The sequence below is a fragment of the Streptosporangium fragile genome (genome assembly GCF_039534445.1).
Classification (GTDB): domain Bacteria; phylum Actinomycetota; class Actinomycetes; order Streptosporangiales; family Streptosporangiaceae; genus Streptosporangium; species Streptosporangium fragile.
Map to the genome: position 1 here is coordinate 1 of NZ_BAAAVI010000006.1, position 44209 is coordinate 44209.

General features: G+C 72.2%; 37 protein-coding genes. 22 read left to right on the plus strand and 15 right to left on the minus strand.

Features of this window, described 5'->3' with window-relative positions:
• The 5 genes from ABD841_RS05625 to ABD841_RS05645 form a co-directional block, all read left to right on the plus strand.
• The coding region (locus ABD841_RS05625) for a thioester reductase domain-containing protein (protein ID WP_344968544.1) at positions 1 to 1194 on the plus strand (1194 nt) is incomplete at its 5' end.
• Complete coding sequence (locus ABD841_RS05630; RefSeq protein WP_344968546.1) at positions 1187 to 2548, plus strand: MFS transporter; 1362 nt, start codon at positions 1187 to 1189, stop codon at positions 2546 to 2548. The genes ABD841_RS05625 and ABD841_RS05630, both read left to right, overlap by 8 nt.
• Positions 2526 to 3557: a class I SAM-dependent methyltransferase gene (locus ABD841_RS05635; protein ID WP_344968548.1), complete on the plus strand. Its 1032-nt coding sequence runs from the start codon at positions 2526 to 2528 to the stop codon at positions 3555 to 3557. The genes ABD841_RS05630 and ABD841_RS05635 overlap by 23 nt, the downstream gene beginning before the upstream one ends.
• Positions 3554 to 4987 carry an FAD-dependent oxidoreductase gene (locus ABD841_RS05640; RefSeq protein WP_344968549.1) on the plus strand — a complete coding sequence of 478 codons (1434 nt, stop codon included), beginning with the start codon at positions 3554 to 3556 and terminating at the stop codon, positions 4985 to 4987. Before ABD841_RS05635 ends, ABD841_RS05640 begins: the two co-directional genes overlap by 4 nt.
• Positions 4981 to 5679: a DUF6875 domain-containing protein gene (locus ABD841_RS05645; RefSeq protein WP_344968551.1), complete on the plus strand. Its 699-nt coding sequence runs from the start codon at positions 4981 to 4983 to the stop codon at positions 5677 to 5679. The genes ABD841_RS05640 and ABD841_RS05645 overlap by 7 nt, the downstream gene beginning before the upstream one ends.
• 72 nt (positions 5680 to 5751) lie before the next feature.
• Here the strand turns inward: ABD841_RS05645 and ABD841_RS05650 are convergent, their stop codons facing one another.
• From ABD841_RS05650 to ABD841_RS05665, 4 genes are all read right to left on the minus strand, one after another.
• The gene (locus ABD841_RS05650) at positions 5752 to 7206 is read right to left on the minus strand and encodes a glycoside hydrolase family 3 protein (protein ID WP_344968553.1); all 1455 of its coding nucleotides are present in this window, start codon (positions 7204 to 7206) and stop codon (positions 5752 to 5754) included.
• A 105-nt stretch (positions 7207 to 7311) separates the two neighbouring features.
• The gene (locus ABD841_RS05655) at positions 7312 to 8202 is read right to left on the minus strand and encodes a carbohydrate ABC transporter permease (protein ID WP_344968554.1); all 891 of its coding nucleotides are present in this window, start codon (positions 8200 to 8202) and stop codon (positions 7312 to 7314) included.
• The gene (locus tag ABD841_RS05660; protein WP_344968556.1) at positions 8199 to 9212 is read right to left on the minus strand and encodes a carbohydrate ABC transporter permease; all 1014 of its coding nucleotides are present in this window, start codon (positions 9210 to 9212) and stop codon (positions 8199 to 8201) included. The genes ABD841_RS05655 and ABD841_RS05660 overlap by 4 nt, the downstream gene beginning before the upstream one ends.
• Before the next feature lie 2 nt (positions 9213 to 9214).
• Complete coding sequence (locus ABD841_RS05665) at positions 9215 to 10546, minus strand: extracellular solute-binding protein (protein WP_344968558.1); 1332 nt, start codon at positions 10544 to 10546, stop codon at positions 9215 to 9217.
• A 214-nt stretch (positions 10547 to 10760) separates the two neighbouring features.
• Here ABD841_RS05665 and ABD841_RS05670 point away from each other — a divergent pair, with 214 nt between their 5' ends.
• The 5 genes from ABD841_RS05670 (at position 10761) to ABD841_RS05690 (ending at position 16368) form a co-directional block, all read left to right on the plus strand.
• Positions 10761 to 12104 carry an ROK family transcriptional regulator gene (locus ABD841_RS05670; protein ID WP_344968560.1) on the plus strand — a complete coding sequence of 448 codons (1344 nt, stop codon included), beginning with the start codon at positions 10761 to 10763 and terminating at the stop codon, positions 12102 to 12104.
• A gap of 123 nt (positions 12105 to 12227) precedes the next feature.
• Entirely contained in the window at positions 12228 to 12872 is a 645-nt protein-coding gene (locus ABD841_RS05675; protein WP_344968562.1) for a M15 family metallopeptidase, read from the plus strand.
• Positions 12873 to 13244: 372 nt separating this feature from the next.
• Entirely contained in the window at positions 13245 to 14168 is a 924-nt protein-coding gene (locus ABD841_RS05680; RefSeq protein WP_344968852.1) for a tryptophan 2,3-dioxygenase family protein, read from the plus strand.
• Entirely contained in the window at positions 14165 to 15310 is a 1146-nt protein-coding gene (locus ABD841_RS05685; RefSeq protein ID WP_344968563.1) for an aminotransferase class V-fold PLP-dependent enzyme, read from the plus strand. The genes ABD841_RS05680 and ABD841_RS05685 overlap by 4 nt, the downstream gene beginning before the upstream one ends.
• Complete coding sequence (locus ABD841_RS05690) at positions 15307 to 16368, plus strand: methyltransferase (protein WP_344968565.1); 1062 nt, start codon at positions 15307 to 15309, stop codon at positions 16366 to 16368. Before ABD841_RS05685 ends, ABD841_RS05690 begins: the two co-directional genes overlap by 4 nt.
• 200 nt (positions 16369 to 16568) lie before the next feature.
• On the opposite strand, the gene ABD841_RS05695 is transcribed toward ABD841_RS05690, so the two are convergent.
• Complete coding sequence (locus tag ABD841_RS05695) at positions 16569 to 17093, minus strand: hypothetical protein (protein ID WP_344968566.1); 525 nt, start codon at positions 17091 to 17093, stop codon at positions 16569 to 16571.
• A gap of 437 nt (positions 17094 to 17530) precedes the next feature.
• Between ABD841_RS05695 and ABD841_RS05700 the strand changes: the two genes are divergently transcribed.
• On the plus strand, positions 17531 to 17977 hold the full coding sequence (locus tag ABD841_RS05700) for a hypothetical protein (protein ID WP_344968568.1): 447 nt from the start codon (positions 17531 to 17533) through the stop codon (positions 17975 to 17977).
• Positions 17978 to 18152: 175 nt separating this feature from the next.
• Here the strand turns inward: ABD841_RS05700 and ABD841_RS05705 are convergent, their stop codons facing one another.
• The 5 genes from ABD841_RS05705 to ABD841_RS05725 are packed head-to-tail and all read right to left on the minus strand — an operon-like array spanning position 18153 to position 22308.
• A complete protein-coding gene (locus tag ABD841_RS05705; protein WP_344968569.1) occupies positions 18153 to 19979 on the minus strand; it encodes a N,N-dimethylformamidase beta subunit family domain-containing protein in 1827 nt (608 codons plus the stop codon).
• Between the two features lie 48 nt (positions 19980 to 20027).
• A complete protein-coding gene (locus tag ABD841_RS05710; RefSeq protein ID WP_344968571.1) occupies positions 20028 to 21455 on the minus strand; it encodes a hypothetical protein in 1428 nt (475 codons plus the stop codon).
• A gap of 37 nt (positions 21456 to 21492) precedes the next feature.
• Entirely contained in the window at positions 21493 to 21744 is a 252-nt protein-coding gene (locus ABD841_RS05715; protein WP_344968573.1) for an acyl carrier protein, read from the minus strand.
• Positions 21745 to 21800: 56 nt separating this feature from the next.
• Positions 21801 to 21983: an MbtH family protein gene (locus ABD841_RS05720; protein WP_344968574.1), complete on the minus strand. Its 183-nt coding sequence runs from the start codon at positions 21981 to 21983 to the stop codon at positions 21801 to 21803.
• A gap of 1 nt (position 21984) precedes the next feature.
• Positions 21985 to 22308 (minus strand): hypothetical protein, encoded by a 324-nt coding sequence (locus ABD841_RS05725; protein WP_344968576.1) that lies wholly within the window; start codon positions 22306 to 22308, stop codon positions 21985 to 21987.
• 358 nt (positions 22309 to 22666) lie between these two features.
• Between ABD841_RS05725 and ABD841_RS05730 the strand changes: the two genes are divergently transcribed.
• The 6 genes from ABD841_RS05730 (at position 22667) to ABD841_RS05755 (ending at position 28785) form a co-directional block, all read left to right on the plus strand.
• Positions 22667 to 24151 carry a class I adenylate-forming enzyme family protein gene (locus ABD841_RS05730; protein ID WP_344968578.1) on the plus strand — a complete coding sequence of 495 codons (1485 nt, stop codon included), beginning with the start codon at positions 22667 to 22669 and terminating at the stop codon, positions 24149 to 24151.
• A complete protein-coding gene (locus tag ABD841_RS05735) occupies positions 24148 to 25449 on the plus strand; it encodes a condensation domain-containing protein (RefSeq protein WP_344968579.1) in 1302 nt (433 codons plus the stop codon). The genes ABD841_RS05730 and ABD841_RS05735 overlap by 4 nt, the downstream gene beginning before the upstream one ends.
• Positions 25428 to 25658: a phosphopantetheine-binding protein gene (locus ABD841_RS05740; RefSeq protein WP_344968580.1), complete on the plus strand. Its 231-nt coding sequence runs from the start codon at positions 25428 to 25430 to the stop codon at positions 25656 to 25658. The genes ABD841_RS05735 and ABD841_RS05740 overlap by 22 nt, the downstream gene beginning before the upstream one ends.
• 61 nt (positions 25659 to 25719) lie before the next feature.
• A complete protein-coding gene (locus ABD841_RS05745) occupies positions 25720 to 26574 on the plus strand; it encodes a thiamine pyrophosphate-dependent dehydrogenase E1 component subunit alpha (protein ID WP_344968853.1) in 855 nt (284 codons plus the stop codon).
• The gene (locus ABD841_RS05750; protein WP_344968582.1) at positions 26565 to 27539 is read left to right on the plus strand and encodes an alpha-ketoacid dehydrogenase subunit beta; all 975 of its coding nucleotides are present in this window, start codon (positions 26565 to 26567) and stop codon (positions 27537 to 27539) included. The genes ABD841_RS05745 and ABD841_RS05750 overlap by 10 nt, the downstream gene beginning before the upstream one ends.
• Entirely contained in the window at positions 27532 to 28785 is a 1254-nt protein-coding gene (locus ABD841_RS05755) for a 2-oxo acid dehydrogenase subunit E2 (RefSeq protein ID WP_344968584.1), read from the plus strand. Before ABD841_RS05750 ends, ABD841_RS05755 begins: the two co-directional genes overlap by 8 nt.
• An 18-nt stretch (positions 28786 to 28803) precedes the next feature.
• Here the strand turns inward: ABD841_RS05755 and ABD841_RS05760 are convergent, their stop codons facing one another.
• The 3 genes from ABD841_RS05760 to ABD841_RS05770 form a co-directional block, all read right to left on the minus strand.
• Positions 28804 to 29943 carry a PP2C family protein-serine/threonine phosphatase gene (locus tag ABD841_RS05760; RefSeq protein WP_344968585.1) on the minus strand — a complete coding sequence of 380 codons (1140 nt, stop codon included), beginning with the start codon at positions 29941 to 29943 and terminating at the stop codon, positions 28804 to 28806.
• Positions 29944 to 29979: 36 nt separating this feature from the next.
• Positions 29980 to 30771: an alpha/beta fold hydrolase gene (locus ABD841_RS05765; RefSeq protein ID WP_344968587.1), complete on the minus strand. Its 792-nt coding sequence runs from the start codon at positions 30769 to 30771 to the stop codon at positions 29980 to 29982.
• A gap of 182 nt (positions 30772 to 30953) precedes the next feature.
• Positions 30954 to 36071: an ATP-dependent helicase gene (locus ABD841_RS05770; protein ID WP_344968588.1), complete on the minus strand. Its 5118-nt coding sequence runs from the start codon at positions 36069 to 36071 to the stop codon at positions 30954 to 30956.
• Positions 36072 to 36320: 249 nt separating this feature from the next.
• Here ABD841_RS05770 and ABD841_RS05775 point away from each other — a divergent pair, with 249 nt between their 5' ends.
• Together ABD841_RS05775 and ABD841_RS05780 are read left to right on the plus strand one after the other, a co-directional pair.
• Complete coding sequence (locus tag ABD841_RS05775; protein ID WP_344968590.1) at positions 36321 to 36809, plus strand: VOC family protein; 489 nt, start codon at positions 36321 to 36323, stop codon at positions 36807 to 36809.
• A 130-nt stretch (positions 36810 to 36939) separates the two neighbouring features.
• Positions 36940 to 37134, plus strand: a complete 195-nt coding sequence (locus ABD841_RS05780; protein ID WP_344968591.1) for a DUF3046 domain-containing protein — start codon at positions 36940 to 36942, stop codon at positions 37132 to 37134.
• 263 nt (positions 37135 to 37397) lie between these two features.
• Here the strand turns inward: ABD841_RS05780 and ABD841_RS05785 are convergent, their stop codons facing one another.
• Positions 37398 to 37694, minus strand: a complete 297-nt coding sequence (locus ABD841_RS05785; protein WP_344968592.1) for a hypothetical protein — start codon at positions 37692 to 37694, stop codon at positions 37398 to 37400.
• 328 nt (positions 37695 to 38022) lie between these two features.
• On the opposite strand from ABD841_RS05785, the gene recA reads away from it, so the two are divergent.
• The 3 genes from recA to rny all read left to right on the plus strand — a co-directional run bounded on the left by recA (position 38023) and on the right by rny (position 41854).
• Positions 38023 to 39120, plus strand: a complete 1098-nt coding sequence (gene recA / locus ABD841_RS05790) for a recombinase RecA (protein ID WP_344968594.1) — start codon at positions 38023 to 38025, stop codon at positions 39118 to 39120.
• Between the two features lie 142 nt (positions 39121 to 39262).
• Positions 39263 to 39949, plus strand: coding sequence for a recombination regulator RecX (gene recX / locus ABD841_RS05795; RefSeq protein WP_344968596.1), 687 nt, complete (start codon positions 39263 to 39265; stop codon positions 39947 to 39949).
• Between the two features lie 339 nt (positions 39950 to 40288).
• Positions 40289 to 41854, plus strand: coding sequence for a ribonuclease Y (gene rny / locus ABD841_RS05800; RefSeq protein ID WP_344968598.1), 1566 nt, complete (start codon positions 40289 to 40291; stop codon positions 41852 to 41854).
• Between the two features lie 64 nt (positions 41855 to 41918).
• Here the strand turns inward: rny and ABD841_RS05805 are convergent, their stop codons facing one another.
• Positions 41919 to 43823: a S9 family peptidase gene (locus ABD841_RS05805; protein WP_344968600.1), complete on the minus strand. Its 1905-nt coding sequence runs from the start codon at positions 43821 to 43823 to the stop codon at positions 41919 to 41921.
• Positions 43824 to 44209: the final 386 nt, after the last annotated feature.

Here is a 44209-nt window from a genome sequence, read left to right on the forward strand (position 1 = left end):
GGCCCGGTGGCGGACGGCCCGCCGGGCGGGTGGCCCGGCCCGGCGGTGGACCTGCGCGCGGAGGCGGTCCTGCCCGGGGACATCGCCTTCGGCGGCGCCCCGATCCCGCAGGGGCCGCCGCGGCGGGTGCTGCTCACCGGCGCGACCGGTTTCCTCGGCGCGTACCTCCTCGCCGGGTTGCTGCGCGCCGCCGAGGCCGACGTCCACTGCCTGGTCCGGGGCGACGACCCCGCCGGGCGGCTGCGCGGCAACCTCGCCCGGTACGGGCTCTGGGACGACCGCTTCACCGGCCGGATCGTCCCCGAGCGCGGCGACCTCGGCCTGCCGGGGCTCGGTCTGCCCACCACCCGGTTCGCGGAGCTGGCCGACACGGTGGACCTCGTCGTGCACAACGGGGCCCTGGTCAACTTCGCCCTGCCGTACCGGCGGCTGCGCGGGGCGAACGTGGACGCGGTCCTGGACGTCCTGCGGCTGGGGGCGTCCGGCCGGATCACCACCCCCGTCCACCTGGTCTCCACGCTCGGCGTCCACCTGACGCCGGGCGAGCGCACGGTCCGGGAGGGTGACCCGCTGCCGGATCCCGGCGCGCTGCACCTGGGCTACGACCAGAGCAAGTGGGTGGCCGACCGGCTGGCGGACGACGCCCGGCGGACCGGGCTGCCGGTCGCGATCCACCGGCCGGCCCGGGTCGCGGGTGACAGCCGCACCGGCACCCCGGCACCCGGCGACTTCCTCGGCCGGCTCTTCGCCACGTGCGCGGGCCTCGGCGCCGTCCCCGACGGGGAGCGGCTCGACATGGCCCCGGTCGACCACGTCGCCGCGGCGATCGCGCACCTGGCGGCGGCCCGCGCCACCGGCGACTTCCACTACTACAACCCACGCGTCCTCGGCTCGGCGGAACTGGCCGAGGGCCTGCGCGACCACGGCTTTCCGGTCCGGCTCGTGCCGGGCCCGGAGTGGCGGCGGCTGGTCCGCGACCGGCTGGCCGCCGGGGACGAGGTGCCGATCGCCCCCTACCCGGCGTTCTTCGCCGAGTACGGGGGGCTCCCCGGGCCGTCCTTCGACTGCTCGGCCACCGAGCGGGCGCTCGCCGCCGCCGGGCTCGCCTGCCCACCGGCCGACGGGAAGCTGCTCGACCTCTACCTGGACGGTTACACGCGTGCCGGGGTCCTGGAGGGTGGCTGCCGTGTCTGACGGCGTCCGCCGCTTCGCCGTCATCTGGGCGGCCCAGCTACTGTCGATCATCGGGTCGAGCCTGACCGGGTTCGTCCTGGGCGTCTGGGTCTTCCAACGGAACGGCTCGGCCACCGAGTTCGTACTGATCATGTTGTGCGCGGTCCTGCCCGAGGTGCTGCTCTCCCCGCTGGCCGGGGCGCTCGCCGACCGGTGGGACCGCAGGCGGCTGCTGCTGGCCGCCGACGCCGGGTCCGCCGCCGTCACCGCGGTCCTCGCCCTGCTGCTGGCCGCCGGCTCGCCGGAGGTCTGGCACGTCTACGCGGTCACGGTGGCCGGGTCGGTCTTCGGCACCTTCCACATGGCCGCCTACCACGCGATGATGCCGCTGATCATGCCGCAGCGGCACCTGGGCAGGGCCAACGGCCTGATGCAGGTCGCCGACTCGGTGAAGATCGCCGCCCCGCTGCTGGCCGGCACGCTGCTGGTGACGGTCGGCGTCACCGGCGTGGTCGTGATCGACCTGGTCACCTTCCTGGTGACCCGGGTGGTCATGTTCGCCGTGCGGCTGCCGCGCGAGGTCACCCGGCCGGGCGCCTCGGCCCCGCCGGCGGCGCTGCGCGGGGATCTGCTGTTCGGCTGGCGGTACCTGCGGGCCAGGCGTGGGCTGTTCCAGCTCGTCATGGTGCTGGCCGCCTACAACCTGTTCTTCGGGATGTCCGGGGTGCTGGTCCAGCCGCTGATCCTGTCGTTCGGGTCGGCCGCGGTGCTGGGGGCGCTGATGTTCGCCGGCGGCGCCGGGGTCTTCGCCGGGGGGCTCGTGCTGAGCGCCTGGGGCGGGCCGCGGCGGCGCATGCGCGGCGTCGCGGCGTTCACGGCCCTGGGCGGGGTGCTGCTCGCCCTGCACAGCCTCGCCCCCTCGCCCTGGCTGATCGCCGTGGTGGCGCCGGCGTTCCTGTTCACGCTGCCGTTCGTGCAGGGCACCGGGATGACCGTGCTGCAGCTCAAGACCGATCCCGCGGCGCTGGGCCGGGTGCTCAGCACGGTCCGCGCGGTCACCCAGACCGCCACCGTGCTCACCTATCTCGTCGCGGGCCCCCTGGCCGACCGTGTCTTCGAGCCGATGCTGGCCCCCGGCGGGGTGCTCGCCGGCACCCTCGGCGGCGTGATCGGCACCGGCACCGGCCGGGGCATCGCGGCGATCTTCCTGCTCACCGGCCTGTGCCTGGTGCTGCTCGCGCCGCTGGCGTACCTGCAGCCCCGCTTCCGGAGAGCGGAGTCGGAGCTGCCCGACGCCGCGGACGTGCACGCCCCGGAGGCCGCCGACCCGCGCGTTACGCAAGGAGAGAACGATGCCGCTCTATCTCGACCCTGACGAACTCCGGGGGACGCCGGGCCCCCACCTCGACCTGATCGGCGCGATGGCGTTCCGGGCGGCCGGGGCCGCCCAGCGTCTGGGGGTCTTCGAGGCGCTCCTCGGCGGCCCCCTCCCGGTGGCGGACCTCGCGGCGCGGACGGGCACCGGCCCGGCCGGGCTCGTCGTGCTGCTCGACGCGCTCGTCTCCTTCGGCTACCTGGAGCGGGCACCCGGACCGGCATATGCCAACAGCCCCATGGCGGCCGACCTGCTCGACCGGCGCGCCCCGTGGACGTACGCCCCGGCGCTGGCCTTCTGGCAGGACCTGCTCGCCGAGCTCTGGGACGGCCTGGAGGAGTCCGTGCGCACCGGTCGGCCGCAGGCCGACTTCTACGCGTGGCTGGAGGAGCGGCCGGACACCCTCGCCGACTTCCAGGCCATGCTGGACGGCATGGCGGCGGCGCGCGCCCCGCTGGTCGCCGAGGCCGTGCCCGACCCCGGGGAGCGCCTGCTCGACCTCGGCGGCGGGCACGCCCGCCACAGCATCGCCCTCTGCCGGGCGCACCCCCGGCTCACCGCGACGGTCGTGGACCTGCCGAACGCGCTGGCGGGCGGCCGGGCCAGGGTCGCCGAGGCGGGGCTGGGCGACCGCGTCACCCTGCTCCCCGGTGACCTGGCCGAGGTCGACCTCGGCTCCGGGTACGACACCGCGCTGCTGTTCAACCTCTGCCACGGTTTCGACGAGGCGGGCAACCGGGCCCTGTTCAAGCGGGTGGCGGGGGCGCTGCGCCCCGGCGGCAGGGTGCTGGTGCTGGAGTCCTTCGCGGACCTGCCGCCGGGCACGCCCGCCGCGGCCGAGGCGTTCGTCCGGGCCTTCAGCCTGAACCTCGCCGTCACCCAGGGAGGCCGGATCCACGCCTTCGGCGAGGTCGCCGGGTGGCTGGCCGACGCCGGGTTCGGCGGGATCGAGCGGCGCCCGCTGCAGGGCACCGACGAACTGCTCGTCGCCCGGCTGGAGGCGCCGTGAGGATCGTCATCGTCGGGGCGGGGCCCGCCGGCACGCTCCTGGCCTGCTACCTGGCGGGACGGGGACACCGGGTGGACGTCTACGAGCGGCGGGCCGACCCCCGGCTGCTCGACGAGGACGAGAGCCGCTCCATCAACCTCGGCCTGTCCGCCCGGGGCATCAAGGCGCTCACCGACGTCGGCCTGATGGACCGGTTGCGACCACTGACCGTCCCGATGCGCGGCCGGGCGATCCACCTGCCCGGCGGTGGCGCGCCCTTCCAGCCCTACGGGGCCCACGAGGGCGAGATTCTCCACTCGGTGCTGCGCCGTGACCTCATCACCGCGCTCGTCGACCATGCCGAGGCCCGGCCCGGGGTGACCTTCCACTTCCGGCACCGGCTGGTCGGCCTCGACCGCGACGCCGCCGCGGTGCACCTCGTCCACGAGGAGACCGGGGAGCGCAGCACCGTCGCGGGCGACGCGGTGATCGGTGCGGACGGCGCGTTCTCCCAGGTGCGGGCGCACATGCAGCACGGGCTTCGGGCGGACCACCATCAGGAGTTCCTGCCCTGGGGCTACAAGGAGCTGACCATCCCCGTCGCCGACGACGGGTCGGCCAGGACCCGGTTGGAGGCGCTGCACGTCTGGCCCGGCGAGAACGCCCTCATCGTCGCCCACCCCAACCGCGACAACTCCCTCACCGGCACGCTCTTCCTGCCGGTCGAGCGGTTCGGTGAGATCACCGACCCGGAGGGGTTCTTCCGCGAGCGGTTCCCGGACGCGCTCGACCTGATGCCGCACCTGGCCAAGGAGTACGCCGAGCACCCGGTGGGGCACCTGGTCTCGATCCGCACCTCCCCGTGGCACTACCGGGGCCGGGTGGCCCTCATCGGCGACGCCTGTCACGCCGTCTACCCCTTCTACGGCCAGGGCATGAACTCGGCGCTGGAGGACTGCACGGTCCTCGACCGCTGCCTCGGCGACCACCCGGAGAACCCGGCGGCCGCCTTCGCCGAGTACCAGCGCCTGCGCAAACCGCACACCGACGTGCTGGACGAGCTGTCCCGGCAGAACTTCGTGGAGCTGCGCGACCGGCTCCGCTCCCCGCTCCACCTGGCCAGGAAGAAGGCGGACCTGCTGCTCGCCCGGTTGTTCCCCGGCCGGTGGATGCCGATCTACACGATGGTCTCGCACACCACCGTCCCGTACGCCGACGCGCTCGCCCGCGCCCGGCGGCAGGACGCGCTCCTGCGCGGGGTGGCCGCGGCCGCCGCCGTGGCGGGGCTGGCCGCGGCGGTACCGCTCCTGGCCCGCCTGGCCCGCGGTGTGCCGCACGCCCGTGCCTTCCGCGCCCCCCTCGCCCGGATTCCCTCCGCCCACCATGTCACCTCCGCACCGCTCGCCCGCCCCGCACCGCGCAATCCCCGAAAGAGCGAACCGCCATGCTGATCGACTCCGCGGACCCCTCCCGCGTCCTCCTGGAGATCGCCGACCTGGACGGCGACCACGAACTCGTCCTGAGGTACGGCGCGTCGCTCAGGCGGATCGTCACCTGGGCGCGGGAGTACCTCTGCCGCCCCCACGAGGCGCTCGGCAGGAAGGGGCCCGTCTGCCCGTACGCCCAGACCGCGCTCGACCGCGGCACGTTCTACCTCGGCGTCCACCCCGGCAGGCCCGACGGGCCGGGGGCGGTCACGGCGCTGGCCGGCTACCGCGACTGGTTCCCGCGGCTGGTCTCGCCGCCGGGGGTGTCCCCGCAGTACCGGACGATCCTGGTGCTCTTCCCCGACCTGCCGGAGGCCGAGGCGGCGGCGGTGATCGACCACGCCCAGGCGGCGCTCAAGTCGCGCTACGTCGCCGGCGGGCTGATGATCGGCGAGTTCTACCCCGGCCCGCCGCCCAAGGCCGGGTTGTGGAACCCGGACTTCCGTCCGCTGGGCAGCCCGGTCCCCCTGCTGGCGATCCGGCACATGGTGCCGACCGACTTCCCGTTCCTGCGCGACGATCCGGAGCAGGTGGCGTCCTACCTGGCGCGTTTCGGCGACCGTCCCCCGGCCGCGCTCAGGGCCGAGGTCCGGGCGGTCGCCGCCCGCTACGGCCTCCTGGCGGGGGTGGGCGCCACCGCGGCGGAAGGCGCGTGAAAAAGGGGCGGCCCGCGCCGGGATGTCTCCCCGGCGCGGGCCGCGCGGTGGACCCGCTCGTGGCGGGTCGTCTCAGACGCCGAGCAGTTCGGCGGCGGCCTGGGCGTTGGCGCGCGCGGCGCCGTACGTGGCCAGGTAGGTGACGCCCGCGGGGCGCCAGATCGGCAGGCCCATCTCGACCACGGTGGCGTCCGGGCGGGCGGCCAGCAGCGCCGAGACCACCGACTGGCTCGTCTCGTAGCGGTGGGCGTCCTTCACCACGACGACCAAGGAACGGCCGGTGGCGCGGCGCAGGATGTCCGGCACGTCCGCGGCCTCGGGCTTGACCCGGACCACCTCGGCCCGCGGCGGCAGCGGCGTGAAGCCCCACGGCACGTCGCCGACCGCGATGGTCGGCGGCGTGTCCACCTCGACCACCAGCGGGTCGACCAGCGGGGCGGCCGAGCCGGTGAGGCTGACCGCGCGGCGGGCGGCGGCGAGGCCGATCACCTTCTCCTCGGTCCCGCCGGTGCGGGGAGCGCCGGACCAGGCGCGCAGGCGGGCCACCCGCTCGGCGGCCTCCTCCAGCCGGGCCGCGGGCAGCCGGCCGTCCAGGACGGCTGCGACGATCTCGTCGATGATCCGGCGGACGTCGTCCGAGGTGGGGGTCGGGCCCAGGCAGAGCAGGTCGGCCCCGGCCGCCAGGGAGAGCACCGCGCCGCCGGCCAGGCCGTAGGCGTCGGTGACGGCCCGCATGTCGAGGGCGTCGGTGACGACCACGCCGTCGTAGCCCAGCTCGCCGCGGAGCAGACCGGTCAGGGCGGCGGGGGAGAGCGTGGCGGGGGCGTCGCCGGTGACGGCGGGAACACGCACGTGGGCGGTCATGATGGACCTGGTCCCGGCCTCGATGGCGGCGCGGAAGGGCGCGAGCTCGCGTTCGCGCAGCAGCTCCCGCGAGGCGTCGACGACCGGCAGCTCCAGGTGCGAGTCCTGCCGGGTGGCGCCGTGACCGGGGAAGTGCTTGACGCAGGCGGCCACCCCGGTCGACTGCAGGCCGCGCACCGCGGCGACGGTGTGCCGGACGACGAGCGCGGTGTCCGCCCCGAACGAGCGGGTGCCGATCACCGGGTTGTCGTCGGCGGTGTTGACGTCCGCGGCGGGGGCCATGTCGAGGGTGACGCCGCAGCCGGCCAGCTCGTCGCCTATCGCCCGGTAGACGCGCCGGGTCAGCTCGACGTCGTCCACGGCGCCGAGCGCGGCGTTGCCCGGGTACGGGCTGCCCACGTGGTAGGCGAGCCGGGTGACGTCGCCGCCCTCCTCGTCGAGTGAGACGACCGGGTCGCCGGCCTCGCGCAGCCGGGCGGTGAGGGCGGAGAGCTGGTCGGCGTCGGTGATGTTGAACCCGAAGAGGGTGACGCCGCCGAGGCCGTTCTCCAGGCCCCGCAGCACCCACTCGGGGGCCCCGGTGCCCTGGAACGCGGCGAGCAGTGTGCCGGCCGCGAGACGGCGCAGCCCCTGGTCGCCGCGGTCCGCGATGAGCTCAGACATGGCGGTAGGCGTTCCTTACCTGAAGTTGCGTGGTGTGTCAGAAACGAGGTCGGGCTGGTACGGCCCGCGCCTTGTGGGCGTGGGTCGTACCGGCACCGGTGGGGATCAGCCCTTGACGGCGCCCGCGACGAGGCCGGAGACCATCCGCCGCTGCACCAGGAGGAAGAAGACGATGACCGGGATGGTCATCAGGGTGGAGGCGGCCATGATCGCGCCCCAGTCCACCGACCGCTGGCTGACGAAGTAGCGCAGCGCCACGGGCATGGTGAAGCCGCTCTGGTCGCTCATCAGCGTGAGCGCGAAGACGAACTCGTTCCACGCGGTGATGAAGGAGAAGATGCTGGTCGCGACGAGACCGGGGGCCACCAGCGGGAACAGCACCCGCCAGAAGGTGGTGAACCGGGACGCGCCGTCGATCCAGGCGGCCTCCTCCAGTTCCCTGGGCACCGCCGCGACGAAGGTGCGCAGCATCCAGATGGCGAACGGCAGCGTCATCGCGACGTTCACCACGATCAGGCCGAGGAGCTGGTCGTACAGGCCGGCCCGCCGGACCATCATGAAGAGCGGGATGAGCAGCGCCTCGCCCGGCACCATCTGCACGACGAGCAGCAGGATCAGGAACGAGGTGCGCCCGCGGAAGCGGAAGCGGGCCACCGCGGTCGCCGAGAGCAGGGAGAAGACCGCGCCGATCAGGACCGTGCCGAGCGCCACGACGGCGCTGTTGAGCAGGTAGCGCCAGACGGAGTGGCCCGCGACGCCCTCGCCGAAGACGCGCTCGACGTGCTCCAGGGTCGGGTCGGTCGGGAACGGGATGAACTGGGTCGTGAAGATCTGCTCGTTGCTCTTGAACGCCGTGGTCACCATCCAGTAGACGGGGAACACCGCGAACACGAACACCGCGACGGCCAGGGCGTTCAGGCCGGCCCTGCGGAGCTTCCTGCGCTTCTTGAGCCGCTTCTGGATCTTGTAGTTCGTGATCTCCTGCAGAACGGTCATCGCACGTCCTCCGTCTTCACGATCTGGCGGACGTAGAAGAAGGTGATGACGAGCAGGATGAGGGTCAGCACCACCGCGATCGCGGCGCCCATGCCCATCTTGACCGGCGCGGCGAACGCCTGGGTGTAGGAGAACAGCGACAGGTTGAACGCCTCGCGGTTGGAGGTGCCGCCGGCCAGCACGAAGAGCTGGGTGAAGACCTTGAAGTCCCAGATGATCGAGAGCACCGTCAGCACGGCGAAGACCGGCTTCAGCAGCGGGAAGGTGATCTTCCAGAAGATCCGCCACGTGGAGGCCCCGTCCACCCGGGCCGCCTCGTACAGCTCCTGGGCGATGCTCTTCAGCCCGGCCAGCACCGAGACCGCGATGAACGGGAACGACGCCCAGACGACCATCAGGATCAGGATCGCGTAGATGCTGACCGGGTCGTTGAGCCACGGCTCACCGGTCCAGTCGGCGCGGCCGAACAGCAGGCTGGAGAGCCAGTCGGGCAGCGCGTTGAGCGCCCAGTTGATGATGCCCGACTCGGCGTCGAAGAGCCAGCGCCAGATGATCGCGCTGGCGATCTGCGGGGTCGCCCAGGCGGCCATGATGCCGACGACGAGGAAGGTCGACATCCTCTTGCTCAGCCTGTTCAGCAGCAGGCCGACCAGGGTGCCGAGGATCAGGGTGAGCGCCACCGTGACGGCGGCGAAGACGATGGTGTTGCGGAGCGAGGTCCAGAACAGCCCCGACTCCAGCAGCTTGGCGTAGTTCTCGAAGCCGACGGACTCGGCGGGCACGCCCCGGATCTGCCGCAGTCCCACGTTCTGGAAGGACATGGTGATCAGCTGGAACAGCGGGTAGAGCAGGAGTCCCGCGATGACCAGCAGGCCCGGTACGAGCAGCGCGTAGGGGATCACCCAGGCGGGCAGCCCGCTGGATCGGTGCGGGGGCGTGGTGCCTCGGCGCCCCCGCGCCGGGGCGGGGGAGGTGCCCCCGCCCCGGGCGATGGTTGAGGTGTTGGCCATGGTTACTGGTTCAGGATCTCTTCGAGTTCCTTGTTGGCGTCGGCCAGCGCGGTGTCGACGTCCTTCTTGCCCTCGATGACGGCGCGGGCCGCGCTCTGCAGGACGGCCTTGGTGTCGTTGGCCTCGGCCCAGTTGGTGTCGTTCGGGAAGCCCTTGGCGACCTTGAAGGTCTCGGCGAACGGCGCCTGCACCGGGTCCGCGGCGTACTCGCTCAGCGCCTCCGGGTAGAGCGGCAGCAGGCCGCCGTCCTTGGCGTAGCGGGTGCCGAACTCCTTGCCGGCGGCCAGCTTGAGGTACTCGGCGGCCAGTTCGACGTTCTTGGCGTCCTTCCAGATGGCGATGTCGTTGCCGCCCTGGAAGGCCGGGGCCGGGCCGCTGCCGTCCTTGGCCGGGACCGAGAAGAAGGCCATGTCGTCGTCGGTGATCTTGCCGCCGCTCTGCTCCTTGATGGTGGTCAGGTCCCAGCCGCCGGTCACGTACATGCCGACCTTGCTGTTGGCGAAGCGGGTGGCGATGTCCACCGAGTTCTGGGTGAGGGCGGACTTGCGCGAGACGCCGTGCTTGGCGACCAGGTCGGTGTAGTACTGGAAGCCCTCCTTGAAACCGGGCTCCGTCAGCTTGCCGACCCACTTGCCGCCCTCGAAGGCGGCGAAGTCGCCGCCGGCGGACCAGACGAACGGGGAGAGCGACATGTTGGCGTCGGAGCCGCCGTTGAAGGCGAAGCCGTCGACGTCCTTGCCCTTCTTCTCGACGATCTTCTTGCCCGCCGCGACGAGGTCGTCCCAGGTCTTGGGGATCTCGATGTCCAGTTCCTTGAACCAGTCCTTGCGGTAGAGGACCGCGCGGGTGCCGCCACCCCACGGGGCGGCGTAGATCTTGCCGTCGACCGTCTCGTAGCCCCACAGGTTCTGCGGGATCTGCTGGAAGTCGGGGGTGCTCTTGACGATGTCGGTGATGTCGGTGAGGGCGTCCTGCGCGACCCAGGCCGCCACCTGGTCGTTGCCGAACTCCGTGACGTCCGGGCCCTCGCCGCCGGCGAGCGCGGCGGTCCACTTGGCTTGCGCGTCCGGCCATGGCACCCACTGGAGCTTGACCTCGGCGCCGGTGAGCTCCTTGAACTTCGCGTTCAGGTCGTTCATGAGGGCGGTCTGCTTGGAGTCGGGGGTGCCCAGGCGCCAGACGGTGAGGGTCTGGCCGGCGAACTTCGGTCCGGAGGCGGGCGCCGACGCGTCGGCGTTCTGCGCCGGCGTGGGCTCGCTGCCACCGCAGGCGGCGAGACCCAGGGCGAGGGCGGCGGTGACGGCCGTCGTGGTGGCGATTCTCGCGAACTTCACTGGAGTTCTCCCTTTCAGGCTTTCGCCGGGATCTTGCGCTCGTCGGTAATCGGCTGGGGTCCCCCGTGACCCTCTGGACTCAACTGGGAGCGGTCGGAGCTGCGGCAACCCGCGCGGCCGCTGATCGCTTGCCTGCGGGCTGACTACGGTTAAACTAACAAGAAACTTTCTTAAAAGAAACGATCGTTAGCGGATCGTGACGGGGAGGGCGACCTTGTCCAGACGTCCGGGGACACCTCGGCTGCTGCGCCAGCTCAACGACCGAGCGGCGCTGGAGCTCCTGCTGTCCGTCGGCCCCCTCACCCGGGCCGAGCTGGGAGAACGCACGGGGCTCTCCAAGGTGACCGCGGGGCAGCTGCTCTCCCGGCTGGAGGAGCGCGACCTCGTCACGGTGGTCGGCGAGCAGGCGGGCGGGCGCGGCCCCAACGCCGCCCTGTACGCCGTCGTGCCGTCATGCGCGTACGTGGTGGGCCTCGACGTGCTCCCGGACCGGATCAGCGCGGGCGTCGCCGACATCACCGGCGAGATCGTCGCCGAGGTCGCCGTCGACCCCAGCGGGCACGACGACCCGGTACGGCTCGTGCGGAGCGCGGTGCGCAAGGTGTGCGAGTCGGCCGGCGTCGGCGCGGACCGGCTGCGCGCCTTCGTGATCGGCACCCGGGGCGTCGTCGACCCCGGCACCGGCGATGTCCGCTTCTCCTTCGACCTGCCCTCCTGGCACGCGGGCGTGCTCGCCCAGCTCCGCCACGACCTCGACATCCCGGTGACGATCGAGAACGACGTCAACCTCGCCGCCCTGGCCGAGCGCTCGCACGGCGCCGCGCGGGGCGTCGACGACTTCGTCCTCGTCTGGGCCGGGGTCGGCCAGGGCCTCGGCGTCATGCTGGGCGGCCGGCTGCACCGCGGCTTCACCGGCGGCGCGGGGGAGATCGGCTGGCTCCCGGTCCCGGGCGAGCCGCTCCCGACCGAGGTGAACGAGCCCCAGTCGGGCTCGTTCCAGCGCCTCGTCGGCGGCGACGCGGTGGCCGGCCTGGCGCGCGCCCACGGCATCGTCCCGGCCCTGACCGCGGCGGCCGTCCCCGCGGCTCCTGTCCCCGTCTCCGCTCCCGCGGCACCCGTTCCCGCGGCCTCCGCCGCCGGGGGCGCGGGGGGCGTGCCCCCGGTCTCCGCCGGGGGCGCGGAGGCCGGGGCGTCCGGAGAGGCGGGTGGCGGCCTCGCGGCGGCACCGGTCACGGGGACCGGCTCGGTGGGCGACTACGTCAGCGCGGCCGTGGCCGAGGGGGCCGACGCGTTCCTGGACGAGCTGGCCGGGCGGCTGGCCGTCGGGGTCGCGGCCGTCGCCGTGGTGCTGGACCCCGGGCTGATCGTGCTCAGCGGCGACGTCGGCCGGGCCGGGGGAGAGGCGCTCGCGGTCAGGGTCCAGGAGGCCGTGGCCCGGGTCTGCCCGAGCCAGCCCAGGGTCGTGGTCACCAGGGTGCGGGGCAACCCCGTGCTGCGCGGCGCCCTGGTCTCGGCCCTGGAACAGGCCCGGGAACAGGTGTTCTCCGACACGGTGTGACGCCCCGCGGCGGGTGCGTCGCGGCCGGACCGGGCGTCGCGGCAGGTGTTCTCCGACGCGGTGCGACGCCCCCCGGAAGGGCGGTGTCCCCGGGCCCGAGGCGCGTGAGGAAGAATTACGGTCATGCGCGACATCGTTTTGATCTCCGATCCCCGGGTCGCCTCGGTTCCCGTCGAGGAGTCCGGTGAGCAGCTGATCGACGTACGGGGGCGGCTGCGTACGGACGACCGGCTGGCCGATGCCGCGGGGGCGTTCGCCCACCTCAGGGAGGGGCTGCTCGCCCGGCTGGAGCAGGCGCAGGCGCAGCTTCCCGACGGCTACCGGCTGCTGGTCGTGGAGGGGTACCGGCCGGTGGCGGCGCAGCAACAGATCTTCGACGAGTACTCAGCGGAGCTGATGGCGGCATATCCCGATATGTCGCCTGCCGAAATCCGGGTGGCGGCGAGCCGCTACGTCTCACCCGTCGAGGTCGCCCCGCACACCGCGGGCGCGGCGGTCGATCTGACCCTGTGCACCGAGGACGGGATCGAGATCGACATGGGCACCCCGCTCAACGCCACCCCCGAGCAGAGCGGCGGCGCCTGCTACACCGACGCCCCCGGCCTCCCGCCCGAGGCCCGTCACCACCGCAAGCTCCTCGGTGTCGCCCTCGACGCGGCGGGGCTGGTCAACTACCCCACCGAGTGGTGGCACTGGTCCTACGGCGACCGCTACTGGGCCATGACCACCGGCGCCCCGGCGGCCCTGTACGGCCCGGTCTCCGTCTGACACTCGTTCTCCGCGCCGATCTCCGTCGATTGACATCGATCAGCGTGAGTTCCGGCCGGTCGGAGGTGATGACGACGCCGACGGGCCGATCGCCGGCAAGTTCGGCGGAACCCTGGAACGTGATACCGACCGAGGGGATGGAGGTAACGCCGGCCTCGTAATGAGAGCGTGGCGGTCGGCGGGATGCCGGCGTGGCAATCGATGCCGCAATGGGACGGGGCGTCAGGAAGGGCGGATGGGTTCCCGCTCTCTTAAGAGGTGCCGCGCCGCATTCCAAGTAATTCACTAGGAAACTGGGTGATACTGCGTTTTCGGGTTCGCGCGGTCATCGTGTACGACCGTCCGAGAGACTCGGACGGTAAACGTGAGGGCGTGAACACTATTTCCGTTGGCCGTCTCCACGGGAGAGATCCGATTAACGCTGACGAAACAAACGCTGACGAAACAGGCGCCGGCGGAACATCCGCGTCGTGGTCTGGTCCGGCCTGTCGAGAGAACCGGAAGGGAGACACGGGAGACCTGCATCGGACGCTGTCGGAGCCGGTCTGGAACTCCATCCTGAAGACGTCCGTAGGGGAGGGCAAACTCGATTACGAGCTGTACCTCCGGACTCAGGAGTTGCTCTCGCTGCAATCGGCCGTCGACGACCTCATATCACCCGACGAGCTGATGTTCCAGATCGTTCATCAAGCCCAGGAGTTGTGGCTGAAGCTCGCAACGCACGAATTGGCCGAGGTCGTCGGCGACCTGGAGCGCGAGATGTTCTGGGAAGCGTCCGCGCGACTGGATCGAGTCGCGCGCATCTTCGGCAGCCTGCGTCAGGAGCTGGGGGTGCTGGAGACGTTGACACCGGACTCGTACCAGGTGATCCGGAGGCACCTCGGCAACGGCAGCGGCCAGGAGTCGCCGGGGTACAGTCGCGTGCGACTGGCGGCGGAACACGTGTCCGGGGCGCTCGACCTGGTCGTGGAGCGCAGGATGGTGTCCGTCCGTGGTGTCTACGAGTCCTCTGACGCCGGGCATCCCGATCTGAAGCGCATCTTCGAGTTGCTCGTCGACGTCGACGAGGCGTACCAGATGTGGCTCGTCGCCCACTTCATGCTCGTGCGCAGGACGATCGGCGTCAGCCGGCGGACCTCCGCGCTGGACGGCGTCTCCACCCAGGTCCTGACCGGCCGGATGACGCAGCCGTTGTTCCGGCGGCTGTGGAAGGTCCGTGAGGAGATGACGACCACGTGGGACCGCGGCGGCGGGTACACGCCCGGCGTGCCTCGGACGGGAGGGCCGCGACGGTGACGGACAGCGAGTGGCTGGCGTCCCTGCGCGCCGAGTTCCCGGTCCTGAGCACGTGCGTCTATCTCAACAGCAACTCCACCGGGGCCGTTCCCCGTGGAGTCGAGGACGTTCTGGGCCGGTACTGGCGGACGCTGTCGGCATGGCGGGACGAGGAGTGGAACGGCTGGCTGGACCAGGTGGCGGGCTACACCGAGACCCTGGCCCGGTTCGTCGGGGCTCCGGCCGGCTCGGTGGTGACCGATCTCAACCTCAGCACGTTGCTCGGCCGCGTCGCCACCTGCCTCGATTTCGACGCGCCACGCGACAGGGTGGTCACCACCGACCTGGAGTTCCCGACAGTGCCGTTCTTGTGGCGCGGCTTCGCCCGCTACGGGGCGACGCTGGAAGTGGCGGGCGGCGGGGGACCGGATTTCGACCAGGACGCCCTTGAAGAGGCGATCGACGAACGTACCGTCTGCGTATGCGTGTCGCACGGCAGCTACAGCACGGGGGCCGTGCTCGACCTGCGGCGCGTCGTCGATCGGGCGCACAGCGTGGGCGCCTACGTCATCGTCGACGCCTATCAGACCGTCGGCGTGCTCCCCTTGGACGTCACCGCTCTTGGCGTCGACTTCTTGCTCGGCGGGGCGCACAAATGGATGTGCGGCGCCGCCACGGCTTTCCTCTACGTGAGGCCGGACATCCTGCCGGACCTGCGGCCGGCGGTGACGGGCTGGTTCGCCGGCGACGATCCCACCTCCTTCGGCCCGCCCGCCGGATGGGCGGCCGACGCTCGCCGTCTCGCGGGCGGCACTCCCCTGCCGCTGGGACCGATGATCTCCAGGGTGGGCCTGGACCTGTTGTCGGGCCTGGGCGTGCAGGCGATCCGCAGGCACTCCCTGACCTGCACCGACCGCGTCATCGAGCGCGCCGACGCCGCCGGGATCGAGGTCGTGACCCCCAGAGACCGCTCTCGCCGTGCCGGGGTCGTCTGCCTGAGGTTTCCGGGAGACCGGCAGGTGAGGGAGGCCCTCGTACGCCGTGGCATGGTGTGCAGCTGGCGTGGGTCACTACGCGTGGCACCGCACGTCTACAACACGATTGAGGAGATCGACACGTTCATGGACGCGGTGGAGAACGAGCGCGCGAGGATCACCCGGTGAACGGCCACCCGCTCACTCCACGAGCGCTCATGAGCCTCCTGGCCAACGGCGCCAAGGCGATGGACGTCGTGGAGACCGCTCTGGAACTCGGCGTGCTCGACGTGCTGGAGTCCGCCGAGGTCACCGTGGCCGAGCTCGGCACCCGGCTGGGGTTGGTCCCGAGCCGCCTGTACAAGATGCTGGACTGCCTGGAGAGCCTCGGTTTCGTCCGGAGCCGGAGCACGGGCGACGATCCGTTCCTCACCCGCTACACCGCCGTTGCCGGGTTGAGGGAGGCGGCACTGGCCGTGGCAGGTCCCGACGCCCTGGAACGGGACCGCGACAGGTACCCGTGGCGGGTCCTGTACGGGTCCCTGCCCGAGGTGTTGAGAGGGACGCTGTCGATCCCGGCGGACGACTTCGGCTGGCCTCCGGACGAGACGCAGCTGGCCGGCTTCGAGCGGAGCATGGCCGCCGGTCTGGGACCCTTCATCGAAACGTTCCGGTCGCACACCCCCCGCCTGTTCGGCGCGTCGGCGTTCCGGCTCCTCGACGTCGGAGGCGGCGACGGCACCCTGGCCGCGGCTTTGCTGCCGTGCAGTCCCGAGCTCCGCGTGGACGTGTTCAACCTGCCCGCCGCGGAGCCGCTCGTGGAGCGGACGAGACGCGACAGCGGCCAAGAGGACCGGCTGGGCTTCGTCGTCGGCGACTTCCTCAGGGGCCCCCTGCCCCGCGGCTACGACGGGATGTCGCTCGTCCGGGTGCTGCATGACTGGCCGGTTTCCACTGCTCGCACACTGCTCCGGAAGGTGCACGAAGCGCTGAAGCCCGGCGGGCGGGTCATGATCTGCGAGGAGTTCCGCACTCCCGAACGCCTCGCCGGCCAGTTCTTCTGGTCGTATTTCCTCATGGGCGTCGACGCCTGCCACAGCCGACTGTATGACATCGAACATTACACGCGGCTTCTCGGCGAGACCGGCTTTGTGGAGATCACCGTGCTGCCGGGGCCGGTCGAGGTGATCCTCGCATCGCGTGGGGGCTCGCGCGGGGAAGAGGCCGGAGACGGTCCGGCGACCTGACGCGGATGGCACCCGCACCGGTCCGATGTCACCGGCGCGTACCCGGAAACGCGGTGCGAGATCCGGCGGTGGGCGGTTGCCGCCGGTCCCGGACCGCTTCCGCGGCAGCTCGCCCACCATCGCCTCCACCTCCGTACGTCAACCTTGTCATTGACAAAACAGGTGGGATGCGGCTCGGTGATCCGAATCCCCGGTACGCGCTAGTTGGCGCAGTCCTGGTTGTTGAGGGCCAGGGTCACCTCGGTGACCTTGCCGCGGGACAGGAGGAAGTAGTAGGTGGCCTTCGGGTTGCCCGGGACGGCGGCGACGGGGTACCCGCTGGCGGACTCCTTGAGCTTGGGGTACGCCCTCTTCAGCTGCGCCCCGGTGGAGCCGATCCCGATCCCCTGGGGGGTCTTGACACCCCTGGGCGCGAAGATCATGGCCACCCCGCGCCTCTTGGAGATGTACACGCCCGCCCTGTCGCGGCCGGTCGGGTGCGCCTTCAGGTCCCAACCCGCGCACGGGCCCGAGGTCTTACGCACGATCTTCCCGGTCGCCTGGGCCTTCGCGGCGCTCATCCCGAGCGTCAGGCCACCGTATCCGAACGGTCCCAGCGTGCCTTTCGCGCCCGTGGCGGACTCGGCGACCGCCGCGGGGGCGACGCCGGTCAGCAGCATCCCTCCGGCCAGTGCCGCCACCAGTGCCGGACGCCCCAGTCGCCGGGTGATCATGTGCTTCGTCATGTCTCTCCCATGGTTGTGAGCCGGTTACGAGCCGTACGCCGGTTGTGTTGAAGATTGCCGGCAAAGGCCCGCGGCATCCTATGCGAGCGCGAAGGGCCGACACATCCGCCGCCAGGCGTACGCCGCGCAGAGGAGAGAGCGCCCACGGGCCGGGCGCCGGCGTCAACGCCGGCCGGCCGCCCGCCTGACGTTCCGGCACTCCGGCACCCGCGCGGGGCGGCCGGCACGCGCGCCGTTCCCGGCGGCCGGTCCGAGCCGTGAACCCGCCGAGGATCGACTCCCATCGAGCATGTGGCGTTCAGTAACAACGGGCTCCAGTGTGGCTACCATCGGTGACGATCACTTCGTCCTCAGACGCCATGACAGGCACCGGTCGCCTCTGCGAGCAGTGCCTCTCCGAGGTCATGACCGCCGAGGAATTGACCTAAGGAGAACGCATGTCCATCGTGAGGTCCGCGACCGTCGCGCTGTCCGCCGCCCTGGCATTCGGGGCCACCATGATGACGGGGGTGAGCGCGCATGCCGACGCTCTTCCCACCGGCCAGAAGCTGCCGGCCGCGGTGGCGTCGGGCAAGGCGACCATCAGGATCGCTTCCGGAAGCACGGAGCCCGGACAGGGCTGGGTTCTCTACGAGAACAACTCGCCCGGCCTCTACATCGACGTCGACACCAGCTCCGCGCACTTCACCGGCAACCCGACCTACCTGGTTTCCGTCGGCGGGCTGGCCCACCATTTCGAGCTGACCGGCACCAGCACCGTTTACCGGCCCACCGCGACCGGATTCCGCGTCTACATCCGGTGGAGCAACGGCATCCCGCTCACCGTCGAAGACGCGCAGAACTTCGGGTGGTACGTCAACTGGATCGGCATCGACAACCCGTGAGTCCCGCCGTCACGCCCCGTCCGTCCCACCGGGCGGACGGGGCGTGGCACGCGCGATGTCCGTCCCCGGAGACGGTCGCCGGCCGTCTCACCCCGCCCGACCGGGCGGGCCGCCCGCTCGGCGGAATCACGCGGACGCACCCCACCGGATTCCGGGACGCGCACCCGCCGGTGGACTAGAGATCGGGCACCGGGTCCCGCCAGCGGAGCGGGGCGCCGGGGGCCGTGCCGATCAGGCGGCCGGCGTGGGCGGTCAGGACGGTGACACCTGAGGCGGTGCACAGGTCGGTCCACTCGGCCGCACCCGGCAGGGGCAGCCGGGTGCGGACCCGGCCCGCCGCATCGGCGGCGTAGAGGCGGCCGTTCATGCCGGTGAGGGCGACGGCGTCCCCGCTGCTCCCGGCCGGGACCCACTCCGCGGCCTCCGGGGGCAGCCGCCACAGGCCGCCGGAGGCGGTGGCCGCCCACAGCTCGCCGTCCACCAGGGCCAGCCCCACCCCGCCGGGCGGGGCGTCGCCGAGCACGGTCCAGGAAGCGTCCTCGCCCGGGTCCCGGTAGACGAGCCGGTCGTCGCCGGTCAGCCCGTACAGGCCGACGGGCCGGGTGGCGGTCGCCTCGCGCGGGGTGGCCATCGCGACGACCCCGCCGCCGGAGCCCGTCCGGCGCCAGCGGAGGTTCTGCCCGGAGACGTCCCGGCGGTACAGCCCGCCGTCGGCGCCCACCCCGTACAGGCGCGCGTCGCACACGGTCAGTGCGCGCATCGAGCCGCCCGTCCCGATGATCTCCCAGCCGGACACCCGGCGCGAGAGCCGGTCCAGCACGTTACGGGTGATCCGGTCCACGGCCGGGTCGTGCAGGGTGTTGCCCCAGTTCACGGTGGAGGCGGTGAAGACCGTTCCGGCGCCGAGGGTGAAGACGCCCATGGTGGCCATGCCGCCCTGCCCGTAGCGGTGCCAGTGGCGCAGGTCGGCGGTGGCCAGGATGACGAAGGACGGCGGGGTGCCGTCCCGCCCGGTGGCCACGGGCACCCCGTCCACCTCGACGAAGTCGCACGCGTCCGTCTCGTAGCCGATGGCGCCCCGCCCGAACGTGGCGCCCTCGCCCAGCTTCGTCCCTTCGAAGACCCAGTGCTCGGGGAAGCGGACAGTGTACGACTCCTCTTCCATGTGCCGCATGTAGGGCCCCCAGGTCCCGGCGCCCCGCCGGAAGCTGACCCCGGTCAGGCCGTTCTCCGGCCGGTTCACCGGCGCGCTGGACCACTCGACCGTGGTGAGGCCGGGCTCGACGGTGGCCATCGGGTCGGCGACCGCGTCGCGGTAGCAGACCATGGTGCGCCCGTCGTCCTCCAGCCGGAACTGCCACCAGCAGGTGTTGCCGGAGAACACGGCCATGTTGCCGCCCCGCCGGATGAACTCCTCGACGCTGTCGCGCATCCCCGCCGACCAGTACTCGTCATGGCCGTTGATCACCAGTAGCCGGTAGCCGGACAGCAGCTCGCGACCCTCGTGCAGGTCCAGGCCCGAGCAGTAGTCGACGTCGTACCCGGCCGGTCCCAGCCAGCGGATCATGCCCTCTTCCCAGCGCTCCGGGGGCGGGCCGCCGCCCGGCCGGTGGAAGGAGACACGCGCGGCCCGGGTGGGCTGCTCGGTCCAGTAGACGGACTCGCCGGGAACGCCGGCCCGGTTGTAGGCCTGCCAGGTCGGGAACGGCATCGACAGCAGGATCGGCGAACTCGGCCGGGCGGCCCGGACGACGAAGTGGACCTCGCAGGAGCTCTCGCCGGCGGCGAAGACCGCGCGGTAGAGCGAGCTGGGCCAGCCGGGGGAGACGCCGAGCGTCCACGACGGCCCGCTGAACTCCCCGTCGAACACCGCCCGGTCCGTGGCCACGTCCTCCACCCGCACCGCGCCGCGCAGCGGGGCCCGGGACGCGCGGGTCAGGTGGAAGCGGAGCGCGCCGCCCTGGACGCAGGACGTGGACTCGGCGTAGGCGTGGACCGTCATCGGATCTCCTTGAGCGTGGGCACCCCGGACCTCAGCCTCGGCCGGATGTCATCCGACCGGCTCCGGCACCTCGTGGAAGGCCGCCCGCACCAGCAGCTCCTCCAGGTCGCGCAGGTACCGTTCCATGGCCGGGCGGGGCAGGTAACGGGTGTCTGCGGTGAGCGAGACGCCCAGCGCGCCGGGCTCGCCGGTCACGTGCAGGCAGAACCGGCAGTTGAGCCGGTCCTGGTGGAGCGGCCAGGTCAGGGTCGTCTCCGCCAGCGCCCGCCGCACGGTCCGCTCGTCGGGGGAGGCGTCCACCCGGTCGGCGAGGCGCATGTCGTTGAAACAGCAGTACGGGTGGATCCTCGCGCCCCGCTCCCGGCTGACCCGCTCGGTCAGCAGGTCCCGGTCGGCCGGGTCGTGGTAGGCGGACCGGTAGGCGCGCAGCGCGGCGGGCCGGGCCGCCCGCAGCAGCTCGGCGAAGCCGCCCGCGCGCAGGTCCAGCACGAACAGGCCCTCCTGGGAGAGCGTGGTGACCGCGCCGGCGGTGTCGCCGCGGAAGCGGTTGCCCACGATCGGCAGCATCGCGCATATGTCGTGGCCGGTCACGGCGCCGACCAGCGTGGCCGAGGCGGTCAGCAACACGGTCGAGGTGCTCGTGCCGTGCACGGCCGCGATCCGCCGCACGGCCAGGTCCATCGCCCGCGAGACGAGCCGCGCCCGCCAGATCGCGGGGCTCGCGGGCGCGGCCACGGGCCGGTCGAACATCGTCGGCGGGATGCGCCGGTACGCGCTCTCCCAGTACGCGGCGGCCGCCGAGGCGACCTTCAGGCCCTGCTCCGACCCCTGCCAGCGGGCCAGGTCCAGCGGCGAGGGCGGGGGCGGTCCCGGTATGGCGCCGCGGAGCAGCAGCAGCCGCAGGTCCGTGATCGCGACCTCGGCGCCGAGGCCGTCGGCGGCCAGGTGGCAGAAGACGAGCACGATGTGGGTGACCTCGCCGCCGCCGGTCACGAGCCCGACCCGGAGCGGCCACTCGTCGCGGTAGTCGAAAGCGGTCTCCGCCAGCGCGGCCAGCAGCCGTTCCGGGTCGCCGCCGTCCGACACGGTGACCGGGATGGTTCCGGCCGCGCCCAGCGTCTGCCACGGCTCCGCGTCCCCGGTCCCGCGTGGTGCCGGGCTCTCGGTCTCGCGTGGTGCAAGGCTGTCGTTTCCGCGCGGTGCCGGGCTCTCGGTCCCGTGTGGTGCCGGGCCGCCCCCGGTGGGCGCGGGCCCCAGCCTGGTTCGCAGGGACTCGTGCCGTTCCACCAGCACCCCCAGGACCCCGGCGGCCCGCGCCACGGTGAGCGGCCGGGCACGCCGGGGGACGGCGAGGACACGGCCGAAGTTGAAGTAGCGGTCGTCCGGCGCCGTCTTCCGGATCGTGTCCCAGATGGCCCGCTGTCCCCAGGTCAGCGGCGCCGTTCCCGATCGGTTCCCCGAGAACCGGATGTCCATGTGCTGTCCCCCGTCCGATGATCCTGGTTCGGGAACTTCAGGAGCCGGCGCGCTGCGCCGCGGCGATGTGGCGTTCCAGCGCGCCCAGGTCGTCCAGCAGGTCGAGCCCGTCGTCCGACAGGTCGATCTCCACCCCGAACTCGGTCTCCACCGCGTCGATCAGCCGCATCTGCGCCAGTGAGGTCACCCCCAGCGCCGACAGCGGGACCGTGGCGGTCAGCGCCTCCTGCGCGGTCACCGCGCCGTCCGACGCCGCGGCGACCATCGCGGCCAGTCGTTCCCTCACCATTGCGAACCCCTTTCGTGCTGTTCCCGGCGCCGTCCGCCGGGAATCGGGCCGGGCCGTCAGCCACCCGCGGCCTTCCTGGCGCTGAGTGGGCGCAGGTCGGTCCAGACGCGGTCGATGTGGGCGAGGCACTCCTCCTTGGTGCCGGAGACCCCCTCCTCCCGCCAGCCGTCCGGGAGCTCCCGGCCGGCCGGCCAAATCGAGTACTGCTCCTCGTGGTTGACCACGACGCGGTGGCTCATCTCAGCTCCCCGTTGCCACGAGGCGCGTGGCCTCGTTCTCGGACAGTCCGGCCGGCTCGGCGACGAGCAACTCCTCCACCGCGGCGGCGGCCCCGGCCACCTCGGGGAACCGGGTCCGCAGGCTCTCGTGCCGTGCCGCCACGGCGGTGGGGGCGGCTTCCGGCGCGGCCGTGTCAGGGGAGCATTTCACCCGGTAAACATAGGACGTGTTGTAGGTCGAGTCGTCCAGGGCGAGCCGGTCAAGAAACCAAAGCCGCTGCCGGTCGTGTGACAGGGGGTACTCCGTCTCGGTTCGACCGGTGGGAACGGTCTCCGGGTGGAACACGCAGGGCTCCTTTGTCGGCCACGGGCCCGCATTCACTCAATCGTGCTGGAAACAGGTGGGGAAAAGCTCGCCCTGCGTATATTCGACCAGTTGGGCGGGTCTCGGGAAAGGTTTCTTTCTGGAAAGAAACCTTTCAGTTATGGTCGGGTGGTTAGTGTTACACCTCCGTCCGCGAGGCGCAAGGCCCTGTTCCGCCGAGGGTTCCGTTGCCTCGGCGACCTCGCCCGAGGCCCTTGCGTGGCTGTGGCGATCATGTAAGACTGGCGCTCGGTCTGAATAGTAAAGATTCTTTTCTGTAGTGCCTCTGTTGTCCGCGCATGAGAGGCACGTATACGTCCGATCTTTATGGGAGGTTCACATGGTGAACCTGACCGTTCCCCAGTTGCTCGGAGACCGGGCCCGCACCGACCCCGGCGGAGTCGCGCTGATCGTGCACGGCTCGGAGCCGCTCACCTACGGCCGCTGGCACGAGCGGTCCACCGCGCTGGCGAACGGCCTGGTCGCGCGGGGTGTCACCGGAGGAGACCGGGTGGGGCTGGTATTCGGGGCCGCCGACTGGACGGACTACGCCGTGGCGTTCTGCGGGGTCCTCGCCGCCGGGGCGGCGGCCGTGCCGCTTTCGGACCGCCTCGCCCCCGCCGACCTGCGCCTCATGCTCGACGACTGCGGCGCGAGCGGGATCGTCCACGCCGCCGGGCTCGCCCTGCCCGGGACGGGGCCCGGGATCGGCTGGACGGCGACGGTCGACGGCCTCGGCGCCGGCGCGTACGCCGAAACGTCCTATGAGACGGCCGACCCGCCGGTCCCGGAGCTCGGCGATCTCGCGCAGATCCTCTACACCTCCGGAACCACCGGCCGCCCCAAGGGAGTCGCGGCCACCCACGCCAACCTGACCCACGGCTGCGGTGCCCGGCGGCGCCCGTTCGCCCACTCCGAACACCTCGTCCACGCCTTCCCGATCGGTACCAACGCCGGCCAGACGATGTTGATCAACGCACTCGACGCCCACCCGGCCGTGGTGACGCTGCCGCGCTTCACCCCCGGCCGCTTCGCCGCGCTCATCGAGTCCTACCGCGCCGGGACGGTCTTCCTCGTCCCCGCGATGGCCATCGAGCTGATCAACGCGGGGGTGGCCGACCGGCACGACCTGTCCAGCGTGCTGCTGCTCGGCTCGGCCGCCGCGCCGCTGCCCTCGGCCGTCGCCCGCTCGCTCACCGAGGTCTTCCCCAGGGCGACGATCACCAACTACTACACCTCGACCGAGGCCGCCCCGGCCCAGACGATCATGATGTTCGATCCGGACCGCCCCGGAAGCGTCGGCCGCGCGGTCGCCGGGGGCCGGGTGCGGGTCGCCACGGCGGAGGGTGAACCGCTGCCGCCGGGGGAGACCGGCGAGGTCTGGATGCGCTCCCCGGCGGCGCCGCGCGCCTACTACGGCGATCCGGACAGCGCGACCTTCCGCGACGGCTGGGTGCGGATGGGCGACCTCGGCTACCTCGACGACGAGGGCTACCTCCACCTCGTCGACCGCGAGAGCGACGTGGTGAAGTCCGGCGCCCACAAGGTCTCCACGCTCCACGTGGAGGAGGCCGTCCACCACCACCCGGCGGTGATCGAGGCCGCCGCGTTCGGCGTCCCCCACCCCGTCCTCGGGACCGTCATCACCGTCGCCCTCGCCACCAGGGAGCCCCTCGCCCCGCAGGAGCTGCGGGTCTTCCTCAAAGATCACCTGGCCCCGCACGAGCTGCCCGCGCACGTCGTCGCCGTCGACGCCCTGCCCCGCAACAGCGGCGGCAAGGTCGACAAACGTGCTCTGCGGCGGGCCGTGGAGAACGCGCGATGACCGGGACCCCCGCCCCGACGCCCGCCTCGATGCCCGAGGTCACCTTCACCCAGCAGGGCATGTGGGTGACCGAGCAGACCGCGGACGTGGGGACCGCGTACCACATGCCGCTCCTGGTCCACCTGCGCGGCGGCCTGGACGCCGGGGCGCTGCTGGCCGCCTGCGCGGCGGTGGTGGACCGCCACCCGATGCTCGGCTCCGTGGTGGCCGAGGTGGACGGCGGGCTGCGTCTCGTCCCCGGTGTCGGCGTCCCCGTACGGCACGAGCCCGCCCCGCCCGGGACGGCGCCGCGGGAGGAAGGGGCCGCTGTGCCCGGGGCCGGGTCCGGCCTGCCCGGGGCCGTGCGGGAGGAGGTCCTGCGCCCGTTCGACCTGGAGAAGGGGCCGCTGGCCAGGTTCACCCTGTTCGAGACCGGACCGGGACGGCACCTGCTCGTCTTCGTCGCACACCATCTGATCTTCGACGGCCACTCCAAGGACGTCCTGGTACGCGACCTGGCCGCCTTCTACAACGGCGAGCCGCCACCCCCGCTGCCCGCGATCGACCACGGCCGGGCCGAGCGCGACCGGGTGGCCGCCGCACTCCCGGCCGCGCGGGAGTTCTGGGGGGCGCGCCGCCGGGACACCGGCGAGACCGTCGTGCTCGGCCGGGCACTCAGGTCCCGGCGGGCGGGCGGGGGCCGGGTGCTCCACCTCGCCGCCGACCCCTCGGTCCCCGGGCTGACCCGGTTCGAGGTGCTGCTGGCCGCGCTGCACGTCCTGCTCCTCGGGTACGGCAACGCCGAGGTGACGACCGCCGTCGACCTGTCCACCCGGCCCCCCGAGGCCGCCGACCACATCGGCCTGTTCGTCAACGAGCTCCCGGTCGCCTCCACCCCGGCCCCCGGGACGACCTTCCGCGCGTTCGCCACCGCGCTGCGCGCCGAGCTCCGCGAGATCTACCGGTTCCGGCAGGTGCCGCTCTCCCGCGCGGTACCCCGCCTGCGACCGCACGCCGCGCTGGTCCCCGTCTCCGTGAGCTACCGGACCCGCCGCACCGCCGCCCCGGTGTTCGCCGGGCTCGACGCGTCGGTGGAGTGGACCGTCTTCAACCACGCCGTCCGCGGCGCGCTGCACCTGCAGTGCGTGGACGGTCCCGGCGGGCTGGAGATCAGCCTGCGGTACGACCCCGAGACGGTACCCGACGCCGCCAGGGTGGCCGGCGACCTGCGTCTGGTGCTGGAACGCGCCACCTGCGACCCCGACCTGTCCCTGCACGACATTCTGGAGAGAACGAGATGGGTTCCGTCACCACGTTGACCGACCAGGTACGCGAGATCTGGGAGGAGGTCCTGGGCGTCTCACCGATCGACGACCACGACGACATCTTCGACCTGGGCGGGCACTCCCTGACCATCACGCAGATCATCGCCCGCATGCGCAAGCGCCTGGACATCGACGTCTCCTTGGACGCCTTCTTCGACAACCCGACCGTCGCCGGGCTCGTGGCCTCCCTCGGCGACGACTGAGACCCTCGACGGGCTCCGCCTCTCCCGCCTCTCCGACGACGACCTGGAGCTCCTGCTGCTGATCCGGCACGTCGAGCTCAAACTCCTGGAGCTGTACGGGAAGGGCGACCTCAACGGCACCACGCACACCTGCCTCGGCCAGGAGTACGTCCCCGTCGCGCTGCGTCCCCTGCTCGGCCCGGCCGACCACGTCTTCAGCAACCACCGGGGCCACGGCCACTACCTGGCCAGGTTCCGCGACCCGCACGGCCTGCTCGCCGAGATCATGGGCAGGGAGGGCGCGGTCTGCGGCGGCGTCGGCGGCAGCCAGCACATCCACCGCGACCGCTACCTGTCCACCGGCGTGCAGGGCGAGAGCCTGCCCGTGGCCGCCGGGGTGGCGCTCCACCTCAAGCGGGCCGAACCCGGCGCCCTGGCCTGCGTCCACATCGGCGACGGCACCTGGGGCGAGGGCGCGGTGTACGAGGCGCTCAACCTCGCCGCGCTCTGGGAGCTCCCGCTGCTCGTCGTCGTGGAGAACAACGGCATCGCCCAGTCCACCCCGACCTCGGCGCAACTGGCCGGGACGATCGGCGGCCGGGCGGCGGCGTTCGGCGTCCGGCACCACCTGGTCGTCTCCACCGACGTCAACGAGATCCGCCTCTCGCTGGAGCGGGCGGTCGCCGAGGTGCGCCGGGGCCGGCCGCTGGTGGCCGAGTTCGTGACCCACCGGCTCGGGCCGCACAGCAAGGGCGACGACATCCGCCCGGCCGGCGCCGTGCGGGCCGCCCGGGAGAACGACTGGTACGACCGCTACGCCCACGCCCACCCCGAGCAGTTCCACCGGCTCGACGGCGCCGTCAGGGCCGAGGTCCGGGGCGTCGCCGACGAGGTCGCCGCGCGCCCGCTCTCCCGCCGGGAGGGACCGTGCGCGTAGTGGAGAACCTCAACGCCGCCCTGCACGCCCTGCTGGACGACGACCCCACCGCCTACGTGCTCGGCGAGGACATCCTCGACCCGTACGGCGGCGCCTTCAAGGTCACCAGGGGCCTGTCCACCCGCTTCCCCGGGCGCGTGATCGGCACCCCGATCAGCGAGGGCGCGCTGACCGGCGTCGCGGCGGGCCTGGCACTGACCGGCAACACGGCCGTGGCCGAGATCATGTTCGGCGACTTCGTGACGCTCGCCTTCGACCAGATCTGCAACTTCGCCAGCAAGTCGGTGTCGATGTACGGCCGGCGGCTGCCGCTGCGGATGGTGGTGCGCTGCCCGACCGGCGGCGGCCGGGGCTACGGTCCCACGCACAGCCAGAGCCTGCAGAAGCACTTCGTCGGCATGCCGGGGCTCTCGCTGTACGAGATGTCCCCCTTCCATGACAACCGCGCGGTGTTCGCGGCGATGCTGGAGCGGGGCGAGCCCTGCGTGTTCTTCGAGGACAAGATCCTCTACACCCGGCGGATGGGCCGGACGGACCCGCTGTTCCGGGTGCGGCGCGACGGTGAGCTCGCCGTGGCGGACCTCGACGGGCACCCCGACTGCGTGGTCATCGCCCCCGGCGGGATGGTCCACCGGGCGCTGGGCGCGATGCGGTCCCTGCTGGTGGAGCAGGAGATCTCCGTACGGCTGCTGGTGCCCTCCCGGCTCTACCCGCTGGACGTGGAGGCGCTGCTGCCGTACCTGGCGGACACCGTCCTGGTCGCCGAGGAGAGCACGGCCGGCGGCACCTGGGGCAGCGAGGTCGCCCACCAGTTGCACGCCCGCGTCTGGGACCGCCTGCGCGGGCCCGTCCGCCTCGTCCACTCCCGGGCCGCCGTGATCCCCACCGCCGCGCACCTGGAGAGAGAGGTCCTGGTGGGGGAGTCCACGATCCACCACGCCGTACGGGAGGCCCTGCGTGGCTGACATCCGCGTCCCCAAGCTGAACAACAACGACACCGAGTACCTGATCGTCGAGTGGCTCGTCGGGGACGGGAAACCCGTCTCCGCCGGGGAACCGGTCGCCGTCCTGGAGACCTCCAAGGCGGCCGACGAGCTGGAGGCCGAGGAGACCGGCTACCTCCACCACGTCGCCGCTCTCAACACCTGGATCGCTCCCGGCGCCCTCCTGGCCCGCGTCACCGCCGAGGCCGCCCCGTCACCCCTCCCGTCACCCCTTCCGGCGCCCGCCCCGGCGTCTGTCCCGTCACCCCTTCCGGCGCCTGCCCCGGCTTCTCCCACAGCGTCCGTCTCTTCCCCGGACCCCGCTCTCGCCGGGCCCCCGGCCCTCGCCGAGGACCCCGCGTCCACCGCGCTCCCCGTACCCGCCGCTCCGGCGGATCCCGGCCTCGCCCCGGAGGCCGGGCAGCCGGTCGTCACCGACCCCGCCCGCGCGGCCATGGAGGACCTCGGCGTCTCCCACGCCGAGGTCACGGCCCTGGGCCTGGCCGTCGTCCGCCGCGCCGACGTCGTGGCCCTCGCCGCCCGCCGTACCGCGAACACGGCCACCGGCGAGCAGGGGGCGGGCACGCACCGGCTCTCCCGGGTACAGCGCGCCGTCGCGCGCGCCGTCACCACCTCGCACGGCACGATCCCCGCCGCCTACACGGCGGTGAAGTTCGAGGTCGGGCCATTGCTGGCGCGGGCCGGGGAGCTGAGCAGGCAGGTCCGCAGGCCGGTCGGTCTCGCGGAGCTGTTCGTCCGGGCCGTGGCCGCGCTGCACCCGGCGTTCCCCCTGTTCTTCGCCGCGGTCGACGGGACCGAGGCACGCCTGGCCGAGGCCCCGCGCGTCGGCGTCACCCTCGACCTGGGCGAAGGGCTCTACGTCCCCGTCGTCCGCGACACCGGGTCGCTCAGGGACATCGCCGACACGCTCATGCGCCACCGGCTCGCCGCCGCCGAGGGCGCCTTCCGGGAGAAGGACCTCACCGGCGCCAACATCGTCGTCACCCTGCACACCGACGCCGACGTCGTCCTCGCGATCCCGTTCGTCTTCCCCGGGACGGTCTGCGCGCTCGCGATCACCTCGCCGCAGCCGGAACTCGCCCTCGGCGAGGACGGCGCGGTGACCACGCGGACCGTCGCCACCATCGGTCTCGCCTACGACCACCGACTGGTCAACGGCCGGGACGCCGCTCTCTTCCTCAAGGCGCTCCGGGAGGAACTGCGTTGACCGATTCGACGAGCCAGGTCAGTCCTCGATTTTGAGCACCACCATGGCGATGTCGTCACTGGGCACATCGGACTGGAACCGCAGTATCTCGTCCATCAGGCGGGCGGCGATGCTCGCCGCGTCCCCCCTCCTGGCGGCCATCAGCACGTCCTGCATCCGCTCCTCGCCGAACATCTCGCCGTGGCCTCGCGCCTCGACGACACCGTCGGTGTAGAAGACGACGACGTCCTGCGGGAGGAGCTCGACCTCGACGTCAGTCAGTTTGACCCGCTTCAGGATGCCCAGCAGGGTTCCGGGGTGGCCGATCCTGCCCAGTCCGTCCCGGGAGATGTGGACGGGGGACGGGTGGCCGCCCAGGGAGAGGGTGAGGCGGAACCGGTTCTGCGTGCCGGGCGAGATCTGCGCGTAGGCCGCGGTCAGGAACCGGCCCGCCTTCTCGTCCAGCAGCACCTGGTTGAGGGTGGTGAGGATCGCCGCCGGGCTGCTCTCCCGGATGGGCGCGGCCCGGAGGGCGTAACGGGCCAGGCTGGTCACGACGGCCGCCTCCACCCCCTTGCCGCACACGTCCCCGATGGCGAGCGCCCAGCCGTCCACGATCTCGTGCATGTCGTAGAAGTCGCCGCCGACCTCGTCACCCTGCCCGGCAGGCCGGTACAGCCCCGCGACGTCCATCCCGGGAACGCGGGGCAGCACCGGGGGGATGAAGCTTCTCTGCAGAGTCCGGGCGAGCTCGCGCGCCTCCGTCTCGGACCGCTCGGCTCGCTGCCGCGCCCGCAGGAGCTCACGCTCGTACTCCCTGCGATCGGTCGCGGCGAACACGCAGATCCGGACGAGCTCCGGCCGGCTCGGTGTCCGTTCCTTCATCACCGCGTTGAGCAGAACCGGCAGCCTGCTCCCGTCCGCGCACTTCAGGTCGACCGCGATCTCCCGGACCGTCGCCTGCATGGTCAGCAGCGGGGCGAAATGCGTCTCGTAGAAGATCCGGTCACCGATCGGCAGCAGATCCTGGACCCGTGACCGGCCGACCAGTTCCTCCCGGGGATACCCCGTCAAGGCGAGTAGCGTGCGGTTGGCCCGGACGATCGTCCCGTCGAGCCGTGTGGTGAGGTAGCCGCACGGGGCGTCCTCGTACAGCTCCTCGAACTCGTCCTCGGCCATCCCCGTGTCACCGTGCCCGATCGCCGGCTCCCCGGCCTAGAGGAACGCCTTGATCGCGGTGATGGTCTCCTCCGGAGCGCTCAGGTTGGGGCAGTGGCCGGTCGCCCGCAGCAGTACCAGCTCGCTGTCGGGGATCGCCCGGTGGACGTACTCGCCCACCGCCACCGGGGCGATCACGTCGTTCGCGCACTGCAGGATCAGCGAGCGCACCGGGACCTTGGGGAGGTCGGCGCGGCTGTCCGACAGGAAGGTCACCCTGGCGAACCGTCTGGCGATCTCCGGGTCGGTACGGCAGAAGCTGTTGGCCAGTTCGTTCCCCAGCTCCGGGCGATCCGGATTCCCCATGATCACCGGTGCCATCGCGCTCGACCATCCCAGGTAGTTGCTGTCGAGGGAGTCCATGAGCTCCTCGATGTCGGCGGCGGCGAACCCGCCGACGTAGTCGCCGTCGTCGATGTAACGCGGTGAGGGCCCCACGAGCACCAGCTTGTCGAACCTGTCCGGCTCCCGGATGGCGGCCAGCGCACCGACCATCGCGCTGACCGAGTGACCGACGAAGACGAGGTCGGTCAGATCCAGTTCCCGGCAGATGTCGAGAACGTCCTGGACGTAGCCGTCGAGGGAGGCGTAGCGCTCGGCGGAGTAGGCCGCCATCTCCGACTTCCCGGCTCCCACGTAGTCGAACAGGACGATCTTGTACTCATCCTCGAAGGCGGGGGCCACCAGACGCCACATGTTCTGGTCGCAGCCGAACCCATGGGCGAAGACCATGGGTTTCCCCTCGGGCCGGCCCGAGATCCTGACATTGTTGCGAATCACGATGTCCACGCCTGGCACCCACTCTGCCGTCAGGATTACTTCCGCAAATGACCCTATGTTGTCACACAGGGTGATGGCAGGGCGGGGTTGCTCGCACCGTGAGCAGCCGGGCACGAGGACCCGCAGAGCGGCGGATGCCTCCGGTGCCGCCCGCACGGACCCCGTGGGCGCGGGGATGCGCGTGAGCCGGATCAGGCGCGCAGGCGCAGACCCCGCGGGGTCGGATGGAACCCGGCGGCCTCCAGGGCGGCGGCCAGGGGCGAGTCGTTGATGGCGGTGCCGTCGGCTCGTTCCACGGTCAGCTTGCCCAGGGCGCCGTCACGCACGGCCAGGGCCAGGGCGTCGACGGCGGGCCGGAGCCGGTCGTCGTCGGCGAAGGACAGCAGGGTCTTGCCGCCTCGCTCGATGTAGAGCACCAGATGCCCGTCGACGAGCACCACCAGGGCGCCCGCCTTCCGGCCCGGCTTGTGGGACACGTCGCCCGGGTGGGCGGGCCACGGCAGCGCCGCGCCGTACGGGTTGGCCGGGTCGGCCGCAGCCAGCACCACCGCCCGGCGCGCGTCCGGGATCGGCCGGCGGGTGTTCCACGGGCCGGTCGCCGGTGTCGTGCTTCCCGGTGTGCTCCACGGGTCGGTCGCCGGTGCCGTGCTCCCCGGTGGAGCGGAGACGGCGCGCATCCGGTCGACGGCACCCGGCAGGGCGAACTGGGCACCGCCCAGACCCTCGACGAAGTAGCCCCTGCGGCACCGGCCGCTTTCCTCGAAGGCGCGCAGCACCTGGTAGACCGCGGCGAACCCGCCGGGCAGCCGCTCGGCGACGACCGCGCCCCTGGTCACCACGCCGTGCCGCTCCAGCAGCACCTCGGCCTGGGCGTGCGCCCGCTGGGTCGCGTCGTCCGCCGGGCGGGGCAGCAGCCACCAGCGCCCTCCCACGGTCGGTGGCCCGCTCCTGGTCGGCAACACCGCCCGCCGCCTGCGCGTGGTGGCGGGGCGGTGCGCGGGACGCCCCGTGCCGAGCACCGCCCGCAGCGGCGCCAGCGTGTCACCGGTGATCCGTCCCGACCACACCAGATCCCACACCGCGGCGACCAGGATCCTGTCGTCGGGGACCGAACCGGCAGGGAGGGAACCGGCCGGAGCCGGAGTGGCCAGAAGCGAGCCGACACGGCCGGCCAGCTCGCGGAAGAACAGCGCGCCTCCACCGCCGAGGACGTCCAGCACCGCCTCGTGCACCGGGGTCAGGGTGACGTCGACCGGTTCGGGCATCAGCAGCGGCGCGGTGTCGGCGAAGTAGAGCGCCACCCAGCCGTCGCCACCCGGCAACGACCCCTGCCCCGCCCAGACCACCTCACCCGAGGAGGTCAGCTCGTCCAGCAGCGACGGCTCGTAGCCGGGCACCCGCGAGGGCAGCACCAGGGTCTCCAGCGCGGAGGCGGGCACCGCCGCGCCCTGCAGTTGCTCGACCGCGGCCACCAGCGCGTCGATCGGCGGCCTGCCCCGCTGGGGGGAACCGGTGATGCCGTGCCAGGTGGGTGCGAAGGCCGCCAGGGTCTCCGGCGGGACCGGCTCCACCTCCTTGCGGAGCCTCGCCAGGGACCTGCGGCGCAGCATCCGCAGCACCCCGGCGTCGCACCACTCCTCGCCCCGGCCACCGGGGCGGAACTCCCCGCTCACCACCCGTCCCGAGGCGGCCAGGCGGCGCAGCGCGTCGGTGACGACCGCCGGGCCGAGACCGAAGCGAGCCGCGGCGGTGCTCGCCGGGAAAGGGGCGCGGGTGCGGGCGTGCCGGGCGAGCAGGTCACCCAGCGGATCGTCGACCGGCTCCAGGAAGGCGTGCGGCACCCCTACGGGCAGCGGCACGCCGAGCGCGTCGCGCAGCCGGGCGGCGTCCTCGATCGCCGCCCACTGCTCCTGCCCGGCCACCCGTACCCTGATCGCCCGCCGCGCCTCCTCCAGCGCGGTCAGCCACGCCGGGTCACCCTCGCGTACGCTCACGTCCTCGGCGAGCAGCGGGCCGTGCGAACGGAGCAGGTCGGCCAGATCCTCGGCGTCGCGCAACGGCCGGTCCAGCCGGGCCAGCTCCCGTTCGGTGTCGGCGATCACGCCGGGGTCGAGCAGCTCGCGCAGGTCGGCCTGGCCCAGCAGCTCGGCCAGCAGGCTCGTGTCGAGGGCGAGCGCCTGGGCCCGGCGCTCGGCCAGCGGGGCGTCGCCCTCGTACATGAACGCGCCGATGTAGTCGAACAGCAGCGACGCCGCGAACGGCGACGCCTGGGAGGTCTCGACCTCCACCAGCCTGACCCGCCGCGCTGTGATGTCCCGCATGAGCCGGACCAGCTCCGGCACGTCGAAGACGTCCTGCAGGCACTCGCGCATCGTCTCCAGCACCACCGGGAACGACCCGTAGCGCCCGGCCACGGCCAGCAGGTGCGAGGCCCGCTGCCGCTGCTGCCAGAGCGGGGTCCGCTTGCCCGGCGTGCGGCGCGGCAGCAGCAGGGACCGTCCCGCGCACTCCCTGAACCGCGCCGCGAACAGCGCCGAGCCGCCGAGTTCCTCGGTGACGATCTGCTCGATCTCGTCCGCGTCGAAGACCGCGACGTCGGACGGGGGGTCGGAGAGCGTGTCGGGGACGCGCAGCACGATCCCGTCGTCGGAGTGGAGGGCCTGCACGTCGACGCCGTAGCGTTCCCGCAGCCGCCGCCCGATCGCCAGCGCCCACGGCGCGTGCACCCGCGCCCCGTACGGGGAGTGGATCACGACTCGCCAGTCGCCCAGCTCGTCGTGGAAGCGCTCGACCACCAGAGTCCTGTCGTCCGGCACGTATCCGGTGGCCTGCCGCTGCTCGGCCAGGTAGGCCAGCAGGTTGGCCGCGGCGAACTCGTCCAGCCCGGCCGCCCTGATCCGCTCCAGGGCCCTGGAGCGCGCGGCGTCCTCCGGTCCGGCGGCGCCGTCTCCCGAGACCGTGCCCTTCCCCGAGGCCGGGTTCCTTCCCGGGCCCGTACCCACTCCCCGGGTTGTGCCTTTCCCCGGGTTACGCCCCGTGCCTTTCCCCGGCCCCGCGGTCCCTCGCGGCCCCGGGCCGGAGCCCGGGTCCGCGGCCGGCCCCGAAGCCGTTCCGGCCCGGGCGTCCACCCCCGCGGCGGACATGTCGCGGAGGAACGCGCCGATGGCCCTGCCCAGCTCCGCGGGACGGCCCGCGGTGTCGCCGTGCCAGAAAGGGAGCTTGCCCGGCTGCCCCGGGGCGGGCGTGACCAGCACCCGGTCGGCCGTGATGTCCTCGATCCGCCAGGAGGTCGCGCCCAGCACGAACACGTCCCCGACCCGCGACTCGTAGACCATCTCCTCGTCCAGCTCACCGACCCGGGAGGCCTTCTCACCGACCAGGAACACCCCGAACAGCCCGCGGTCGGGGATCGTGCCGCCGTTCGTCACCGCCAGCCGCTGCGTGCCGGGACGGCCCTGGAGGGCGCCGGTGACCCGGTCCCAGACGATGCGCGGCCGGAGCTCGGCGAACTCCTCGCTCGGGTAGCGCCCGGCGAGCATGTCGAGCGTCGCCTCCAGCGCGCTCCTGGGCAGCGTGCGGTACGGCGCGGCACGGCGCACGACGGTCTCCAGCTCGTCGACCGTCCACTCGTCCAGGGCGGTCATCGCCACGATCTGCTGGGCGAGCACGTCGAGCGGGTTGCGCGGGTATCGCAGGTCTTCGATCTCGCCGTTTCTCATCCGCTCGGCCACCACGGCCGTCTGGACGAGGTCGCCGCGATACTTGGGGAAGATCACACCCCGGGAGACCGCCCCCACCTGGTGCCCGGCCCGGCCGATCCGCTGCAGGCCGCTGGCCGCGCTCGGCGGCGCCCCCACGCAGGCGACCAGGTCGACCGCGCCCATGTCGATGCCGAGCTCCAGGCTGGAGGTGGCGACCACGGCGGGCAGCCGCCCCGACTTCAACGCCTCCTCGATCTGGGCGCGCTCCTCCTTCGAGACCGAACCGTGGTGGGCCCGCACGATCTCCGGGACCACCCCCTTGGCCGAACCGGCCTGAGCCATCATCTCCGCCGGAGTGGCGGTCGAGGCCGGCGGGCCGGGGAACCCGTCCGCCCAGCGCACCGGCTCCGTTTCCGGGACCTGCCGGGCGGCCTGTCCCGGCTCCGTGGCGGCCCCGGCCTGCCCGGCGCCGGTGGACCGCCGCTCCCAGGCCAGCTCGTTGAGGCGGGTGCACAGCCGCTCGGCCAGCCGCCGCGAGTTGGCGAACACGATCGTCGACCGGTGATCGCCGATCAGGTCGAACAGCCGTTCCTCGACGTGCGGCCAGATGGACCGCCGCGCCGGGGTCTCGGTCAGCCACCGGTCGTCGTCGGGCATGTCGGCCGGGGCGGGGGAGGGGGCGTCCAGCTCGGTCATGTCCTCGATCGGCACGACCACGTCGACCTCGATCATCTTCTCCGCGGGCGGCTGGACCACCGTCGCCGGTCGCGCCCCGCCCAGGAAGGCGGCCACCTCGTTCACCGGGCGCACGGTCGCCGACAGGCCGACGCGCTGCGCGGGCCGCTCCAGCAGGGCGTCGAGCCGCTCCAGGCTGAGAGCCAGGTGCGCGCCGCGCTTGGTGGCCGCCACGGCGTGCACCTCGTCGACGATGACGGTCTCCACCCCGCGCAGTGCCTCGCGGGCCTGGCTGGTCAGCAGCAGGAACAGCGACTCGGGGGTGGTGATCAGGATGTCGGACGGCCTGGCCGCGAACCGGCGCCGATCCTCGGGGGAGGTGTCACCCGACCGGATCGCCACCGTGATCTCCGGCACCGGGAGACCGAGCCGTCGCGCGGTCTGCCTCAGCCCGGCCAGCGGTGCCCGGAGGTTGCGCTCGACGTCGACGGCCAGGGCCTTGAGCGGCGACACGTAGAGGACCCGGCATCGCCTGGCGGGCTCGTCGCCCTTCCCTTTCCGGAGTTTCCCCCCCTGCCCGTGCGGACGGCCCGGCCTGCCGTCCCCACCCCCGCCGCTTCCGGCGACCCGGCCGCCCTCGCCGCTTCCGGAGAGCCCTGCCGCGTTCGCGTCGGGCGCGCCGTCACCCGTATCCGCGTGTGAATCCGTACGCGTGCCTCCGGCGCGCTCGGCCGCCAGCCGGTCGAGCGACCACAGGAACGCGGCCAGCGTCTTGCCCGATCCGGTCGGCGCGACCACCAGCGTGTTGTCGCCCCGGGCGATGGACGCCCACGCGCCCTCCTGGGCGGCGGTCGGCGCGGCGAACGCCCCGGCGAACCACTCCCTGGTCATCGGGGTGAAGTGACCGAGCGCCCCGCCCGCCGTCTCGTCCATCACGTGCCCCCTCGCCCGGCTCGACCGACAATCGGCTGACCGCTCCATACTGCACAACCCCACCGACAGAAATCCGCCGCGCCGGCCCGCGGACCCACCGCGGAGGGGCGGCATGTGAAGGAACCCGGGCGGGAACCGGGAGGTCGCCGGGGCGTCGCCACCACAGCGTGACGCCCAAGGTAGGTTGGCCCCCTCCGACCACGGAGATAGAGCCTGACGAGCATCCGATGCATTGAGCGGTGAACGACGATGAGCATCGACTATCCGGCCATCGAGGCGGCGCGCGAGCGGATCAGGGCGCGGCACCTCAGGGAACACCGGCCCCCGAGCAGCGCCAGAGGGCTGCACCACTTCGCACTGATCTCCTCGGACGTCGAGGCGACGATCGCCTTCTACCAGGACCTGCTGGAGTTCCCCCTCACGGAGATCATCGAGAACCGCGACTACCGGGGGTCGAACCACTTCTTCTTCGACATCGGCAACGGCAACCTGCTGGCCTTCTTCGACTTCCCCGGCCTGGACCTCGGCCCCTACAGAGAGGTCCTCGGCGGGCTCCACCACATCGCCATCTCCGTCGACCCCTCCACCTGGGAGCGCCTGCGCGGCAAGCTGGAGGCCGCCGGCGTGCCCCACCAGGTCGAGAGCGGTGCCTCCGTCTACTTCACCGACCCCGACGGCGCCCGTCTCGAACTGCTTGCCGACCCTCTCGGCGAGATGTACGGCTCCCACGTCCTCTGACGTCTCACGGCGCGGAGGCCGGGATCCGGCCCCGGCCTCTCCGCCGGGTGACCGTCCGGCCCCGTGGACGGCCCGCTCGCGACCGCCCTGGTCGGCTCCCGCACTCCCGGGATGGATCCATACTTGGGAGATGCGCCTGTCGGAGTTCTGGAAGCGGATGAAGCTGCACTTCGGTGACCAGTACGCCGAATCATGGGCTCACGACTACGTCATCGCCGAGCTCGGCGGCCGGACGGTCGTCCAGGCTCTGGCCGACGGGATCGGGGCCAAGGAGGTCTGGCAGGCCGTGTGCGAGGTGACCGACGTCTCCCCCAAACTGCGCTGATCCCTGCCGGGCCACGCCGCGGCGGGTCCTGTCGAGCGGCGTCGTCTTGTCGAGCGTCGTCTTGTCGAGTGTCGTCAAGTCCGTCCGCCTGTTGAGCGGCGTGAAGTCCGTCCGCCTGTTGAGCGGCGTGAAGTCCGTCCGCGTCGAGTTCCCGCCGCGCCGTCCCGGTTTCCGGTCGCGTTCCGCCGCGTCGGTCCCGGCCGCGGCACGGGATGCCGGGCCTGCCGTGCCGGAGCCGCTCCGGAAGCGCCGCGCAGGGCGGTTCAGGAGTGGCCGGGCCGGTCGGGAGGGCCGGGAGGCGGGTTGAGGAGCTTGCCGATCGCCTCGGCCGCGTGCGCGGGGTCGTCGGCGCTCTCCTGGCCGTCCGGTGACCAGAGAAAGAGCCAGCCGTCCGCGGCGGGGGTGGCGAAGACGATCGTCTGCCGGAAGTTCTCCGGATGCCAGACCCACAGGACCGGGGCGGTGCCCCCGACCTTGCGGCTGGTCAACCCTCGTCGTCGGAGTTCGGTGGCCAGGGAGTCGAGATGGACGAGACGCTGCTGCGTGAACGCGTTGGGCACGTCGGGCACCTCGAAATCGTTTTGCCTTCAGGATCACCCCAGGTCACGTCCGGGACAACAGATACGACGGAAATGCCCGGGAATGTCGCCTCGCGGATGGGTCTGCGACCCCCGGAGGCGCGCCTGGAGCGGTCCGCGCCCGGCCTCCTGCGGTGCGCGCGTCATACTCCGGGGCTCCGGGACGCGTCTCGCCGACCGGCGGCGATCGAACAGCCGTTCGGCTATATTGAACAGGCCACCACTCCTGGCGTGCCCTCCCGAAAATGTCGGTGGCACACCGTAGCTTTCTGGCAACCGATCCAAACCGCGACCATCCAGGGGGGCTCCCATGGCACCTAACGACCGCGAGAAGGCGCTTGAGACCGCGCTCGCTCAGATCGAGCGGCAGTTCGGCAAGGGGTCCATCATGCGCCTGGGCGACGAGACCCGGGCGCCCATCGAGGTGATCCCCACCAGTTCCATCGCGCTCGACGTGGCGCTCGGCATCGGCGGCTTCCCGCGCGGCCGCATCGTGGAGATCTACGGCCCCGAGTCCTCGGGTAAGACGACGGTCGCTCTGCACGCGGTGGCCAACGCCCAGCGTGCCGGAGGCATCGCAGCCTTCATCGACGCCGAGCACGCCCTCGACCCGGAGTACGCCCAGAAGCTGGGCGTCGACACCGATGCGCTGCTCGTCTCCCAGCCCGACACCGGTGAGCAGGCGCTGGAGATCGCAGACATGCTGATCAGGTCGGGCGCGGTCGACCTGCTGGTCGTCGACTCGGTCGCGGCCCTGGTGCCCAAGGCCGAGATCGAGGGCGAGATGGGCGACAGCCACGTCGGCCTTCAGGCCCGGCTGATGTCGCAGGCGCTGCGCAAGATCGCCGGCGCGCTCAACAGCACCGGCACCACCGCCATCTTCATCAACCAGCTCCGCGAGAAGATCGGCGTCATGTTCGGCTCGCCCGAGACCACGACCGGTGGAAAGGCGCTGAAGTTCTACGCTTCGGTCCGGCTCGACATCCGCCGCATCGAGACGCTGAAGGACGGCACCGAGGCGGTCGGCAACCGCACCCGGGTCAAGGTCGTCAAGAACAAGATGGCCCCGCCCTTCCGCGTGGCCGACTTCGACATCCTTTACGGGGTCGGCATCTCGCGCGAGGGCGGCCTGATCGACATGGGTGTCGAGCACGGGTTCGTCCGCAAGTCCGGCGCCTGGTACACCTACGAGGGCGACCAGCTCGGTCAGGGCAAGGAGAACGCGCGAAACTTCCTGCGCAACCACCCCGACATGGCCAACGAGATCGAGAAGAAGATCAAGGAAAAGCTCGGCATCGGCCCCCGCCTCGACAGCCCGGCCACCCCGCCGCCGGCCGCTCCCGCTCCTGCTCCCGCGGCCTCGGGTCGCGGTTCCAAGGCAGCCGCGGCCAAGCCGGGTGACGCCTGATTCGGGCTGAGCGATGACGACGGGACCTGACTCCGGTCCGGCCGGCGCGGCCGGGCCGCGAGACTGGGGTGCCTGGCCTGACGCTCCCGGAGTGGCCTCCGGACCCGAAACGACCTCTCGACCCGGAGCGGCGGCTCCGGGCATGGGGGAGTCGTTCCCCGGGCTCCGGGAGGGTGCGCCGGGGTCGGAGGGGGGCGGGCCGCGGGGCGGGAGGCCGAGTCCGTCCCGACGTGGCGGAAGGCGATCCCGGGGCGGCTCCCCGGGGTTCCTGCCCGACGGGCCGGTCGAGGAGTCCCCGGCGAGCCGGGGCCCCGACGCCGATCCGCAGGCGGTGGCGCGGGCGATCTGCCTGCGGCTGCTGACCATGGCGCCGCGCACCCGGGCCCAGCTGGCGGAGGCGCTGCGCAAACGAGAAGTGCCCCAGGAGGCTGCCGACGCGGTGCTGGAGCGCTTCTCCGAGGTGGGGCTCATCGACGACGAGGCGTTCGCTGCCGCGTGGGTGAGCTCGCGCCACGCGGGGCGCGGCCTCGCGCGCAGGGCGCTCGCCTCCGAGCTCCGTCACCGTGGCGTGGATGAGGACACGGTGAAGGAAGCGGTCGAGCAGGTCGACCCCGAGCAGGAGGCCGAGACGGCCCGCCGGCTCGTGGAGCGCAAGCTCTCCTCGACGCGCGGTCTGGATCCCGCAGCCAGAACTCGCAGGCTGGCAGGCATGCTCGCCCGTAAGGGATACGGTCCGGGTTTGGCCTTTCGCGTCATCCGCGAAGCCCTTGAGAGGGAAGAGTCGGAAACCTCATCTTTTCCCGCTGATCTCGACTATCCGCTCGACTAACTCAAAGCGGCTTGACAGCGGGTCTTTGCTTGCTCGTTACCTCGCTGACGCTTAATCTCAACGGCAGTGAGGAGTTACTCCGCGCAGCGCGGATTGTCATAGCGGTGTATTACGGACAAGCAGGCTCGACAGATGGGGAGGGATGACGGACCGGCGGGCGCAGCCGGTGCGCGATGCCTCCTGGATCGGCATCTGTCCTGGTAAGGCCGCCGCTTGAGCTTTCCGCGCCATACGTGTGACTCCTCGTGTGCTTGATATTTGCGACGCGAGGAAGGTGAGCCGCGCATGGACCCCGGTGTGGTCGTCATGTTGGCAGTGGCGGTCGTGGCTCTTGCCGTGATGACGATAGCCGTTTCGGTCGTGCTCCTGCGTCGCGTCGGCGCAACCGGTGGCAGGCTCAAGGGCCCGACGCCCGAGCAGGAGGCCCAGATCGAGGCCTGGTTCGACGAGGCCAGGCGTGAGGCGGCGGAGATCCGTACCAAGGCCGAGAGCGATGCCGGAGAGCTTCTGCGCCGCTCGGAGGCGGCGGTCGAGGCGGCCGCCGAGATGCGCAAGGAGGCCGAGGCCGAGGGGCGGGTGCTGAAGTACGAGCTCAAGGAGCTCCGGGCCGACCTCGAACGCCGGGAGAACCGGCTGGCCGAGCGCGAGCAGCGCCTTGACGAGGAGGCCAGGCGCCAGGCGGAGCGGGCCCGGAAGCTCGCCGAGACGGAGACGGAGCTGGCCCACCGCCGCGAGGACCTCGACCGAGTCGCCGAGGAACGCAAGGCCGTCCTGGAACGGGTCTCCGGCCTCACCGGCGAGCAGGCCAAGGCGGAGCTCGTCCGGGAGATCGAGAACCAGGCCAAGCGCGAGGCCGCCCTGATCGTCCGGGAGATCGAGAGCCAGGCCCGCAAGGAGGGCGAGAAGCGCGCCACCAAGATCGTCACGCTGGCGGTCCAGCGCATCGCCACCGAGCAGACCGCCGAGTCCGTCGTCAGCGTCCTCCACCTGCCGGGTGACGAGATGAAGGGCCGCATCATCGGCCGGGAGGGGCGCAACATCCGCGCCTTCGAGTCGACCACCGGGGTCAACCTGATCATCGACGACACGCCCGAAGCCGTGTTGCTGTCATGTTTCGACCCGGTCCGCCGGGAGACCGCTCGGCTGACGCTGGAGAAGCTCGTCCTCGACGGGCGCATCCACCCGCAGCGCATCGAGGAGGCCCACGAGCGCAGCAAGGCCGAGGTGCAGGAGCTGTGCGTGCGCGCCGGCGAGGACGCCCTCATGGAGCTCGGCATCACCGACATGCACCCGGAGCTGGTCACTCTGCTCGGCCAGTTGCGCTACCGCACCTCCTACGGCCAGAACGTGCTCGGCCACCTCATCGAGTCCGCCCACATCGCCGGGATCATGGCGGCCGAGCTCGGGCTCGACCCGACGCTTCTCAAGCGCTGCACGCTCCTGCACGACATCGGCAAGGCTCTCACCCACGAGGTCGAGGGCAGTCACGCGCTCATCGGCGCCGAGATCGCCAGGCGGTACGGCGAGCACGAGGACGTCGTCCACGCCATCGAGGCCCACCACAACGAGGTCGAGGTCAAGACCGTCGAGGCGGTCCTGACCCAGGCCGCAGACGCGATCAGCGGCAGCCGCCCCGGTGCCCGGCGCGAGTCCCTGGAGGCCTACGTCAAGCGGCTGGAGCGCCTGGAGGAGATCGCCACCTCCTACGACGGCGTCGAGAAGGTCTTCGCCATGCAGGCCGGCCGCGAGATCCGGGTCATGGTGAAGCCCGACGCGGTCGACGACATCCAGGCTCAGGTGATCGCCCGGGATGTCGCCAAGCAGGTCGAGGAGGAGCTCACCTACCCCGGTCAGATCCGCATCACGGTCGTCCGCGAGTCGCGGGCCACCGAGTTCGCCCGCTGACCGCCGCCGCCCGCCTCTGCGGCCGGGGACGCCTGCCGCGGAGGCGGCCGGAGACGGTCCCGCCTCAGGCCTGGAAGATCTGCTGGTAGAAGGCGAGCTCGGTGGCCAGCGCGGCGCTGCGGGTCTCGGCGCGCCGGAAGCCGTGCGCCTCGCCCTCGAACGTCAGGTATGTGCAGGGCACTCCTCGCTCGGCGAGGGCGTCGGCGAAGGCCTGCGACTGGGCCGGGGGAACCACCGGGTCCGACAGGCCCTGCAGGAGCAGCATGGGGCAGGTCACCCCGTCGGCCAGGGCGAGCGGTTCGCGTGAGGCGTACAGGCCGGGGTCTTCCGGGCCGATCAACCATTCGATGTAGCGCGACTCGAAGTCGTGGGTGGTCGCGATGAGCGGCGCCAGCGAGCTCACCCCGAAGTAGGAGACACCGCCGGCGAACGCGCCGGACGTGCAGCAGGCCGCCATGACGGTCCACCCGCCCGCGCTCCCGCCCCGGATCGCGATGCGCGCGGGGTCGGCCAGACCCTCGTCGGCCAGCCACTCGGCCGCGCCGATCGCGTCTTCGACGTCGACCACGCCCCACTGGCCCTTCAGCCGTTCGCGGTAGGCGCGGCCGTAACCGGTGGAGCCGCCGTAGTTGACGTCGAGCACGCCGATGCCCCGGCTGGTGAAGAACGCCTTCTCCAGATCGAGCGCGCCGGTGCTGTGGCCGGTCGGCCCGCCGTGCACGAACACGACGTACGGCGGGGCGCCCTCGCCGTACGCTCGCGGGTTCGCCGGCGGGTAGAGGTAGGCGTGCACCCGGCGGCCGAACCGGCTCTCGATCCGCACGCTCCGGGGGAGCGGCAGGTAGGCGACGTCGGGCAGTTCGTCGACGTCGCGGCGGAGCTCCTCCGCCCGCCCGGTGACGGTGTCGACCCGGACGATCGACCGGGGCAGCGTCGGGCCGTACCCGATCCCGGTCAGGGTGCGGCCGTCCGCGGCCAGCACCGGGAACCAGCCGTCGTAGGGGACGTCGAGGTCGCGCAGCACGCCGCTGCCGGGGTCGAGGACGCCCAGCCGCAGGTCGCCCTGACCGTGCAGGACCGCCAGGTTCCCGTCGGCCAGCACCGCGTACGGTGCCCCGCCGAGCTGCCAGAGCGGCCCGGCGAACTCCTCCTCGGCGGGGTGGAGCGCCTGCGGTGAGGCGCCGTCGATCCCGACCCGGTAGAGGTTCCACCAGCCCGACCGGTCGGAGACCAGGTAGAGGCTGCGGTCGTCGCGCCACTGCGGGGCGAGCACCGATTCGTCGGGGCCACCCGTGACCGTCCGGCAGGCACCGTCGGCCAGCCGGCACACGCGCAGCTCGGTGCCGTTCCACGGCATGCGGGGATGGTCCCAGCAGATGAAGGCCAGATGTTCGCCGTCGGGTGAGAGCGCGAGGGAGGCGTAGAAGTCGTTCCCGCTGACCAGCTCGTGCGGCTCGACCCCGGCCGCGCCGTCGTCCGGCGCCCCGTCCGGTAGCGGGACCGCCACGATCGAGCGGCTCACCGTGCCGTCCCGATGATGGCGCTCCCGCACACACCAGATCCGGTCATCGTGAACGATCATCTCCGCGTACCGGAGCGCGGCCCGGTGCTCCGGCTCGGGCGTGATCGGCCGCGGCTCGCCGCCGCCGGTCAGCAGGTAGAGCCGCTGGTCGGTGAAGTTCGCGAACACCACGCCGCGGCCGGGCACGATCGCGTACGACCGCCCGCCGTACTCGTGGACCCTGGTCCTGGCGTTCCACGGCGCTCGCAGCAGCTCGCGGCGGACGCCGTCGGCGCTCCGGTGCATGATCGTGGTCCGGCCGCCCTCGGCTGGGCGGTCTTCGGTCCACCAGACCTCGTCGCCGAGCACCGTCGGGAAGCCGATGTGCAGCCCGGAGCGGGCCACGTCGGCTGTCGAGACCGGTGAGGGCCAGGTGGCGTACGGCAGGACGACCTGCTCGGGGGACATGGCGTAATCCTGCCCGATAACCCGGCGCCTGTCGCCGGTATGGCGCTCGAACCGCATCGGGCATGCGAGATATCCGTTTTGTGGCACGTCGGAGAAGGCGTGTCCTGTCCGTTGTGCAGGGGGATGCCCGGTGACGGTGGCGGGGGAGACGATCTGGGCCCGCGGGGGGATGGCCCTGCGGTGTCGCCGGGAGGGGCATCGGGGTTCTGCGGTGCTGCTGGGAGGGGGTCGTGGGGGCAAGTCGGTTCTGCGGTGCTGCTGGGAGGGGGTCGGGAGGGGCATCGGGGTTCTGCGGTGCTGCTGGGGGCAAGTCGGTTCTGCGGTGCTGCTGGGAGGGTGCCGGGACGGTCCCGCGGCACCATCGGGAGGGGGCCGAGGCGGGTGAG

What these genes read in the sequence shown, in the direction of transcription:
- ABD841_RS05635 (WP_344968548.1), top strand. Translation starts at nt 2,526, where the DNA reads ATGCCGCTCTATCTCGACCCTGACGAACTCCGGGGGACGCCGGGCCCC.
- ABD841_RS05645 (WP_344968551.1), top strand. Translation starts at nt 4,981, where the DNA reads ATGCTGATCGACTCCGCGGACCCCTCCCGCGTCCTCCTGGAGATCGCC.
- ABD841_RS05650 (WP_344968553.1), bottom strand. Translation starts at nt 7,206, where the DNA reads ATGTCTGAGCTCATCGCGGACCGCGGCGACCAGGGGCTGCGCCGTCTC.
- ABD841_RS05655 (WP_344968554.1), bottom strand. Translation starts at nt 8,202, where the DNA reads ATGACCGTTCTGCAGGAGATCACGAACTACAAGATCCAGAAGCGGCTC.
- ABD841_RS05660 (WP_344968556.1), bottom strand. Translation starts at nt 9,212, where the DNA reads ATGGCCAACACCTCAACCATCGCCCGGGGCGGGGGCACCTCCCCCGCC.
- ABD841_RS05675 (WP_344968562.1), top strand. Translation starts at nt 12,228, where the DNA reads ATGCGCGACATCGTTTTGATCTCCGATCCCCGGGTCGCCTCGGTTCCC.
- ABD841_RS05695 (WP_344968566.1), bottom strand. Translation starts at nt 17,093, where the DNA reads ATGACGAAGCACATGATCACCCGGCGACTGGGGCGTCCGGCACTGGTG.
- ABD841_RS05700 (WP_344968568.1), top strand. Translation starts at nt 17,531, where the DNA reads ATGTCCATCGTGAGGTCCGCGACCGTCGCGCTGTCCGCCGCCCTGGCA.
- ABD841_RS05705 (WP_344968569.1), bottom strand. Translation starts at nt 19,979, where the DNA reads ATGACGGTCCACGCCTACGCCGAGTCCACGTCCTGCGTCCAGGGCGGC.
- ABD841_RS05710 (WP_344968571.1), bottom strand. Translation starts at nt 21,455, where the DNA reads ATGGACATCCGGTTCTCGGGGAACCGATCGGGAACGGCGCCGCTGACC.
- ABD841_RS05715 (WP_344968573.1), bottom strand. Translation starts at nt 21,744, where the DNA reads ATGGTGAGGGAACGACTGGCCGCGATGGTCGCCGCGGCGTCGGACGGC.
- ABD841_RS05720 (WP_344968574.1), bottom strand. Translation starts at nt 21,983, where the DNA reads ATGAGCCACCGCGTCGTGGTCAACCACGAGGAGCAGTACTCGATTTGG.
- ABD841_RS05730 (WP_344968578.1), top strand. Translation starts at nt 22,667, where the DNA reads ATGGTGAACCTGACCGTTCCCCAGTTGCTCGGAGACCGGGCCCGCACC.
- ABD841_RS05735 (WP_344968579.1), top strand. Translation starts at nt 24,148, where the DNA reads ATGACCGGGACCCCCGCCCCGACGCCCGCCTCGATGCCCGAGGTCACC.
- ABD841_RS05740 (WP_344968580.1), top strand. Translation starts at nt 25,428, where the DNA reads ATGGGTTCCGTCACCACGTTGACCGACCAGGTACGCGAGATCTGGGAG.
- ABD841_RS05760 (WP_344968585.1), bottom strand. Translation starts at nt 29,943, where the DNA reads ATGGCCGAGGACGAGTTCGAGGAGCTGTACGAGGACGCCCCGTGCGGC.
- ABD841_RS05770 (WP_344968588.1), bottom strand. Translation starts at nt 36,071, where the DNA reads ATGGACGAGACGGCGGGCGGGGCGCTCGGTCACTTCACCCCGATGACC.
- ABD841_RS05775 (WP_344968590.1), top strand. Translation starts at nt 36,321, where the DNA reads ATGAGCATCGACTATCCGGCCATCGAGGCGGCGCGCGAGCGGATCAGG.
- ABD841_RS05780 (WP_344968591.1), top strand. Translation starts at nt 36,940, where the DNA reads ATGCGCCTGTCGGAGTTCTGGAAGCGGATGAAGCTGCACTTCGGTGAC.
- recA (WP_344968594.1), top strand. Translation starts at nt 38,023, where the DNA reads ATGGCACCTAACGACCGCGAGAAGGCGCTTGAGACCGCGCTCGCTCAG.
- recX (WP_344968596.1), top strand. Translation starts at nt 39,263, where the DNA reads ATGGGGGAGTCGTTCCCCGGGCTCCGGGAGGGTGCGCCGGGGTCGGAG.
- rny (WP_344968598.1), top strand. Translation starts at nt 40,289, where the DNA reads ATGACGATAGCCGTTTCGGTCGTGCTCCTGCGTCGCGTCGGCGCAACC.
- ABD841_RS05805 (WP_344968600.1), bottom strand. Translation starts at nt 43,823, where the DNA reads ATGTCCCCCGAGCAGGTCGTCCTGCCGTACGCCACCTGGCCCTCACCG.